This window comes from Variovorax sp. WS11, assembly GCF_010499245.1.
In the GTDB taxonomy this organism is placed as follows: Bacteria; Pseudomonadota; Gammaproteobacteria; order Burkholderiales; family Burkholderiaceae_C; genus Variovorax.
The window spans coordinates 845,839-902,445 of record NZ_JAAGOW010000004.1 but is presented as its reverse complement, the minus strand read 5'-3'; the positions used below and the strand labels follow the sequence as shown (position 1 = coordinate 902,445).

Genomic DNA, 56,607 nt, shown 5'->3' with positions numbered 1-56,607 from the left:
CGATGCTGGCAAATCCTGGCAACCCGCGTTGGACCGCATCGACAACCCCGATCAGCTAAACCTGAATGCAGTGCGCGGCATCCATGGCCAGATCCTGATTGCAGCTGAGCGCGGCAAGGTCTTTCGCTATGAGGCCACCCAGGACCGCTACGTCCCGGTGTCATCCGACTACACGGGCAGCTTCTTCGGCTTCGTGGGCGACCCTCAGGCCGTCCTCGCATTCGGTTTGCGTGGCGTGGTGTACCGCAGCGCGGACCAGGGGCGCTCATGGGCGCGGGTCTCCGTTCCGGGTGGAGCTTCGATCGCTGGAGGCGCCGCTCACGCCGACAACACGGGTCTCGTGCTTGCCAACGCAGCCGGACAGCTGATCGTCTCGAACCCCTCGGGGACCGAGTTCCGACTGGTTCCATCCGCTCAGCCCATGCGTTTCACTGGCATCGCATCGCTGGAGAAGCAAGCCGTTCTGACCACCGGCATGGCCGGCATCAGGATTCAGCGGATGCCTTCGGCGCTGCGCTGACACAACCTCGTACCAGACCATGGCACTCGCCTCTGCTCAGTCCAACACGATGCCCGTCGTGGCACAAAGGTTCGACTTCGACGAGCGTTCGGGCACGTTGCTCGAGCGGCTGATCTTCAACTACCGCGTGATCCTAGTGGCGGCGTGCGCAATCGTCACCTTGCTGCTGGGGCTGTCCGCCACGAAGCTGGAGGTCAATGCCAGCTTCGAGAAGATGATGCCGACCTCGCATCCATTCATCCAAAACTATCGCGCCAATGCGGCCTCGCTGCGGGGGCTCGGCAATTCGGTGCGAATCGTCGTGGAGAACGCGCGGGCTGGCGATAGCGGTGGAATCTATGACCCGGCCTACCTGGCTGTCCTTCGCGAGATCAATGACGCGGTCTTCCTGATCCCGGGCGTCGACCGATCCTTTATGAAGTCACTGTGGATGCCCGTGGTGCGCTGGACCGAGATCACCGAGGAGGGCTACAAGGGTGGCTCGGTGATGCCGGACAACTACGACGGGTCCCCAGCCGCGCTGCAGACACTGCAGCAGAACGTTCAGCGCTCTGGCATTCTGGGTTCGCTGGTGGCGAATGACCAGCGTTCCTCGATGATCTTTCTGCCCTTGCTGGACAATGATTCAGCCACCGGCAAGCCGCTGGACTACAAGGCATTTCGCGACCGCCTGTCCGAGATTCGCGACAAGTACGAGGCGAAGGGCGTGCGCATCCACGTGATCGGCTTTGCCCAACTGGTGGGCGAACTGATCCACGGGTTGATCGAAGTGTTCATGTATTTCTTCATCGCGGCACTGATCGCCACGCTGATCATCTACGTGTACACGCGTTGCGTGCGCAGTACTGCGATCGTGGTGACGTGCTCGGCGGTTGCGGTGCTTTGGCAGCTCGGCGTGATGCGGCTGATGGGCTTCGTGATCGATCCGTACTCGGTGCTCGTGCCATTCCTGATCTTCGCCATCGGCGTCTCGCACGGGGCTCAGAAGATGAACGGCATCATGCAGGACATCGGCCACGGTACACACCGGTACGTGGCCGCGCGCTACACGTTCCGCCGGCTGTTCCTCGCCGGGCTCACCGCGCTACTTGCCGATGCGGTCGGCTTCGCGGTGCTCATGGTCGTCGACATCCCGGTGATCCGCACCCTCGCGCTCGAGGCCAGCATCGGCGTGGCCATCCTGATCTTCACCAACCTGATCCTGCTTCCCGTGCTCCTGTCCTATACCGGGGTAAGCGCCAATGCGGCAGCGAGGGCAACACGCAGCGCGGAAGGCGATCACCCCATCGTGCGTGTGTTCGGCCGCTTCACGGAGCGCAAGCCGGCGATTGTGGTGCTCGTGGTGACGGCGGTGCTGACGGGGTTCGGCCTGGTGATCGCCCAAGGCCTCAAGGTGGGCGACCTGGATCCTGGCGCGCCGGAACTGCGGCCCGAGTCTCGGTATAACCAGGACAACGCCTACATCACCAGCCATTACCAACTGTCCAGCGACCAGTTCGCCGTGGTGGTGACCACCTCTACAAATGGCCTGATCAGCTACCAGACGATGCTGGAGATGGACCGTCTCGAAGAGGAGCTGCGCGATGTGCCGGGTGTGCAGACGACGGTTTCTGTTGCCAGTCTTGCCCGCACCTACACAGCCGCTGGGTTCGAGGGTTCGCCCAAGTGGATCACGATCAACCGCGACCCGTACGTCGTGGGCGATGCCATTGACTACGTCTACGCATCCAACCCGGAAATGATCAATGACGGCAAGAGCGTGGCACCGCTGATCGCCTTCCTGTCCGACCACAAGGCCGAGACCCTGGCGCGCGTGGTTGACAAGGTCCAGGCGTTTGCCGCAATACATGACACAGCGGACCGCAAGTTCCTGCTGGCCGCTGGGAATGCCGGCATCCAGGCGGCCACCAACATCGCAGTGGCGCAAGCCAACCGTACGATGCTGTTGTATGTCTATGCCGCGGTGATCGTGCTGTGCTTCATCACGTTCAGGAGTTGGAGGGCTGTGGTCGTCGCCATAGTTCCTCTTATGGTGACCTCCGTGCTGGCAGAAGCATTGATGGTGATGCTTGGCATTGGCATCAAGGTCGCCACGCTGCCCGTAATCGCCTTGGGCGTGGGCATCGGCGTCGACTATTCACTGTACCTGATGACCGTGTTCCTGGTGGCCCAGCGGCGAGGCGCCGGTGTAGGCGATGCGTACACCAGTGCGCTCGTCTTCACCGGCAAGGTGGTGGCACTGATCGGCGTCACCCTGGCTGCAGCCGTCATCACATGGGCGTGGTCGCCAATCAAGTTCCAGGCGGACATGGGAATCCTCCTCGCATTCATGTTCCTGTGGAACATGCTCGGGGCGCTGGTCATCGTGCCGAGCCTTGCCACCTTCTTGCTGAAGCCGGGCAAGAGAGCGCCGGCAGCCCGCGGTGAAGTCGCGGCGGCTGCCGCGTGAAGGTCCGAACGATTCTGTGCGGGTAGGTCATATGCAACATACAGACATCCTCATCGTCGGTGCCGGACACGCCGGCGCCCAAGCAGCCGCAGCGCTTCGCCAGAACAAGTTCTCCGGCTCTATCGCGATCGTCGGCGAAGAGACCGAGCTTCCGTATGAGCGGCCGCCGTTGTCCAAGGAATACCTCCTGGGACGGAAAACGTTTGACAACATTTTGCTGCGTCCGGCGGGCTTCTGGACAAGCCACGAGATCCAGATGCTGCTGGGCCACCGCGTGGTGGGCGTGGACGCGGCCGAGCATCATGTGACGACGTCAGCCGGGCTGGCCTTGACCTATGGCGTCATGATATGGGCGACCGGCGGCGCGCCGCGTCGACTCCCTTGCGCTGGAGGCGAGCTTTGCGGCGTTCACTCAGTACGCAACCGAATGGACGTGGATCGCATGACTAGCGAGCTGGCAGACACGCGCAACGTCGTGGTGATTGGTGGTGGCTACATCGGCCTGGAGGCCGCAGCGGTGCTGGTCCAGCTCGGCAAGTTGGTCACCATTGTCGAGGTGCAGGACCGCGTCCTTGCCCGTGTCGCCGGGCAGTGCCTCTCCGACTTCTATGCCCGCGAGCATCGATCCCGCGGAGTCGACGTGCGGCTGGGCACTGGGGTAGACCGCCTGGTCGGAAACGGCGCAAGGGTCACCGGTGTCGCCCTGAGTGATGGCACGGTGCTTCCCGCCGAAATGGTCATCGTCGGCATCGGCATTCAACCCGCCGTGGAGCCCCTGCGGGCAGCGGGTCTGCCGGAAACGAATGGCGTCGAGGTCGACGAATTCTGTCGAAGCGTGCTGCCTGACGTGTTCGCTATTGGCGACTGCGCGGCCCACGTGAACAAGTACTCGGCGCAGTCGTTGCCGATCCGGCTCGAGTCGGTTCAGAACGCGAACGATCAGGCGAAGGTGGTGGCGCGGTTCATAGCCGGCGAACGTGCGTCGTACGACGCCGTCCCGTGGTTCTGGTCCGACCAGTACGACCTGAAGCTGCAGACCGTCGGCTTATCCGGCGGTCACGACAGCGTAGTGGTGCGCGGCGACCCGGCGCAGGGCAGCTTTTCGGTGGTGTATCTGAAGCAAGGGCGCGTCCTGGCTCTGGACTGCGTGAACGCCGTGAGGGACTACGTGCAGGGCAAGGCGCTGATCCAGCAGCGCGCAGAACCGGACGTCGCCGCGCTGTCCGACCCCGCCGTCAAACTCAAATCACTGCTTCCGTCTGGCGCCATCGCCCAAGCGAAAGACTGAACAGTCCGAAAAGGAGACAACGTCATGGCAACCTTTGTTCTCGTCCATGGAGGCTTTCACGGTGGATGGGCGTTTCGCCGCGTGGCAAAGCTGCTGCGCGCCTCCGGTCACGAGGTGTACACCCCAACCCTGACCGGTCTGGGGGAGCGCTCTCACCTCGCCTGCATGCCGATCAACCTGGACACGCACATCGCCGACGTCGCTAACACGATCCTCTGGGAGGACCTGTCCGATGTAGTCCTTCTCGGCCATTCCTATGGCGGGATGGTCATCACCGGCGTGGCTGAGCAGCTGCCCGATCGCATCTCAGCATTGGTCTATCTGGACGGGCTTGTGCCGGAGGACGGGAACACGTTGTTCACGCTGAGGCCCGAGTACATGCAGTTCTTCGTCGCAAAGGTGGCCGAGGGCGGCGGCCTGATGGTGGCACCGACGCCTGCGTCCGCATTCGACACGGCTCAGCCCGGAGACTGGGCTTGGATCGATGGCAAAGTAACCGCGCATCCCTTCGCCTGCTTCGTTCAGGCCATCAGCCTGCAGGGTCGAGCCGCGGCCGTCCGCCGGCGCGTGTATGTCTATGCATTGGGCGGCATCTGCGAAGGGATGTACGACCGCTTCCGCAACGACGCAGGCGCCCGCGTCATCTCGGTCGATTCAGGGGGGCATTCGATCATGGTCGAACGACCCGAGCGGGTTGCCGAGATCCTCGTCGAAGCGGCGCTTCCCTAGTGCTGGCACTAAACGTTGGTTGTACTTATGAAGACAGCACACATCAAAGACCCGGAGGGAAGCGATCGCCTTCTCAAACTGGTCGACTTTAAATGGCTGATGGCTGGCATGGGTTGGTGGGTGGATCTGTCGCGCTTGCAACGCGACACGATTTACGCCGACGAGTGCTTGCAATGCGCACTAATGAGTGATTCAGAGCTGCTACGGAAGCGCAGCATCGAAATGCTTGGTTTGCGGCGCGATTCGGATGTGCACTGCGGCGCTGCAATGCAGTCAATTTGTTGAAGGGTCCGATATGAAGACAGGCAAGGCCGCGGTTCTAGTGAAACCGCATCAACTGGAAACCTGGGATGTCCCTGTGCCCGATCCCCAAGACGGCGGCGTGCTGGTGTGTGTCGTTGTGGGCGGCGTGTGCGGAAGTGACGTCCACATCACCAACGGAGACGCCGGGACGATGCCGTTTCCCATCGTCCTCGGACACGAGGGCATCGGTCGGGTGGAGAAGATAGGCAAGGGCCTTGACAAGGACTACTGCGGCACGCCGATCAAGCAGGGTGACCTGATCTATTGGGTTCCATTCAAACTGTGCCATCGCTGCTACTCCTGCACCGTGCTCGAAGCCGTACCCTGTGAGAACAGCGCATTCTTCGAGGACGCCCACAAGCCGAATTGGGGCTCGTATGCCGAGTACGCCTGCCTGCCTCCCGGCATGGCGTTCTACCGGCTGCCGGAAAACGGATCGGTTGATGCAGTCGCCGCCTTGGGTTGCGCGCTGCCCACGGTCATCGGCGGGCTGGACCGTGCTGGGAACATTCGCGCAGGCGAGAGCGTGTTGATCCAGGGGGCAGGCCCGGTTGGCTTGTCTGCGGTCTTGCTGGCCTCATTGACTGGCGCACGCCACATAATCGTGCTGGATGGTTCCGATCTCCGCCTCGACGTGGCGCGCCGCCTCGGAGCGACTGCGACTATTTCTCTTCGCGGAAGCGCCGACGAGCGCCTCCGACAGGTGCAAGACATCGTCGGACTCGCGGGCCCGGACTTAGTCATCGAGGCTGCGGGGGCAACGCAGGCGTTTTCAGAAGGTCTCAGCCTGGTCGGTCACCACGGCCGCTATGTCGTTCTCGGCATCTGGGGGCAGTTGCGTTCCCAGACGATCCAGCCGGCGCTATTCGCGAACAAGAACATCTCCCTCCACGGCTACACCTTCTCCAAGCCCAAGCACTACCACCGCGCGCTGCGTGTCGCCTGTGACAACCAGGAGCGATTCGGCCTGGCGAGCTTGATCACGCACAGGTTCGGCATTCGCGAGGCAACAAGTGCGCTGGAAGCGGTGCAGTCCGGCTCGGCCGTTAAGGCCATTATCGACCCAGCTCTTGCCTGATGCCAGGCTGTCAATGAAACCAATCTGAAGACTCACATGACCAGCACATCAACATCACCTTCGCAGCCGGCCGCCCCGTCCCATGTCCCTAAGGAAAGGGTGTCGAACATAGACATGTATAACCACATCGTAGGCGACGAGGACTACCACGAGTCCTGGGTTCGCATGCGCAATGAGAACAACCATGACCTGGTTTGGACCCCTCACAACGGCGGTCACTGGGTGGCGCTGCGCGGATCGATGATTCGGGAAATCTATGCCGACTATCAACGTTTCACGAGCGAGGTAATGTACCTCCCCAAGGCCGTCGGGGAGAAGTACGACATGATCCCGGTCCGCATGGATCCGCCCGAACACACGCCGTTTCGCGAGATTCTCAACAAAGCGCTGAACCTACGCGAGGTGCGTAAGCTCGAAGAGCCGATTCGGCAACTTGCCGCTTCGATGATCGACGAGATCAAAGGAAAGGGCGAATGCGACATCTGCACAGATTTCGCAAGCAAGTTTCCGATCTATGTCTTCCTGGAAATGGCGGGGTTGCCCAGAGCGGACACCGAGCGCCTTGCCGACCTCGCGACTCGGATGGTGAAGGTCACGGGTGCGACGCCTGACGAAATGGTCGCCGGCTTCGAGGCCGCCCGGAATGATTTTTTTGACTATGTTCGGCCTGCAGTCGAAGCGCGAAGGGGCAAGCCTGGTGACGATCTACTGAGCGACATCGTGAACAGCGAAGTTGATGGTCGCGCGATGACGGAGCGTGAAACACTGAGCCTTGTCTCGCTGGTCTTGCTCGCCGGCCTGGATACGACCGTCAACTTCATCGGCTTCTTGTTCGCCTACTTGGGGAAGCATCCCGATCGGGTCAAGGAACTGACGAGCGATCCATCGCGCATTCCGCGCTGTGTCGAAGAGATGTTCCGTCGGTTTCCATTGGTGGCCGAGGCGCGCATGGTGGCGAACGATCAGATCTATAGCGGGGTGGAGCTAAAAAGGGGCGAGATGATCCTGCTCCCGACGGCCTTGTCCGGTTTGGATGAGCGAGAGAACGAGTGCCCGATGAAGCTGGACTTCCAACGCAAGACGATGAGTCACACAACCTTCGGCGAAGGCGCGCATCGCTGTGCGGGCATGCACCTGGCGAGGTTGGAGATCATCGTGACCCTGCAGGAGTGGCTGGCGCGGATTCCCGAGTTCGAACTAGTACCAAATTCGAAGTCGACCTACCTGCCTGGCATTGTCGTGGGAATCTCTAACGTACCGCTTAGATGGAATGTCGGGCAGAACATTCAGCGGGGAGGCCTCAGTGAGTGATCTTCATCAACGCATCGATCGGCTCGAGTCCCGCGCGTTGATCGCAGAGATCTGCACTGAATACGGCATTGCGTGCGACTTTCGGGATACCGACAAGCTCGCAAGCCTTTTCATCCCCGAGATCGTGATTCGATCGGTCAATGGTTCGATGAATGCGCGGGGGATCGACGCGACGATGGCCATGTTCAACGAGATGTTTAAGATCAGGGGCCCGGCTTATCACTGGACCCACGATCGCATCGTGAAGTTCGACGCTACCGATCCGGATCGCGCCGAGGGCATCGTGCTGTCCCATGCCGAGACGACGCCGAACGGAAAGGCAAGCATTGCGGGGCTCCGGTACCAAGATGTCTACCGCCGTACCGATGGTCAATGGAAGTTTCAGGAGCGCGTGCTGGCCTTTCTGTACTACGTTCCGATGGTCGACTATGTCTCGCGGCTTCGGCAGCCTGAGCGTGTCCTTGCCGGAAATGAATGGCGGGCGGCCGACTATCCGGAATCGGATCCTGCCTGGCAGGCCTGGCACGCAGCACATGGACGGTGACGAGTCTGCTCATCCCATCACCGGCGAGATGCAGACCCATCGACGCCGACTACCTATATGAATTGGAGAGAAAAGTGGTTGCCATCACATTGATATCAAGGAACGGCGCGTCGCAGCAAGTGCATGGCGACGAGGGCGACACCGTCATGCATGTCATCCGGTCTGCAGTCGACGAGGTCGAAGCATTGTGCGGCGGATGTTGCTCGTGTGCCACGTGCCATGTCTACGTCCATCCTGGTTTTGAAGAACAGCTCTCCCCGGTGTCGGCGGGCGAGAACGAGTTGCTCGACTCCTCGGATCATCGACGACTGAATTCGAGGCTTTCATGTCAGCTCGTTCTGCGTGAGAACCTGGATGGCCTGACTGTGTCAGTAGCACCGGCGGATTAATCGATTGAGTTGCGGTGGGCGTCGTCAAAGGAGCAGCGAAGTGATCACAGGAAGACTGGAAGGTAAGGTGGCTGTCGTCACCGGAGCGGGTTGTGGTATCGGCCGTGCGATTGTCGAATGCTTTGTGGCCGAGGGCGCGCGCGTCGTTGCCGCCGACGTGTCCGGAAAGCAGAACGAATTGGCGGAGCTTGGCGCGAACTGCCTGCCGTTCCAAGCCGACGTCTGCGAGTCGACGCAGGTGCAAGCAATGTTGGCCGCAGCGGTGTCGCGGTTCGGAGCGCTGCACGTGCTGTGCAACAACGCCGGAATCGAAGGGCATATGGCCCTCACGGGCGACTACCCTGAGGAGGAGTGGGACTGTGTCCTCTCCGTCAATCTCCGGGCCGTGTTCCTCGGCATGCGCCATGGCATTCCGCTGATTCTCGACAGCGGTGGAGGTTCGATCATCAACATTTCCTCAATGGCTGCAAACGTCGCGTTCCCGAAAATGTCAGCCTACTGTGCCGCCAAAGGAGCCGTCAAGCAGTTGACCAAGACCGCGGCGGTCGAGTACGCGGCCCAAGGCATCCGCGCCAACGCCATTCTGCCCGGAACGGTGCGGACGTCCATGGCTGAATCGCTGCCGCCCGAATACATGAAGGCGATCATCGATGCAAATCCGGTAAAGCGCATCGCAGAACCCTCCGAGATCGCCAGCCTGGCGCTCTTCCTGGCCAGCGATGAGGCGTCATTCATCACGGGCACCGAGGTGACCGTGGACGGCGGCTACACCGCCGTCTGATCGAGCGTTCAGGACCATCGGCTGACACGCAACACCTTTTTAGGAGACAGCATGAATTGCGCAATCAAGACCGCGCGAGTCATCGACGTTCATGCGCACGTCGTTTTGGCCCGCACCATTGGCGCGGCTGGCGTATTCGGGCCATACATCGGAACGAACGAGGACGGATCGCCTTACTTTCAGGTTGGAGAAAGCTACAGGCTCAACGGGGTTCGCTACGTGGGGAGCCCGTTCATGGAAGCGGAGCTGCGACTCGCGCGCATGGCTGAGCGCGGTATCGACTACCAGGTACTGTCTCCCAATCCGCTCACGTACCTGCATTTCATACCTGCGAAGGATGCGGCTCGGTATTGTCAGGTCCACAACGACGCATTGGCCGAGGTCGTCCGGGCGCACCCGGAACGACTTGGCGGGCTGGCGGCCCTCCCGATCCAGTCGCCTGACGCGGCTGCCGAAGAGCTGCAGCGTGCCGTGAAGGAACTTGGTCTCCTGGGAGCCGCGTTCGGGACCGATGCACCGAATCCGCTGGACGCACCGTGCATGGATCGGCTGTACGAGAAGGCATCCGCGCTCGGTGTTCCTCTCTTCATTCACCCCGGCCCGGCCGGCATCGATGGTCCCGCCGGCGATCCCGCCCTGAAGCGGTTCGAGCTGGACATCATTGCGGGTTTCGCTGCCCAGGAGACGCTGGCGATCGCGACCCTCATCTTTGGCGGCGTGCTGGACAGGCATCCGAAGCTCGACATCTGCATCAGTCATGGCGGAGGTGCCACTGCCCTGCTGATCGGGCGAATGGCAAGGGCTGCCCGGTTGCGACACTGGTCACCGGCTGCGCTGCGACCTGACGGCGCATTTGAGGAACGGGCAAGGCGCCTGTGGCTGGACGTGCATGTGGAACATCCCGCCGCCATCGAACTGTTGTCCTCCGTCGTCGGACGCGATCACCTCGTGTACGGCACTAATTTCGCCGGATGGGACGAGCCGACCGCGGGCAAGCCGTCAAACGTCGAAGCGCGCCACGGCAACGTTCCTGACTTCCTTGCGGGCAACGCGCGACAGTTGCTGGCGAGCCGTCACAACCCCATCACGCAGCTCGCAGTATGACCCAGGCACTTCTCCTTGAGAACGGCACGGTGATCGACGGACTGGGCTCCGCGCCGTATCCGGCCAGCGTATTGATCGAAGATGATCTGATCGTGGCGGTCGGCCCCGAAGCAGCCCAACGCACCGCCCACCTGCAGAACGCGAAACGCCTCGACGTCGGGGGAATGACCGTGATGCCGGGCCTCATCGACGCCCACTGCCACTTGTCGTTCGACGACGCTGCATCCAACCCGGAAATCTTCTACCAGCGACGCAATGCGCTATCCGCTTTGGTCGCTGCGCACAACGCGCGCAAGTTGCTGAGGGCAGGAGTGACCGGTGTTCTCGATCCAGACTCGACGTTCGAGAACATGATAGACCTGCGCGATGCGATCGAAGCCAGAGTCACAGAAGGTCCGCGGATGGCGTGCGGCTGCTACGCGCTGATCACCGGCGTCGGAGGAACTGCCGGACGCCTGATCAACGACACTGGCGTCACGGGATACTACAAGGTGGTCGGCGGAAGGGACGAGATCATTGCCGAAGTGCGCCGTCAGGTGAAGTTGGGCGCCGACTGGATCAAGGTTCACGTCTCTGGTGTGGTGCCGCGACAAGCACGGCTCGGTGAGCAGTGCAGCTGGACGCAGGAAGAGCTCGATCTGATCTGCAGTGTGGCCCATGACCTGGGTGTGCCGGTGATGGGCCATTGCCGAGGTGCTGTCTCTACCTATCGCGCCGCAAAGGCCGGCATGGACCTCATCTTCCATGCCACAGGAATGGATGAGCGCGGGCTCGAGCTCGTCATCGAAAGGAAGATTGCCGTATGCCCTGCCTTCACCTTTCAGGCCAACCTCGTGGATTACGGTGATCGACTCGGGACCGACCCGGCGTTGTTAAAGCTGTTCGAGAGGGAAATCGCCGACTCGGTCGAGACGATGCGGCGCCTGCACCAAGCTGGCGTCCCGCTGCTCACGGGCAGCGAAGCGGGCTTCTCCATGGTTCCCTATGGCGAATGGCACTACCGCGAGATGGAGGTGTTCATGCGCTACTACGGCATGACGGCGCTCGAGGCCATCCGCTGTGCGACCAGCGCTGGCGCGCTGGCCCTGAAGATGCAGGGGCAGACAGGCGCGGTCACACCCGGAATGAAAGCTGACCTGATTTGCGTGGATGGCGATCCATCGCGAGACATCGGACTTCTGGGTGAGCCTGGACGGATCAGGCACGTTTTTGTGGATGGCCGAGCCATGGATATCTCGCCGCCGCCGCAGCGCAAGCCGCTGCCCGGCTGGAGATTGCCCTCGATGGGCCGCCAGCTCACGCGCGAGTTCGCACTGACCGGCAGGAGCCCAGCCGCTGTCGAGCAGGAGCAGATTGCTGAACTATGACCGCCGCCTGTGGGTGGCGCCGACGGACGAAAAACGAACGGAGAGATGATGCTAACGACCGACGAATCCATTGACCTGGCGCGAAGGGCGGTCGCCCATTTTTGCGCGCAGACCACAGACCAGGCACCTGACACGATGCGCCTGGCAGCAGAAACCTACACGGATCCGGAGCGATACCGGCGGGAAGTAGATCGGATATTCCGCCAGCTTCCGGTCGCACTCGCCCTTGGCGTTGAATTACCCGCGCCGAAGACCTACAGGGCCATGACCGTCATGAACGTGCCCGTTGTGCTCGTGCGCGCGGAAGATGGTGTAGTCCGGGCCTTCCTGAACGTCTGCCGCCACCGCGGAGCCCAGCTGTGCAAGGCTGGGGAAGGCAAGCTGCAGCGCTTCGTCTGTCCCTACCATGCTTGGCAATACGACCTCAAGGGGACGCTCAAGGGCAGATACGGCGAGGCGACGTTTGGGAAGGTAGGGCCCGACACCCATTCGTTGACCGAACTGCCCTGCGCTGAACGCCACGGTGTGATCTGGGTGTGCTTGACTCCCGGCGAGCCGTTTGACATCGACCGGTGGCTCGGCGACATCGGTCCCAAGCTCGAAGAAATGAAACTGGGCTCGTGGCACTTGCATTCCCAACGGGAACTCGATGGTCCCGGATGGAAGGTCGCTTGGGATGGGTACCTGGAGTCCTATCACCACACCACAGTCCATCCGCTGACCGTCGGTCGCTACACGATCGGCAACCTGACCCTGCACGACACCTTCGGGCCGCATCAACGCATTGTGTTCGCGCGGCGAACTCTAGAGGCGCTCAAGGTTACGCCGGAAGCTGAGTGGGACGCGGAAGCGCATATCCGTCGGATTCACCTCGTGTTTCCCAACCTCGCAATTTCTGGTGTGATTGGTGGTCACTGCTTAGTCAGCCAGATGTTCCCCGGTGCTACGCCGAGCAGTTCCGTGACACGCCAGACCATCCTGTGCGCCCACGCTCCGACCAGCGACGAGGAAAGGAAGCTCACGGAGGAGTTCAGCGAGACCGCCTTGCGCGCGGTTCGAGACGAGGACTATGTCGTTGGCGCGGGCGTGCAGCAGTCGCTCGACTCCGGCATGGTGACCTCGTTCACCATCGGCCGCAACGAACCTGCCATTCAGCACTTCCACGCGACACTGGCGCAATTCAACACCGAGCAGCGATGATTAAGCACATCGTGTTCTGGCACCTCAAGGACCGCGCCCACGGCAACGAAAAGGCGACGAATGTCCGCATCATCAAGGAAAGAGTCGACGCTCGCGTTCGCGGCGCCACAGCGCTGGATACCGGGCCCGACTTCTCCCAAGGTGCCAACAGTAGCGACCTGGTGCTTTACTCCGAATTCGTGGACCGCGCCGCACTTGCCGCGTATCGGGTGCATCCGGATCACCAGGCGCTTGCGGAGTTCGTCCTCGACGCACAGTGCGAGCGGCAAGCGGTGGACTATGAAACCTGAAGCCGCGCGGCGACGGCCAGGAAACCAGGGTTTGCCTGCGGGAATCGAACTGGGATTGAGCGAGCGGGTGGCACTGGTGTGTGGGTCCAGTTCCGGGCTCGGGCGAGCATGTGCCGAGTCCTTGCTGCAGGCCGGCTGCACAGTTTTCCTGAACGGGCGCAACGAAAAGCGTCTTTTGGAGGCGGTCGATCGGGTCGCCTGCGTCACGAAGCGCCAGCCCGGATATGTCATCGCCGACGTGACAACGGAACAAGGGCGGGCGGCCCTGCTGAGTCGCCTCCCGTCGGTGGACATTCTGGTCAACAACTGTGCAGGTCCGCCAACCGGCGACTTCTCGACCTGGGATGAACGTGATTGGCACGCGGCGGTGGCCGCCAACATGGTCGCCCCGATCATGTTGATCAAAGCCTACCTCGGTCCAATGCGCGCGCGGCGGTGGGGGCGCGTCATCAACATCACGTCGTCTGCAGTCAAGGCGCCCCTGCCCCTGTTGGGCCTGTCCAATGGTGCGCGAAGCGGCCTGACCGGCTTCGTGGCAGGCTTGGCGCGCGACGTCGCCGATGAAGGAGTGACGATCAACAATCTGTTGCCCGGCCGCTTCGCAACCGACCGCCTGAATGCCTACATCGCCAAAGTGGCGGCCGGCAAGGGGATTGACATCGAAACCGCTGGCCGGGAGTTCATCGCAGGCAATCCGATGAAACGGTTCGGCAGGCCCGCCGAGTTCGGCACGTTCTGCGCTTTCCTGGCCAGCGAGCAGGCCGCCTACATGACGGGCCAGAACATCCTTCTCGACGGCGGTGAATATCGCGGTCTCTAGCTTGGGCTACCATGATGCAACTTTACCGGCACACCGTCATGAGCCTAGAAATCATTCGGCTTGAGGATCGCTTCTCCTATCTGATACACAGAGCGAGCGCTCGGATTGCTCAGATCGGCAACTTTCATTTTCAGCAGCAAGACCTCAATCACTACTCCGCGCGAATGCTCGTGCTGCTGCTTCAGCATGGCCGACTGCGAACGGGCGAGCTTGTCGACCTCATGGTGTTGCCACAATCCACGATTTCCACCCAATTGGCAGCCCTTCACAAGAGGCGCCTGATCACGCGTCGACGTTCTCGCCAGGACAACCGGGCGGTTATCGTGTCTCTTACGCCAACGGGCGAAGTTGTTGCAAAAGACTGCGACCAATTGAGCCGTATCGTTCAGGAAGAGCTCGCTAAAGAGATGTCCGACGCAGAATACTCGGCGGGCTGTGCCTTTCTAACCAAGGTGGAAGAGCGTCTCAGGAAGATGGAAGGTCGCAAGCTGTACGACTTCCATGCATCATCCGTGCTCGCGAAGTAGGGAGTACAGCTTGCCCCCTTTGAACTTCAACCCAGGCTGTCTGATCTTACTGTGTTAGTAATTGAGCGAGATCAAGTAATGTGCGTACCGCGAAGGACGTAGCCTTTCGAGCAGGCGCCACGCGCCGCGCTCCCAGCGCCTGCAGCCCAGCGGCCAAGCGGCCAAGCGGCCAAGCGGCCGATGCGAAGGGCCAGGACGGAATAGTCCATCCGCACGGTTTCGCCGTAGACGATCTCCCGGGACGGGCTGCGCGCCGGGCCCGCCGCCAGAAGATGCTGGATCGACAGCACGTCCGCGCCATACGCACCCGACACGGCATCGGTGTTTGAGGGGGAAGGAAGTAGGGTCATGTTTCGCACCTACGCTTTCACAGGTCCCCAGGGAGGGGAGCCAGCCGGTGCTACGTTGATCAGCTTCTGGTTGACGAATTCACCGAAGCCGAGCATGGACAGTTCGCGGCCGAAGCCAGAGTTCTTAACGCCGCCGAAAGGCAGTTCGGGCGCAGTCCAGGCAGGCTGGTTGATGAAGACCATGCCGCTTTCGATGACCGCCGCCACCTTGCGGCCCCGCGCCAAGTCGGCCGTGAACACCGATGCGCCAAGCCCAAAGGGCGTCGCGTTCGCCAGCTGCACGGCCTGCGCTTCGTCGTCCACCACGTAGAACGAGGCCACCGGGCCGAACAACTCCTCCGTGTAGATTGGGTTGTCCGGCGTGATGTTGCTCAGGATCGTGGGCTCCAGGTAGAAGCCGGGGCGGTCGACCCGCTTGCCACCCGCGACCAGCTCCGCACCCGCCTTGCGCGCACGCTGGATCTGGTCCAGCAGAAGGCTCAAGGCCCTTTCGGAGGAGACTGGGCCGAGCGTGGTCTGGGCGTCCAGCGGATCACCCACCTGCAGCGTCTTCACGCGCTGCACGAAGCCCTGCAGGAACTGGCCCGCACGCGCCTTGCCGACGACGATCAGCCGCTTGCTGGCCACGCAGGTCTGCCCCGCATTGAACATCCGGCCGAACAGGGCCGCATCGAGCGCGGACTCCAGCGGCGCGTCTTCCAGCACGATCATCGGGTCGCTGCCACCGAGCTCCATCACCGCCTTCTTCAGGCTGTGCCCCGCCTTCTCGGCCACGGAAGCGCCCGCGCGCTCGCTGCCGGTCACGGTGACGCCGCGCACGCGTGCATCCCCGATGACCCGGCCGATCTGTTCCACGCTGGCGAAGAGGTTGGTGTACACGCCCGCCGGTGCGCCGGCCTCCTCGAACAGCCGCGCGAACGCCAGCGCGGACCGCGGCACGTTCTCGGCATGCTTGAGCAAGAGGGTGTTGCCGACCATCAACTGCGGCCCCGCGACGCGCGCGATCTGGTAGTACGGAAAGTTCCAAGGCACGATGCCCACCAGTACCCCAACGGGCTCGATGTGCAGCTCGGCGCCTGGCGACTCGGGAAGCGGCTTGGCGGCCAGATAGGTCTCGGCATTCCTGGCGTAGTAGTCGAGGATGTCCGCGGAGAGCCCGACCTCGGCGCGAGCTTCACCGATGAGCTTTCCGACTTCCAGCGTCAGGTATTGGGCGTATTCCTCGGCCTTCTCACGCAGGAGGGCCGCGGCCCTGGAAACGACCGCGGCGCGCTCGCCCACAGGGCGCTGGCGCCACAGCGCGAACGCTGCATGGGCCTGTCCGATGGCCGCGTCGAGCGCGCGATCCGAGACGTACGGATGGGTCTCAACACTCAGGCCGGTGGCTGGGTTGACGGTTTGATAGGGCATTCATGGCTCCAAGGGGTCAAGGATGAAAAAGAAGGCCGAAGCAGATTCGGCGCGCGGCGTCGCTGTGTCAGGTTTCAGGGTGCAAGCGGGGGCCGGCCCGAACGCGCATGCTTCGTTCGAAGGGGCTGCGCCTAGTCGACGCTCAGGCCCTGGTGGTCGTCACGCTCGCGCCAGTCCTGCAGCAATTGGGCGAACTCCAGGGTGCCGCCGCCGTAGTTGTTGGCGATCCAGCTCTTGTTCAGATCGCCCCCCTCGTCGTTGAAGTAGCTGGGGGTGCAACTGGTCAGGTAGGCGCGGGCCATCTGCGACTTGTCGACCAGCGTCTGCAACCAGGCCGCCTCAGCGCTGGCCTCGGCTTCGATGCGCGTGCCGCCCGAACGGCGCGTGGTGGCGATCAGATCGACCAGGTGCTCGACCTGCTCGGTCAGCATGTCGGTGAAGTTGGGCTTGACGCCGTTCTGCCCAACCCCGAGGAAAAACAGATTGGGAAAGCCGTGCGCGTAGAAACCGTGCAAGGTCCGCATGCCGTTTTCGAAGTGCTGCGCCAGCGTCTTTTCGCCCACCCCCCGAACCGTGAAGCCCGCGCGCCGGCTGTAGTCCGTGCCGACCTCGAAGCCGGTCGCGAACACGATGCAATTCACAGGGTAGTGCGTGCCTGCATGCGTGAAGCCATACTCACCGATTTCATCGAGGCCCGAGCCCTGGGTATCGATCAGCGAGACGTTGTCACGGTTGAAGGCCGGCAGGTAGTTGTCGTTGAAGGCCGGCCGCTTGCACAGCGCGCCGTACCAGGCCATCAGCCCTTCCGCCACGTCAGCTCGCTGCACGGTTTGCGCGACGCGCTCACGCCACTGCGAGCCGATGCGGAAGTCTGCCTGCTCCGCCAGGGGCATGGCGATCTCGGGCGTCAACGGGCTGCCATCCGTCGGGATCCAACCCGCACGCACGCCGTAGAAGAGCTGCGTCCAACCGTCGTTCACCAGGTCACTGTCGGACTTGACGCCTTCGATCCAGCCATTGAAATTGCGCATGCGCTCGCGCTGCCACCCCGCTTGCAGCGACTGCGCCCACGCGGGATCGGTGGGGGCATTGCCGCGCTCGCCCACGTTCGCCGGTGTGCGCTGGATCACGTAGAGATACTTGGCATGCTGCGCGAGGTAGGGCACGCACTGTACGGCCGTGGCGCCGGTGCCGATCACCGCGACCCGTTTGTCGGCCAGGCCCGTCATGCCGCCGCTGGCGTTGCCACCGGTGTAGGCATAGTCCCAGCGGCTGGTGTGGAAAAGGGCGCCCTTGAAGCGGTCGATGCCCGCAATGCCCGGCAGCTTCGGGCGATTGAGCGGCCCGCTGGCGGTGAACACGTACCGCGCCCGCAGCACGTCGCCGCGGTCGGTCGACACGATCCAGCGGCGCGCTTGTTCATCCCAAGTCATCTCTAAGACCTGGGTCTGCAGCAGCGATTTCTCATACAGCCCGAAGTGCCTGGCGATGCGTTGCGCGTGCGCGAAGATCTCAGGGGCGTGGGCGTACTTCTCCGTCGGCACATAGCCGGTTTCCTCGAGCAGCGGCATGTAGATGTACGACTCGATGTCGCACTGCGCGCCGGGGTAGCGGTTCCAGTACCAGGTGCCGCCGAAGTCCCCGGCCTTGTCCAGGATCCGGAAGTCGCCGATGCCGGCCTTCGTCAGGTTCGCGGCACAGACCAGGCCGCCGAATCCCCCGCCCACCACAAGCACCTCGATCGTTTCGTCCACGGCATCGCGCACGATGGGTTGGTCGATGTACGGGTCGTCCACCAGATTGTCGAAGCCGGCATCGGTGCCGATGTACTGCTCGTTGCGCGTGGGCTTCAGGCGTACCTCGCGCTCCTGCGCGTACTTCTGCCTCAATGCGGCTGCGTCCAGGGCCAAAGGTTGCGGGGTCGTTGCGTCTGCGTGTGTTGCTTGGTTCATGACATGTCTCCACCGTGGGCCGCCGTGGACCCCGGCATGTGTTGTGAAATGGCTCGGTGGGCGAGGCGGCGCTCGTCGCCCCCACCGCGATCTCAGGGCACGATGATGATCTTGGTGTCTTGCTCGGGCGAGCCCAGGCGATCGAAGGCACCCTGCACACCGTCGATGCCGACGTGGCCCGTGATCAGCGCACCCAGGTGGATGCGCCCGGTGGCCAGCAGCGAGAAAGCCTCGGCGTATTCCTGCGGCGTGAATGCGATGCAGAAGGCCAGGTCGATCTCTTTCATGATCGCGAACGTGGGCTTGAAGCTGTCCGCCTCCATGCACAGGCCCGCGACGACCACTTTGGAGCACGGCGCCGAGCCGGCCAGGATCTGCTGGATGACGCCGGGACTGCCCACGCATTCGAACACCACCGAAGGCCGAAACGGGTAGCCCGCGAACATCGCGGTCTGCCGCCCGAGGTCGGAAGGCGCGGCGGCGGCCGCCATGGCTTTCCACGAGTCGAAGGGGGAAGTCTCGCGCGGGTCGACGACGACGTCGGCGCCCAAGGCCTTGGCCATGGCGCGGCGCGTGGGCGAGAAGTCCGCGGCAATGATGGGGCCGATGCCACGCATCCGGAGCACCGCGATCACCGCCAGGCCGATGGGGCCGCAGCCGATGACGATGGGGACATCCTGGGTGCCCAGGGCTCCACGGTTGACGGCGTGCAGCGCGACGGCGAGCGGCTCGGTCAAGGTCGCGACGTCGCTGGGGACGCTGTCCGGCACGGGAATCAACAGGTCTTCCGTCAGCACCATGTACTCCGCGTAGCCGCCCGGCGTATCGATGCCGCCGAAGCCCAGCGTGATGGGCTGCTGGCGCAGCAGGAAGGGCGCGCAGACGACGCGCGAGCCAGTGGCAAGCGTGCGGTGACAATCGGCGCCATGCTCCAAGACCTCGGCGCAGATTTCGTGTCCCAGCACGACGGGCTGGTGGTAGTCGAACAGTTCCACGCCCGTGACGTCGCGCGCTGCCGCCAGCAAATGCGGGCCGTGCTTGACGCAATGCAGATCACTGCCACAGATGCCGCAAGCGAGCGTTTTGACCAGAACCTCCTTCGGCCCTGGTTGAGGAATCGGCACGTGGCCCACTGAGAGCTGGCCCTCTTGCATCACGACGGCGCGCATCGTCATACACGCCTCCGAATCGGTGAAGCGCAGCGGTGGCTGAGCGATGCTCTGTGCTGCCCGAGGCGGCATGTTGCGTGACCGCGCGGGATGGCGTGGCCAGTCCCGCCGATCGCTTTGATCGATGTCATGTGTTGTGTCTCCTGATCCAGTTTCGAGTCCAGGCTTCTTGAGCGCTGGACGGACTCATTCTGGTCAGGCGAGCTGCGGCCGTCTTGTCATTTGGCGATCCATGTTTAGCATTTCGCGACATGGCGCGCGAGGCACGGCACGGGAGCGCAGAGCCAGGGCACGACCTTGGGCGGACTCGCGTGCGCCTGCGCGTTTGCGCCGCGTCCTGGCCCGGCGCGGCTTGGCTCCACAGAGCGGTGGCACGGACTTTCAGTGGCCGCGGCTGCGCCGCGCGATCAGTTGCCGGGGTGACTCTCCGTACCAGCGGCGGCAGGCGCGGGCGTAGCTGCTCTGCTCGGTGTAGCCGAGCATGGTGGCGATCTGCCCGGCTTGCAGGCCGCGCTCCGACAAGTACCAGGCCTTGTCACGGCGAACCTGGTCAAGAATGTCCTCGAAGGAGGAGCCCAACTCGGCCAATCTGCGCTGCAGGAATCGGGGGTGAATGAGCAGCGCGTGCGCGACCGAAGCCAGGTTCGCCTGGTTGACCGGCAGCATGCGTAGGATCAACTGCTGCACACGGCCGGCCAGTGGCAGCGCGGGGTCGATCTGGCCCAGATAGTCCCTCGCCAGGGCCAGCACGGCGGGGTCCCTGCCTTCGATTTCGTGGCGCAACTGTGCGTTGGGCAGATGGATGGAATTGAGTTCGCTGCCGAACTCGACGCGGCTGCCTAAGTACCGCCTGTAGGTGTCGGGCGACGAGATCGGGTTGTGCTGCATCGTGACCCGCAAAGGCACGAAGTCCGCACCCAGAAGGAGCCGCAGCGCTTCCATCGCCACCACCAGGCCCTTCTCCACCGTCTGGTCGCGATGGGCCAATTGCCAGGGCGCGATCTCCAGCGAGAACATGGCCGAATGCCTGCCCCGCCGCAGGTCCGCGGCGTCCGGCGGCGCACAGTGGTAGAGGTAGCGCGAGACGCCTTCCAGCGCATCTTCGAGCGTCTCGGCGTGCCGCATGAGCAGCGCCACCGGCCCCAGGATCTGAATGCCCTGCCGTTGGCCCAGGCGCATGCCGAAGTCCGGGCACTTCAGCTGCACTGCGGCGCTGCCGATGACCGCGGTGACCGCGGAATAGTTCAGCAGCCCGTCCGGGCAGCCCGCGGCGCTCGGGTCCACGCCATGGGCCCGCATGATGGCCTGCGGGTCGCCGCCCAGGCTCGACACTAGATCGGAAAAATGCAACAGCGCCGAGGCTGCGATCAGGCCTGTCATTCCCGTTTCACCTTTCATGGCCAGCGGGCCAAGGCGTCCGGCGCACGGCTGCGTCGGCTCGATCCAAGCCGCAGGCGCAGCTTGGCCGCAAACGTCGCGGCCCGAGTACAGGTAAATCCCTAGTGCGCGGGCCGCCCGACCGCCCGCCCGGGCGATCGCGACCCCTTGCGCGGCTGCGGGTGAGCGCGGCGCAATGAAGATCGAGGACGCGTCAGAACGCCACGGACGCAGCCCCCTTCAGCGCGAGGATCTCGCGGGCCTCTGCCGGCGTCGCGATGCCCAGCGACAGGCTGCTCAGAATGCCCTTGATCTTCAGCACCTGCTGCGCATTGCTCTGCGCCAGTTCGCCGCGGCTGATGAAGAGGCTGTCTTCCAGGCCGACCCGCACGTTGCCGCCCAGCATGGCGCCCTGCGCGATCAGGGGCATCTGGTGGCGGCCTGCCGCAAGAACAGACCAGACGTAGTCCTGGCCGAACAATTTGTCCGCGGTGCGGCGCATGAACAGCACGTTGTCGGCGTCGGCGCCAATGCCGCCCAGGATGCCGAACACGGTCTGGATGAAGAACGGCGGCTTGATCAGTCCGCGATCCACGAAGTGCGCCAGGTTGTACAGGTGGCCCACGTCGTAGCACTCGTGCTCGTAGCGTGTGCCATGGTCCTGCATTAGCTCGTACACCTTGGCGACGTCGCGGAAGGTGTTGCGAAAGATGAAGGCCTCGCTTTCGCGCAGATAGCGCTGCTCCCACGGGTACTTCCAAGTCTTGATCTTGTCGGCGATCGGATGCATCGAGAAGTTCATCGAGCCCATGTTCAACGAACACATCTCGGGTTTGAAGCGCAGGGCGGCAGCCAGGCGTTCTTCGACCGTCATCTCGGGGCTGCCCCCGGTCGTGAGGTTGATCACCGCGTCGGTGCGCTCCTTGATGGCTGGCAGGAACTGCGCGAACACGTCCGGATTCCCGGTGGGCGATCCGTCTTCGGGATTGCGTGCATGCAAATGCAGGATGGCCGCACCCGCTTGCGCCGCGGCCACGGCCTGGGCCGCGATGTCTTCGGGCGTGATCGGCAGCGCCGCGGACATGCTGGGCGTATGGATGGCACCCGTCACGGCGCAGGTGATGATGACTTTGTTGCTTGGATTTTTCATAGCATTCTTCGATGAGAGTCGATGCCCGAGGGCGAGAGTTCGGGTCACCAGAAGGCCCGAAGGAGCGCAGCCACCAGCGCCAGCAGCAGCGCGGCAAGACCGACGCACGCGGAGCCTCTGTAGTAATCCTTGAGTTCCTCCCGCGGGATCGTGGTGAGGCCGTGGCAGCCGCCGACGAGCACCGCTTCCAGGTTCTGGCCCGGGTCCGCGAGAGCGCCGGTGTCGGCGGGCTGGCGCTGCGCACAGGTCGGCGACACGCCGCGGCCTGGCACTTCGGCATCGGCTGACTGCATGGGCACTGCGGGGGACGCGGTGTTGGGTGTTGTGACGTGAGCGCCTATCGGGGCTCGAGTTTGATCTTGCGGGCGACCTGACGGAACTTCTCGATCTCGGCGAGGTAGAAGGCATCGGCCTCCTGCAGCGTCAGCGCCTTCACGGGCAGCGCCGCGGACTCTCGCAGGAAGTGCTGAAAGTCTTCCGCCGCCACGACTTCGCCCATGCTCTTGTTCAATTGCCTGGCGACCGCCTCGGGCGCGGCCTTGGGAATGAAGACACCCGCCCATGCGCTGTAGACGAAGTTCTTCAGGTACTTGCCTTCATTGAGCGTGGGCACCGTGGGCACGAAGGGGTTGCGGTTGAGGTTGGCCACGCCGATGGCCTTGACCTTTCCGGTCCGGATCAGCTCGATCACGCTGGCGGCCAGTGGCACGAAGGCCATGTCGATTTCCTTGGACAGCAGCGCCTGCACGACCGGTGCGGCACCCTTGTACGGAACGTCGAGGATGGACACGCCGGTGGCCAGCTTGAAGTCGGCGCCCACCAGGTAGGGGGCGGAGCCATAGCCCCAGCTGCCGAACGTGAGTTCCTTGCCCGACGCCTTGGAGCGCTCCACCAGCGCATCCAGGTTTTCGAACGAATGGTCGGCGTTGGTGACCAGCGTGAAGTCGGTCGGAAACACCGTTGCGAGGAGCCGATAGCTCTCGGGCTTGTACTTGACCTGCGACATCGCCAGCGGCGCCAGGATCAGATCGTTGCCCGTCACCGCCAGCAGCGTGGCGCCGTCCGCGGGGGCATTCAGCACGTTGTTGGCGCCGATCGAGCCGCCCGCGCCGGGCACGTTCTCGATGATGACGGTCTGCCCGGTCACGCCGCCGAGCCGCGACTGGAGCTTTCGGGTCGCGACGTCGGCGGGCCCGCCCGCGGGATACGCGACGCGGATGGTCGTGACCTTTCCCGCGGGCTGCGCATGCAGTGTCCCGGCCTGCAATCCCATCGCGGCCAGCGCCAGGAAGGAAATCAGATGCTTGGCTGTGGTTGTCAGTTTCATGACTATCTCCTTTGCTTTTCAATCAGGATCGGGCTAGCGCCTGGGGCGCGCTGGCGGCGACAGCGGGGCTCAGTCGAACGAACCCGCGACCGTGCGGCGGCTGCGCAGCACGCCGCTTTGCTGCATGGCCTGGATCTGAGCCGTCGGGATGCCCAGTTCTTCCAGGACTTCGGTGTTGGATTCGCCCTGGAAGTAAGGCGCGCCCGGCACCGGCAGCTCGCTGCGGCTGAAGCGCCAGGGAGGGCCGGGCATGCGCATCGAGCCGCCGTTGCGATCGTCGACGTGCACGATGGCACCCCAATCCCGCGCCCATTCGGATCTGGACAGTTCGTCGGTGCTGCGCACGACGCCGATGGCCAGGCCCGCTTCGCTCACCTGCGCCTGCAGTTGATCCAGGTCGGTGAAAGTCATGACCCACGCTTTCACCTCGGCCAGCAGATCAACCAGGTTGGCCTTGCGCAAGGTGGCCGTCGCATAGCGCGGATCCTTGAGCAGATCGGCGCGGCGCATCATGGAGCAGTAGCGCACGAACATCGGTGAGAACACCGGGCTGGTGGCGATCGTCAGAAGGCGCCCATCCGGTAGCTCGAAGATCGGCGACTCGTTGGCGCTCAGGGCGACGGGTTCGTCCTGCACGTCCAGGCCCGTCAGCTGTGCGCCCGCGCGCTCGTTCACGGACAGCATGGTCGCCGCCATCGACACGTCCACGTGCTGACCCTCCCCGGTCTGCGAGCGATGGTGCAGCGCCGCCAGCACCGCCAGCGCGCCATGCAGGCCGGTGTAGACGTCCGCGTGACTGCACGCGTCATTGACGGCTTGGCTCATCACACCGTCGTAGTGCTGGCGCAGGATGTCGGTGAGTCCGGTCTCGGCGTGCACGGTCGGCGCAAAGGCCGGGCGATTGCGCCAGGGTCCCGTCTGTCCATATCCGCTGATCGACACATAGACGATGTCGCTGTTGAACTTCACGACGTCGTCGTAGCTCATGCCGAAGCGGGCGAGCGTGCCGGGGCGGAAGTTCTCGACGATCACGTCGGCCTCTTCGCCCAGCTTTCTGACAACCTCGCGTGCCTGCGGCCAGTTGAGGTCGAGGCTGATGTTGCGCTTGCCGGCGTTCTGCTGGGCGTAGTACGTGGACATCGAGCCCAGGTGCGGAACGCCGGCGCGCGCCACATCGCCGGCGGGCGGTTCGATCTTGGTGATCTCGGCGCCCAGGTCCCTGAGCATCTTCGTGCAATGCGGCCCGGACAGCACGCGCGTGAAGTCCAGCACCCGGACGCCGTGGAGGGGGGAGGAAGACACGATCAGTTCCCCTCGAAGACGGCGGAGCTGGGGCCGGTCGTCACGAAGGCCTTCAGGCCGCGTGCCTGATCCTGGCTACCCCACATGGCTGCGTTGGCAGTCTCTTGGCCGGCGTCCGCCGCGGCGATGCCCTGGCGCGCGGCCTGTTTGGCCAGCGTCTTGATAGCGCGCAGCGCCACGGTCGGGCCCTCCGCGAGTTGGCGCGCCCATGACAGCGAGACCGCCGGGAGTTCATTTTCCGGGCAAACCAGGTTGATGGCGCCCCAGCGCTCGAGGGCCCGCGGGTCCTGACGACGGCCGAACATGGCGAGTTCCTTGGCGCGTGCAACACCGACGCGCTCGACGACGCGCTGCACGCCACCCAGCAGGGGAATGAGTCCCAGCGACGCTTCGGCCATGCCGAACGAGGCCGTATCGGCAGCAATGATCATGTCGCACATCAGTGCCAGCTCAAAGCCGCCGCCAAGCGCGGCGCCATGGACTGCGGCGACTACCGGCACAGGAACGTCTTCGAACGACTGCCAGAGCTTGGCCAAGTCGTCCTGCGTCCAGCGCTCGGACGCAATACTTTCGAGGTCGGCGCCGGCACAGAAATGCCGCATGGCGCTTCGCAGAAGGATCGCGCGGCACCCGTCTTTCACGGCCTCGGCGTAAGTGGCCGACAGGCTGGACAACAAGGCGTTGTCCAGCAGGTTGTGAGGCGGCTTGGCCAACGTCACGACGGCGACCGCGCCGTCCTTTTCGTACTCGATAGAACCCATTGCATATCTCCTTGGACACGCAACGAAACGTCACGACAACACGAAGATAACAGCGTTAACAAATTATGTTATCAGTGTTAACCCGATGAGCTGTAGTGGCTCTCCGACAGCGACAATGGGATGCTCAGGAACAGACTTCGGCTACGGCCGAGGCGATCCTGGATGGATGCCCGAACCCGGCGCACCAGCGGCCCAGGGGTCGCATGCCCACCCGGCACAAGTGAGCGATACCCACTTTTTCGTTGCAAGGATGTACAGCCAGCGATGACCAGCAAGAGCTCGAGGACCCCGCACAGCGCCATCACGGCGAGCAGGCAGCTACGGGCTTTGCCCACGCAACTCAAGGAGCCGGCTTACGAGAAAGGCGGCCTGCGCAACGCACTGGTGGAGGAAGGACGCCGCATCTTCGAAGAGAACGGCGCGACGGAACTGAGCCTTCGCGCGCTGGCCCGCAGGCTGGGCGTGTCCGAGGCGGCTCCGTCACGGCATTTCAAGGGCAAGGAGGAATTGCTCGCCGCCATCGCAGTCAGCGGCTTCCTGGAACTTGCGGAAAAGCGCAGAAAGATCGCGGCCATGGACATGCCGGCCTTGCTTAAGGCGCGGGAGATGCTGTTGAGCTATGTGCAGTACGCCCAGTGTCACGCGGGTCTGTTCGACCTGATGACCGGTCCGCGTCTGCTGCGCGAGTTCGTTCGAGGCGACATCGAGGCATCGAGCAACGTCTCTTACTCGTACTTCGCCAACTCCATCTTCGAGCTCGCGAAAGAAAGCGGCTGGCAGGACAGCGATCTGCACTACCTCTCGCATGCCGCGTGGTCCATGGAGCACGGAATCGCCGCTCTGCTGCTGGCAGACCGCATTCCGAGGACCGACAGCCATCTGCAAACCCAGCAGATGGTCGAGTTTTCGATCAACCTCTTCCTATCGGGCATCGTGAGCGGCCCGGACCGATTCCACGCTACCTGGGCACTGGGCACGCGAGCCTCGCGCTGACGCTGAGCGCAGACCCCGGCCGCGCGCGTAACGGGGCGCTAGCCCTCAAGCCGCCGCCGGCCGCACGCTGCGTGCCAGCGGCGCCTCCCGGATCGGCAGATGGATCAGCGCTGCGGCGGCCGCCAGTGCTAGGTCCATGTACCACACCCAGTCATACCCACCGGTCAGCGCGAACACTTGCCCGCCCAGGAAAGCGCCCAGGAAGCCACCGAGCTGGTGCCCCAGCATCAGCACGCCGTAGAGCATGGCCATGTTGGCAGGGCCGAACATCTTGGCCACCAATCCCACGGTCGGCGGTACCGTGGACAGGAAGGTCAGGCCCATCAAGGCAGCAAAGATCAGCATGACCGCGGGCGTCTTGGGGGCGAGCACGAACACCAACACCCCCAGGCCCCGCACCGTGTAGAGCAGCGACAGCAGCGACTTCATGCGCCAACGTCCCACGGCCCAGCCCATGGCGAGGCTGCCGAACATGTTGAACAGCCCCACCAGCGCGAGCGCCCAACCGGCGATGGTAGGAGACATGCCGCATGCCTCCACCACACCCGGCAAGTGTGTCGCGAGGAAGGCCACATGGAAACCGCAAACAAGGAAGCCGACGGCCAGCAACAGATAGCTGGGCGTTTTCAAGGCAAGGGCCAGCACCTCACGCGTACTGAGCACGCGGGTGCCCGCCGCGGTTGCAGCAGCAGAGGCCATCGCGTTGGCATTGCCCCTGAGTAGCCACGCCGCAGGCAGCGCGAGAAGCACGAGAAGGCCCATCCATTGCATGGAGCTGGCCCAACCGATGCTAGCCGTCAACGCGATCGAGACAGGCGCGATGGCGAACTGCCCGAACGACCCGCCGGCATTGACGATGCCGATGGAAATGCCTCGCTTGCTCGCGGGCATCAGGCGCGTGCTGGCCGCCATCAGCACCGAGGGGCCGGCCATGCCGGCGCCTCCGGCGCCGAGGACACCGATGGAGAAGATCAAGCCCAGCGTGGTGGTCATGTAGGGAGTGATCACGGTGCCTATGGCAATGAGGATCAAGCCGGTGACGATCACGCGCCCTGCACCGATGCGGTCGGCCACGGCGCCCGCGAAGGGCTGCGTCAGACCCCACCATAGCTGGCCGAAGGCGAAAGCCAGACTGATGCTCGCTACCCCGAGCCCCGTGGCGGTGTTGAGCGACGACAGGTACAGGCCCATTGTGTTGCGCACCCCCAGAGAAAGTGCAAATGCACCGCCTGCCGCGAGCAGCACCATCCACATCACGTAGGGGTGCAACGGCTTTGGAGACTTGGAGATTGCAAATGGACCATTGCTCATAGGATTCTTTCAAGGAATGATGCGGCGGCCGCGGCGCGACGGTCGCCCGGGGCATTGCCTCGGGGGCGGCTCGACCCTCCGCGCCCGTCGCATCGCGTCTTCGCCGATCAGGCAACGACCCGATAGGATTCGCCGGCCCAAGGAATCGCCATCCTTGCCGGCGCCGCGAGCTTGCTCGCATCGTCGAGGCGGGCGATCTGCTCGACCGACAACTCGACCGCCAGGGCACCCAGGTTGTCGAGGAGCTGGGCCAGCGTGCGCGGGCCGATGATGGGGATGGACCCATGCGTGCCGGCCCAAGCCAGGGCCACCTGGCCAGCCGTCACGCCCAACTCGCCGGCGATGGCCAGCACGGCGTCCAACACTTGCGTGCGCTGGGGCGAGTTCTCGGCCTGGAACACCTTGCCGCCGAAGCCTTCGGCACGGCCCTTCTCGCCATTGCGGTACTTGCCGGTGAGCATGCCACCGCCCAGGGGCGACCAGGTCAGCACACCGAGGCCGAGCGCCTGCGTGGCCGGGAACAGATCGGCTTCCGGCTCGCGGTGAACCAGGCTGTGCTCGAACTGAGCGGCAGCGATGGGGACCGCATGCGTCAGCTCGGCCAGCGTGACCGCGCGGGCCAGGCGCCAAGCGGCGAAGTTGGAAAGGCCGGCGTACAAGATCTTCCCGGACCGGGCCAGATCTTCGAAGCCGCGAACAATCTCCTCGATCGGCGTGACGTGATCGGGCCAATGCGCCCAGTAGATGTCGATGCGGTCGGTGCCCAAGCGCTTGAGGCTGGCCTCAACCGAGGCCACCATCGCCTTGCGGCTGTTGCCCAGCACGAGGCGATTAGCCTGAGGCGAGGCGCCGTTGGTGAACTTGGTGGCCAGCACGAAGTCCTCGCGCCGGCCCTGCAGCAGCTTGCCCAGCAGCGTCTCGGACTGGCCGAACTGGTAGGCGTCCGCCGAGTCGAGCAGGTTGCCGCCTGCCTCGGCGTAGGCGTTGAACACGGCCTCGGCGACGTCGGAGTCGGCCCCGTATCCCCAGCCCGTGCCAAAGTTGCCGGTGCCCAGTGCCACCTGCGAGACACGCAAACCCGTCTTGCCCAATACCGTGTACTTCATGTTTTCACCGTGATAGAAATCGTGTGGATTCAAAGCATCTCGAGCGCGAGCGCGATGCCCTGGCCGCCGCCGATGCACAGCGTGACCACGCCGCGCTTCAGGCCGTCGCGCCGCATCGAATGCAAAAGCCGCGTGGTTAGCACCGCGCCCGTGGCTCCGATGGCGTGACCATGGGCGATGGAGCCGCCTTCGACATTGACGATGTCTTCCGCCAGCCCCATCTCGCGCAGGCAGGCGAGCGTGATGGCGGCGAAAGCTTCGTTGATCTCGATGCGTTCGATGTCGCCATGCTTCCAGCCCGCACGCTCCAGCGCCAGCTTGACCGCCGGCACGGGACCGATGCCGAACATACCGGGCTCGACCGCGGCGACGCCCTGCGCGACCAGCCGCGCCCAGGGCTTCAGGCCCAGCTTCTCGGCGAAGCCGCGTTCCGCGACGATCAGCGCCGCGGCTCCACTGTTGAGTCCGGGCGCATTGCCGGCGGTGATGGTGCCGTCCTTGCGGAAGGCGGGCTTGAGCTTGGCCAGCGTTTCAACGGTGGTGTCGGGCCGGTTTGCCTCGTCGCGCTCGAAGCGCACCGACCCCTTGCGGCCGGCCAGTTCGATCGCGACTATTTCCTCGTCGAACTTGCCTGCCGCCTGCGCTTCGCTGAAGCGCTGCTGCGAACGCGCTGCCCAGCGGTCCTGATCTTCGCGGGCGATCCCGTATTGGCTGACCAGATCTTCGGTATGCCAACCCGAGTGCTGCCCGCTGAAGGCATCGTTGAGACCATCGCGCAGCAGGCTGTCGAGCATGGCCGCATCGCCCATGCGATTGCCCCAGCGCCCACCGGGCACAAGATACGGAGCCTGGTCCATGCTCTCCATGCCGCCAGCGATCGCCGCCTTGGCGTACCCGGCAGCCACCTCCAGCGCAGCGCTGGCGATGGCCTGCGCTCCCGAGCCGCAGACCCGATTGACGGTCACCGCGGGCACCTGTACCGGGAGGCCGCCGCCAATCGCTGCTTGACGCGCAGGATTCATCTTCGCCCCCGCCTGGATCACCTGCCCCAGCACCACGGTATCGACAGCCTCGGGAGGCAGACCGGCACGCCGGAGGGTTTCGCGTACCACAGCCGCGCCCAACGCGGTTGCAGGGGTGTCCTTCAGCGCACCGCCAAAGGCGCCGATCGGCGTACGCACTGGCGCACAAAGGACGATTTCAGGCTTGTTCATGGGAACTCCTTGTCGTGAGAGCTGGTTGGTCGAAAATCAGGCAGGTCGTAGTCGCATGCGCGTAGATCTTTCCGTCGGGGCCGACGATCTGGCCTTCGGCCACAGCAACCTGGCGTCCAGCGTGGATCAACTTGCCTTCTGCACGCACCAGCCGCACCTGCTCAGTGAGGGCGCGCAGCATGTTCACCTTGAGTTCTAGGGTGGTGAAGCCTTTGCCGGCAGGTAGCGTCGAGTGCACTGCGCAGCCCACGGCGGAGTCGAGCAGCGTGGCGAACCACCCGCCATGCACGATGCCAAGCGGGTTGTAGAGGCGCCTTTGCGGTCGTCCTTGGAAGACCGCGAATCCAGGCTCGATGCGGATGGCCAGGATGTTGACCGTTTCATTGATCGGTGGAGGAGGCAGCTCGCCCGCAAAGATCGCCTCGAACATCTCCATGCCCGAGCGGCCGAAGACCTTCCCCCTGGGCTCTGCACCCGGGGCGCTCTGGCGTGCGCGCACGCGCGCTTCGTCCGCTTCCCAGCGGGCGATTACCTCATCAACTTCCATCGGTCGCTCCTGTTGAATAATCATTGCATCTGCAATTATTGCAGGTACAATGTACCACATGAAGAACGTCACCAAGCCACAAGGTTGCACGAACTTGAAGTTGCGCCAACTCAATCGCATGGTGACGCGGCACTACGACCACCATGTCGCCGAGACGGGGCTCAAGAACACGCAATACGCCTTGCTCTCGCACGTCGTCCGACTCGGCCCCATCCGCCCGGGCGATCTCGCAAGGCACATGCACATGGATGCCTCCACCTTGACGCGCAACCTACAACCGCTGGCCGCTCAGGGACTGCTGACCGTTGGCGCGGGATCCGATGCGCGCAGCCGCCTGGTTGAAGCGACCGCGGCAGGCATCGCCAAGCGGACTGAAGGGCAGCGCGCCTGGAAGGTGGCGCAGACGGCTCTCAATGAGCGCCTCGGCACGGATCGCGTCTGTGCGCTGCATGCCTTGCTCGACGCTTGTATTGCGTGCATGGATGAAGATGCCAATGACGAGGAGCCGCCTTGAAAGAACCGACTGCGAGTCGCTCGCCCCCCCTCGCTCCAGGATGTGTCGACGGCCGGGCACCACTGAAGGGAAGGCTCAGGGAGTCGGGGACCCGTTTGGCTTCATCAAGCTCATCGCCAGTACGAACGACGGCAAGCTGCTGGGCGGCCATCTGGTGGGCCACGACGTCGCCGAATTGCTGCCCGAACTCACGTTGGCCCAGAAATTGGGGACTGACCGCCGCACAACTGGCGCGCGATATCCACGTCCACCCACCCTGGGCAAAGCTCTGCAGTACGGATTCCACGGCCTTGCGGGACACATGATCAACCTTAGACCCAGCGTTTTCGCAGGAGGATTCACCGGATGACCCAAGCACTGTTCTCGCCTTTGAAGCTCGGCGCATTGAAGCTCGCCCACCGCGTGGTGATGGCACCGCTCACCCGGATGCGTGCGGCCAGGCCTGGCAACGTCCCGCATGCGCTCAACGTGGAGTACTACCGCCAGCGTGCATCGCAGGGCGGGCTGATCATCACCGAGGGAGCGCAGATATCCCCGTCCGGCCAGGGCATGCCCGCCACGCCGGGGATCCACAGCGAAGAGCAGATTGCGGGCTGGAAAGACATCACCAGGGCGATCCACGCCAAAGGCGGCTTGGCATTCCTGCAACTTTGGCACGTTGGCCGCATCTCGCATTCTTCGCTCCTGGATGGTCGACTGCCGGTCGCACCGTCGGCCATCGCCGCCCCTGGCAATGCGTTCACTGCCACCTTCGAACGCACGCCCTTCGAGACACCACGGGCGCTGGAGACAGAGGAAATCGCCGCGGTGATCGAGGAATACGCTCGCGCGGCGCTGAGCGCGCAGCGCGCCGGTTTCGATGGCGTGGAAATCCACGCGGCCAATGGATATCTGCTGGAGCAATTCCTGCAGAGCCGTAGCAACCAGCGCTCGGACGAGTATGGCGGGTCGATCGAAAATCGCTGCCGGCTTGTCCTGGAGGTGGCCCGCGCCGTATCGGTTGTGTACGGCGCAAATCGGGTTGGGATCCGCCTGTCCCCCTTCGGTGTTGCCAATGGCAGCGGAGAAGACGAGCCACTGCCCCTCTACACCCATCTGATCAAACGTCTCGCTCACCTGAACTTGGCTTATCTGCACCTGATCGAGCCACGGGCCAGTGGCGCGGGCCAAGCCGAAGTGGATCACCCAAACGTGCCCTTTGCCTCCAAGTTGTTCCGGCCGCATTGGCCGAACGTGCTGATTGTGGCCGGAAACTACAGGCCCTACACCGCTGCAGCCGCCATCGCAGCGGGAAGGGCTGACGCCGTCGCGTTCGGACGCCTGTTCATCTCCAACCCGGATCTGCCCGAGCGCGCACGTCGGGGGGCCGACCTCAACACCTACAACCGTGCCACCTTCTACGGCGGAGGAGCCGAGGGCTATCTCGACTATCCGGCACTCGAAGTGTCGATCCAATAAGCGAGACACAGGTGACACGCGCATCATTGTCGGCACGCCCACTGCCTACCGAGTCGAAAGTCCCACGAACTCTCACGGGAGGCGTGCTGTTCCTGCTGGCGGCGCTGGCAGCGCTGGGCGCGCTGGCCACCAACATCATCCTGCCCGCGTTTCCTGCCATGAGCGCGGACCTTGGGGCTTCAGTGCGCGACCTGGGCGCGACGCTCAGCAGTTTCTTCCTGACCTTCGCGCTGGGCCAGTTGTTCGTCGGCCCGCTGTCCGACCGCTTCGGGCGCCAGCGGCTGGTGCTGATTGGCTTGGCTGTCTTCATCATCGGCAGCTTGGTCTGCGCGGCTGCCAGCACACTGCCGCAGCTCATCGGCGGCCGCGTCGTGCAGGCATTGGGTGTGTGCGCCACGTCGGTACTATCGCGCGCCATCGCACGCGACCTGTTCGAGGGCCAGGAACTGGCGCGTGCACTTTCCCTGACCATGGTGGCCATGGCGGCGGCACCGGGCTTCTCCCCGCTGCTGGGCAGCACCCTGGAGAGCCTGTTCGGCTGGCGGTCCTCCTTCTTCGTAATTTCAGCGCTGGCGTTCGCCCTGGCCGGCGCCTACTTCACCAAGCTGGGCGAGACGCACGCTCCGGGCCAGCGATCCGCACTCTCCCTTGTCGAGGTCGCGGCAGGCTACAAACAGTTGGCCTTCGATCGTCGCCTCACGGCGCCCGCCCTGGCCGTCAGTCTGGTCATCGGGGCACTCTATGCCTTCTTCTCCATGGCTCCTGCCATTCTGATCACAGGCTTCAGACTCTCGCCGCTGACGTTTGGTTTGTTCTTTGCATCGACAACCTTCGTCGTATTCGGCTCAGGCGTCCTAGCGCCACGTCTGGCCAGAATGTGGGGACCCGTAGTGGCGGCTCGTGCTGGTGTTGCCGTTGCGCTTGTTGGAAGCGCGGCGATGCTTTTCGGCAGAGCAGACTTCGCCTCCTTCAGCGTGTCTCTGACCATATTCCTTTTCGGGATGGGCATCTTCAATCCACTCGGGACCGCCATCGCGCTGCAACCCTTTGCACAACAAGCGGGTGCCGCTTCGGCACTACTGGGATTCCTTCAAATGGGATGCGCCGCACTGGCCATTACCTTCGGAGGGATGCTGGCGCTCCCGATGTACACCGCCCTGGGAGTCGTCCTGTTTACGTCGCTTCTGGCCGCATTTCTATGCTTCTGGTCCATAAGAGTCGCCACGGGAACCTGACGTGCGTCCGCGGGCAGCCACCAGCGAAGCGCCCAAGTCGGGGTAATCGTATTTTTTCGACAAATTGACACGGTCGTAGTTGTCGCGACGCCCGCACGCATTCGACGGGGTGACCGGAGCCCGCAGCCACAACGCGCACCGAAGGAGTAGATTGGCGGGCCCCATCCCTGTGGAGGATCCTGCCGTGACGTTCGCCCAGCGCTTCATTGGCGCGGAGACCCTTCCCTCCAGGATGTCCGAGCTCGATGTCCAACAGTTCTTCAGCCTGAGCAAGGACGACATCTGCGCGCTCTGCGAACGGTTCCGCGACGACCGCCGCGTCGCTGCAGCCATCCAGTTGCTCTTTCTGCGGGCGAGCGGCCGCCCGATGGACCGATTCGCCACGGTCCCGAAGGTCCTGCTGCGTTCAGTGTGCGAAGCGTTGGGGTCGCCCAGCGTAAGCATCGCCAGCCTGCGATCACTCTATGAACGTCGCCAGACGTTGTACGAGCACCAGGCCTGGGCCCGCATGTATCTTGGCCTGGGCGACTTGGATGAGGTCCAGCTGCAGAAGCTCGAACAGGTTCTCGCGGTCGCTGCCCTCGAGGCCGCTCACCCCGACGACCTGGTGCGAACCGCACGCATCTGGCTGTACGGCAGGCGAATCATCATTCCGGGCTCACGCCGAATTGCCGAGTGGGCCCGCAAGGCATTCGACGCCACGGAGGCGGCCATGGCCGCAACGATCGAGGCGGCGATTGGGAAGGCGGCGCTGCGCCAAGCCATCGACTGGGCCTATGCACCCTCCCCCGCGACCTCGGGCAGCCATCTGGAGTGGCTCAAGACGCCACCCCAGCGCAACGCCCCGAGCACGACCGTGGAGACCCTGGAGAAGATCCGCGGTCTCAAGACCTTGGGGGTGCACAACTGGGCATTGGATTCCATCGCCCTGAGCAAGCAGCAGGCTTATGCCGCGCACGTCCTGATGCGCCGGCCATCGATGACCGCGCGCATCGAACAGCGACGCCAGACCGTTGAGGTTGTTTGCTTTCTGCACGGATGAAGCTTCAGGCGATCGGGGGCCGGGAGATTCCGCTGGACTTCAAGCTTCCATCGGTAGGGCTCGCCTGGAGCGCGATCGTCACCGACCTGGATCCTCGATCCCGCTATCGTGCGTTCGAGGCCAGCACGATGATGGCCCTGCGCAAGAGCTTAGGGTCTCCATGACGAGCGCTGCGGCACGCCGCTGTCTGTGATCTGCATCTGTCCTGGCGGCACCGAAACCGCGTTCCACGCTGCGTCCGGCGGGGGACGTCGAACTCGTGGATCGCGAACGCATCGATGAAAAGTGTGGTGTTTTGTGGCGCACGCGATGGTCGCCTCCACGATGGTTGCCGCGCGTATCAAAAGTCTTTGCTCGGCGTGATGGCATTGTTCTCCAAGAATAGCGCCTTGGTGAGGTTGTTGTCCTGCAGCAGTCGCCTGAACTTCAGCAGCGTGGTAGCGTCGGGCATCAATTCGCGCGACAGGTCGATGCCCCAAACGTCGCGCAGCGCCCTCCAGCGCCTCGTCGGCCAAGCCGTACCACTGTTGAAGGCAATACATGCGCAGCATCCTGGGAACGCCGATCGGCTGTCGGCCGACGCGCCCGCTCGCTAGGTAGAGCCGCTCGAGCACGGTAATCAGTCGCGCCTACGACACGACGCGTTCCATGTCGGCAAGAAACTTCTCGCGTCGCGTGCGCTTCTTCTTCATGGCGTACTTGGCACCGGCAAAGCTGCCTTGGTTCATCTCGGTCGCGCTGTGACTTTCGGTGCCTTCACGCATGCACAGGCGGTGCCCGCCACGACGTTTTGATCAGCATTTCCCTAGATCGGCCCGAACAACGATCCCGGTTTCGCCACCAGCTCAGCGATCGTCCACTGAAGATCCTCGATAAAGGCCTTCGTCATCAACGACACCCGCCGACTCTCGGAGAAGACGACAGTCGGTATCAGCTGGAGAGATGGCAGGAACGGGCGGACTGTCAACTGGGGAAATGCGGAGTTCTGGATCAGAGGGTAGGGATCCAAAAGACCCAAGCCGTTTCCTGCCACGTCACGCCGTCCACCCCGGGTGCGGCACGGCGCTTGAGCGCCAGGTACGCGTCCCGCAGCAGTTCGACCGTCACGTGATGCAGCAGCGCAGTGAACTTCTCGGCGCGCCCAGTCTTCATCGGCAAGCCCGGCTGCGTGCGGTTGAGCGCCTGGATCTGGCTCTTCTCGTCGCAGCTGAGCACCAGCGCGTGATCGGGCGGGTTCAGATAAAGCCCCACCACGTCCAGCAATTTGTCCTCGAATCGAGGATCGCGCGAGAGCTTGAAGGTGCGCGTCAGATGCGGCTTGATGCCGTTGCGCTGCCAGACGCGGCGGATGGTCGTGGCGCTGAAGCCCGTGTGCTCGGCGAGTGTGCGAGTGCTCCAGTGCGTAGCCGCTGCGGGCTTGGTGTGCAGCGTCACCTGCAGGATTTTCGACTCCACTTCGCCAGTGACGGTGGGTGTGCGACCCGAGCGCGGCGCGTCCTGTCGCAGCGCGTCGATGCCACCCTGCTGGAACCGATGACGCCACAGCGCCACTTGGCGTCGATCCAGCGCAACCTCGACGGCGATGTCCTTGTTCTGCCAGCCCTCGGCTGCCAGCAGGATCACACGTGCTCGCTGCTGAAGCCTGGCCTCGATACGCCGCTGCTTGGACAGGCTTCGCAGCTCGCGCTCGGTCGCGCTATCCAGTTCGATCGTCTCGGCAACTCGCATCGCTTCAGCCTCCTGGGCCGTTGGAGTATGCCGAATCAATTAAGTTCTATAACTTCAGGCTCACTGCACTAGGTTGAGACGCGCCTTCAGCAACAGACTTCGGCAACGTTGCAAGAATCTGAATGCCGCAGACGTCCAGGATTTCATCCGCCAGGGAGGATCCATCCGGGCAGGCCCTCGATAGCACCACGGCGCCGAGGGAATGAGCGAGTATGTTGATTGCCTTGGCACGCACCGCGCCCGGTTTTCCATCCTCCGTCTTGCCGCATGCGTCCGCCAGAGCAGTGAGAAGGCCTTCGATACCGGCCTCAAACGAGGCCTTGACGTCATCCGACTGCCGCGCTGCATCGCCGCAGAGGGCCGCCGCCGTACATCCGGAGCCACGGGCATCACGGTGCTCCTTCGAAACGTAACGGCTCACGAACTCAACAAGGTCGATCTCCCCTGCCCCCACGGCAATCCGCGAGAACCCGAGCGCTGCCGATTGAGTCATCAGATCGGCCTTGGATCTGAAGTGGTTGTAGAAACCGCCATGGGTGAAGCCGGCGGTTGACATCAACTCAGCCAAGCCCACGCCGTCGTAGCCGCGCTCACGAAAAAGCGTGGAGGCCGTTTCGACGATGCGCGTACGGTTTTTCTGCGCCTGTGCCTTGGTGACCTTCATTCTGCGTGTGCTCCTTCAGGGCTACGCCAAACCGAAGAATATACATTACATTGATGTCGACCATCATCAAAACGCTTGACATCTATGATGATGATCATAATCATAGATGCAGCCTCCAGTTAGAACAAGTTCCTGATCGAAACCCGCCCGATCGCGACCATCCGAGTTACGACGCGCATCCCAACTTGGGCCTCGCCCTAAAAAGAGAGCTATACATGACCACTCGACCCAGGGTTCTCATCACCGGCGCCTCCTCCGGCATCGGCGCCACCTACGCCGAGCGCTTCGCACGGCGCGGCCATGATCTTGTACTGGTTGCCCGCGACAATGCGCGACTGGAAGCGCTGGCAGCGCGCCTGCGCCAGGAACATCGCGTCGCAGTCGACGTCGTCCAGGCCGATCTGACTCAGTCCAGCGACTTGGCCGCTGTCGAGAACCGCCTTCGCGAGGACATCCGCATCGGCGTCCTCGTCAACAACGCCGGCGCCAGCAAGGCCGGCAGCTTCATCGACCAAGCGACCGACGATGTCGAGCAGATCGTCGCGCTCAACACGACCGCGCTCTTGCGGCTTGCCAGCGCGGTCGCCCCGCGGCTTGCGCAAGCGGGCGAAGGCGCAATCATCAATATCGGGTCAGTGGTCGGACTGGCGCCGGAGTTTGGCATGTCGGTCTACGGCGCGACCAAGGCTTTCGTGCTGTTCCTCTCCCAAGGGCTGAGCCTGGAGCTCGCGCCCAAGGGCGTCTATGTCCAGGCGGTGCTCCCTGCGGCAACGCGTACGGAGATCTGGGAGCGCGCAGGTGCCGACATCAACGCACTACCCGAGATGATGGAAGTGGGCGAGCTGGTGGATGCAGCGTTAGTGGGCTTCGACCGACGCGAAGTCGTCACGATCCCGCCATTGCACGACGCCGCACGTTGGGATGCCCTTGAAACCGCGCGACAGATCCTGCTTTCGGACATCAGGCAGGCTCATGCTGCGGAGCGCTACCAGCAGGCCGTCGCCTGAAGCGCTGGCAGAGCTCCTTCTTCAACTCAAACGAGGCTGAGTCAATGACGTTCAAAGCACTTCTGGCGACCAGAACAGGCGAGAGGATCTCGACGGATCTTGTCGAGCTCGAAGAACGCGATCTCATGCCGGGGGACGTCACGATCGCCGTCGACTATTCGACCGTGAACTACAAGGACGGATTGGCCATCACCGGTCGCGCACCAATCATCCAGCAGTTTCCGCTGATACCCGGAGCCGATCTTGCCGGCACAGTTGAGACCTCGTCCTACCCCGGTATCGAAGTCGGCGACCGCGTCGTTGCCAACTGCTGGGGATTGGGTCAAACGCATCACGGCGGATTCACCCAAAGAGCGCGGCTGAGCGGTGACTGGCTGGTCAAGATTCCACCGCCCTTTTCGACGAAGGACGCCATGGCCATTGGCACGGCGGGCTACACAGCAATGCTGAGTGTCCTGGCCCTAGAACACGGCGGCATCACGCCCGACAGTGGCGATATCCTGGTGACTGGCGCCAATGGCGGCGCCGGCTCGATCGCCATCTCGATCCTGTCCGGCCTGGGCTACCGCGTTGTCGCCTCGACCGGACGTGTCGAAGAGGCCGACTACCTGCGCGAGCTCGGCGCGACAGAAATCCTCGATCGCCGCACACTTTCCGACGCGGGCGCGCCGATCGCCAAGGAACGATGGGCTGGCGCCATCGACTCCGTCGGCAGTCACACGCTGGCCAATGTGCTGGCGCAGACCAGGTATCGCGGTGTGGTCGCGGCCTTCGGCCTCGCCCAGGGCATGGATCTTCCCGGATCGGTACTGCCCTTCATTCTGCGCAACGTGACCCTCGCGGGGATCGATGCAGTCAATGCGCCGCAGACAGTTCGCATCGAAGCCTGGGTGCGTCTGGCCCGGGATCTCGACCTCAAGAAGCTTGCCCGAACAGTGCAAGTGATCGGGTTGGCGGATGTTCCGAACGTCGCAATCCGCATCCTTGAGGGGAAAGTCCAGGGCCGGACCGTGGTCGACGTCAACGCGTGAGCGACGGCTTGCGCGTCAATCCCGGCATCGGGAACAACCGAACATGCGCTGAATCCATGAGTGGAGAAGATCATGTCTGAGCAATACGGATGAGAGAGCCACCGGAGCATCACGTGAACTTGAAAACCATCACTCTCGCGCCGACGCCTCCTGCATCGGCCAAGATCCGAGTCAAAAAAAGGGCCTCTATGCGAAGCCCCTTGATGTCGGAAGAAAACTGATCCGACTTCCCTGACCGACTGGCCCAGAAGCTACTTCGCCTGAGCGCGTGGGTCCGCAGGGTGAGACATTGTCGAGATGATCTTGCTATTGACGCGCGAACCCGAGGCGACGTTCTGATCGGGAGCAGAAGCAGTACGAATTGCTTCGGCTTCAACGATGGCTCGATCCTTCGATACGGCGACCGTTTCCGGACCGCGAGAACCACGGGCAACGTTCTGATTCGGGGCCGACGCCGTCCGCACGGCTTCAGCGTTGACTTCTTCGCGCACCTTAGCGGAGACAGCAGAGTTGACGCCGTCGTACGGTTCGGCTCTGACGCCAGTTGCAGCCAGGAGGGTCAATGCAGCAACGGAGAGAATGTTCACGGTCTTCATGGCGGTTTCCAGTGTTGGTAATGAGGTACTTAACAGGGATCTTCCCGATCCATCTGCAAGGTCATCTTCGCAGTTGAACTAACAACGAGATCACTCCACAAAGACACACCATGTTTCCAATACTGAAACAATCTTGTTCGGTGCTGCAATGCGAGTCGCATTCTTACGTTAACTCAATCCACCTCAGATGACACCAGAGGCTGATTGATTGTCCCCATCGGCGCCATGAACGACTTCTCAGGGTGACGGTTCCAAGAACTCCCTTTGTCGTTCTAAGTTGTGCGCCGCTGCTCGTGGCGAGGTATCGATGGAAGAGTACTTCAGCATCCCATGACGTTAAGGAGTCAACATCTTCAAGCACTGGCACACCCTCGCGTCCCAGGGGTGGCAGATCCAAGCAATCTGCATTCTTAGCCCGAAGTTCCTCGGTCACCCTGCGGCCTTTTGGCCGGTAACCCCTTTGAAATCAACGAGTTGAGCGGCCTCATGTGTTCCAAAATGTAGGCATGTTATTTACTTGATATTAGCTTGTATTTGACCTATTAATGTAGGCATGCACATCCATGTCGTGCCGAATCGTGGCTCACCGCCCACCGTGCTGCTGCGCGAGTCCTACCGCGAGGGCTCCAAGGTCGGCAAGCGCACGCTGGCCAATCTGTCGAGCCTGTCGGCCGCGCAGATCGAAGCCATTCGAGCAGCCCTGCGCGGCGAGGCCTTGCAGCCGCTCACGCAGTGCTTGGAGATCACCGCGTCGCGTTCGCATGGCCATATGCAAGCCGTTGGCGAGGCTATGCAGCGGCTGGGCTTCGCCTCGGTGCTTGCCTCCAAGCCCTGCCGCGAGCGCGACCTGGTACTGGCCATGGTGGCCTCGCGCATCGCAGCGCCGCATACCAAGTTGGCCACCACGCGCTGGTGGCACACCACGACGCTGGCCGAGGACTTCGGTGTCGCCGACGCCGACGAGGACGACCTGTACGCGGCGATGGACTGGCTGCTCGCGCGCCAGGCCACGATCCAGAAGAAGCTCACCGCGCGTCACTTGAGGGCCGGCGCCCTGGTGCTGTACGACCTATCGTCGAGCTACTTCGAGGGCAGCAGTTGCCCTCTGGCCAGGCTCGGCTATAGCCGCGACGGCAAGAAGGGCCTGCTGCAGGTCAACTACGGCCTGCTCACCGATGCGCGGGGCTGCCCGCTGGCCGTGTCGGTGTACGAGGGCAATGTGGCCGACAGCCTGACCTTGCTGCCCGAGGTCAAGCGGCTGCGCGAGGAGTTCGGCGTCGAGCAACTGGTGATGGTGGGTGACCGCGGCATGATCTCCAACAAGGCGATCCAGGAGATGCGCGAGTCCGAGGGCGTGGGCTGGATCAGTGCGCTGAAGAGCGTCTCGATTCGCGCGCTGGTCGAGCAGGGCCACCTGCAGCTTGGTTTGTTCGACGAGCGCAACCTGCTTGAACTGAGCTCGCCGGACTACCCGGGCGAGCGCCTGGTGGCGTGCCGCAATCCGGAACTCGCCAAGCTGCGCACGCACAAGCGCGAGGACCTGCTCGCCGCCACCGAGGCCAATCTGCAGAAGATCAAGGCCCGGGTGGATGCACTCAAGCTGGCTGGGCGCGACGAGATCGGCTTGCGCGTGGGCAAGGTCGTCAACCAGTACAAGGTCGCCAAGCACTTCGAGCTGGTGATTGGCGACAACGCCTTCACCTTCGCACGCAAGACAGACGCCATCGCTGCCGAGGCGGCACTGGACGGCATTTACATCATCCGCACCTCGGTGCCAACGACGCAGATGGACGCGTCCCAGTGCGTGCGCAACTACAAGGCGCTCGCCAACGTCGAGCGCGCGTTCCGCTCGCTCAAGACGATCGATCTGAAGGTGCGCCCGATCCACCACCGCACCGCTGATCGGGTGCGCGCGCACATCTTCCTGTGCATGCTGGCCTACTACGTCGAGTGGCACATGCGCGAGGCTTGGGCGCCGCTGATGTTCGCCGACACGGATCAACAGGCCAAGGCCGCGCGTGACCCGGTGGCGCCGGCTACGCGATCCAAGGCGGCGCTGGCCAAGGTGGCCCGCCACATGCTGGATGACGGCACGCCGGTGCATAGCTTCTCGACCCTCATGGCCGAACTCGCCACCATCGTGCGCAACACCTGTCGCACGCCCAACGCCGGGGCCGACGCGCCGACCTTCGAGGTGCTCACTACACCCAACGTGCAGCAGCAGCGAGCGCTCAACCTCATCCAGCAGATCCGGTTGTAGACAGAAGCCGGACTCCCGAACTCACGCCAAGTGCTTGTCGTGCAAAGGCAAACTCGCTCGACGGCTTCAGGAACTTCGGCTTAGCTACACAGTGAGGTGCCTTGCTCTGCCGACCGGATCAAGAATGGCAGAATGGCGAGCAACAAGGCCATTCAACGCGGAATGCCTGGCGATAGCAGATGAGTATCTGCGACCCGGCGGAGGCAATCGGCTTCTATGAGGACTGGGATGTCAAGCTCTCTCAGGGAGGCCGTTCACTGAGAAACATGATCGGTGGCTGGGAACCGTAAGAAGTCCGATTTCATACTCGGACCAACTTCTATCCGTGTGGGCGCTCGGGCCCAACACCTCATGCTGCATACGCGCCAGTAGCGCTGGCAGATTCCCTCTTCGCAACGCGCCCCATTTACAGTAAAGCATCGGTCACGACGCAATACTGTTCGCTTAATTAGAAAAGCTGCCTGAAGGGTTGGGTGGCGACCATGGCCGCACGCCGGAGCGCCGGACAATTTGTATTGGGGCACCTGGTGGCCCTGAGAACAAGCAGGGCGCGAAGTCCACGAGTACGCGAGTCGGAGCGGCGCGGTCGTGACCCGCGTACGGTGAGGTGCGTCGTTTGACCATCCGCGGAGAACGCCGATTGAGAGTCCTCGATGCGCGAATGCTGCCGCTGGCCTGGAGCAGTTCACGGAACCAGCGTCGTCGCTTTTTGGGCCTCGCTGGGGGGAAAGGCCCCGGAGTGGGGCTGCGTACGTCGGAGGAGTTCTACGTGTCCTTTGAAGGACAGCTCGGCGTGAGGTATTCGGTGGTTGGAGGCCCCTTGATGCAGCAGCCATCTCACCGCGTAGTGCGCCAGCACCCAGCCGTAGAACTCTTGACGCACCAGCTCGGGTGTCTTGCTTCGGAGCACCCGCCGGTTCTGCCGCAAATGCGTCTTGAGTTCATCGAACACGGACTCGATCTCCCAGCGCTGGTGATACAGCGCTGCCAGCTCCATGGCGGGTGCGCGCTGCGGGTCCAACAACGTCGTCAGGAGTCGGTAGCGCGGCTGCGCGTCATCCAAGCCCGGCAACTCATAGTCGATCACGCGCACCGTCATGGCTTGCTGCTCGGCCTCAGCTCGGGGAACATTGCTGGGGCGGATGACACTGAGGAACGACCCATCATCGAGCACGCGTTGGACCGGCATCTTCCACGTGCTCCCGCATCGCCATAGCAACTGCGCTCCCGTGGCTGTGGCCTGACGCCAATGTTCGAAGGAGTTGAAGCCCCGGTCGGCCATGCAAAGCATGCCTGACTCGAGACGCGGCAGCAACGCGGCCGCGAGCCCTCGCTCGCCATCGCTAAAGGCCCCAATCTTGGCACCGAGAATGGCGTGTGTCGCGCACTCGATCAATACGGCGCAGCGAGCCTGCGGATAGCCGGCATGGCCAGCGGTGATCGCACTGCTGCTCGGGTAACCGAAATCCCGCGCGTTATCAGCCTCGTCAGGTAGCTCGAACGTGCTGCCGTCAAACGCTACAAGCCGCAAGCCGGCAAAGAACGCTTGCGGATGATCCTGGGGATTGGCCAAAGGCACACAGCAGCGCTTGATCAAGTCGCTCAAGGGTGCCGAGCCGATGCGGCTGCGCAAAGCGCTAATGGAAGACTTGGCCACAAGTGCCGGCTGCGCGGCCCCATTGGCCCAGGCCAGACCCTGAGAGACGACGGCGAAGACCTCTTCGTAGGCTGCTTCGGGATACAGGCTCAAGGCCATGCAGTAGTAGACCCCAGCCACCGCAGGGAAGCTGCGAATGCGTTGGCTGTTGCAGCCGTGCTCGTCCAGCACAGCGTGCACGACATCGGCTGGTACCACCCGGGCCAGCAAACTGGCCGCCAAGAAGTCGCTAAGCCTGGCTCCCTCGCCCAACACTGCCTTCGTCCGTGCCATATCCCGTCCGCCATCGAGTTGCCACGGAAGCAATTGTAGGCGACATTGCTCTAATCGAACAGTATTGCGTCATGCTCTCGCCGCGGTTGCTGGAGACGCTACGCGAATACTGGAAGGTCGTGCGCCCCAAGGCCTGGCTGTTTCCGGGCGACATCCCCGGCCAGCCAATCACGCGCTTTGCCGTAGAGCGGGCCTGTCAGAAGGCACATCGCGCCGCCGGAATACCCAAGCCGATCACCCCGCACTCGCTGAGACATGCGTTTGCGACGCACCTGCTGGAATCCGGCACCGATGTGCGCCGCATCCAGCTACTGCTCGGTCATCGTAGCTTGGCCACCACCTCGCGCTACCTGAAGATCGCGACCTCCACGGTGTGCGCGACGACCAGCCCGCTGGATCTGTTGCCCGAGGCCCCGCCGCTGCCGTCCGAGCCGATGCCGCCTCCGGTGTTCTGAGCCGGCAGCGATGCGAGCCACCGGGCTCGAAGTGGCGGACATCTTCCGCCAGGTCGGGCCTGCCTACCGTCAGGATCACGCTGACGCGATCAGCGGTGGGCAGCGCCGTGTCATGCGCGACATCGAGCGCTGCCGCACGGCCGCGCTCGGCGGCCATGTTGAGCAGTGCGACGCCTGCGGTCACCAGCGCATCTCGTTCAACAGTTGCCGATCGAGGCACTGCCCAAAGTGCCAGTCGCTGGTTCGCGCGCAGTGGCTCGAAGACCGGCAGTCCGAGCTGCTGCCGGTCGAGTACTTCCACGTCGTCTTCACGGTGCCGCAGGAGATCGCGGCGATCGCTTACCAGAACAAGGCCTTGGTCTACGACATCCTGTTCCACGTCACCGCCGAGACCTTGCGCACCATCGCCGCCGATCCCCGGCACCTGGGCGCCGAGATCGGCTTCATCTCGATCCTGCACACCTGGGGCCAGAACCTGCTGCATCACCCGCACCTGCACTGCGTCGTGCCCGGTGGCGGGGTGGCCCCGGATGGCCAGCGCTGGATCGCCTGCCGCCCGGGCTTCTTCCTGCCGGTGCGGGTGCTGTCGCGGCTATTCCGGCGTCTGTTCCTGACGCAGTTGCGGCAGGCCTTCGACGAGGGAGAACTGCGCTTCTTCAACAACCTGGCGGCGCTACAAGACCCCGATGCCTTCGCCCGCTACTTGGCCCCCGTCGCCCATGCCGAGTGGATCGTCTATGCCAAGGCGCCCTTTGGTGGCCCCCAACAGGTGCTTCACTACCTCGGGCGCTACACCCATCGGGTGGCGATCTCGAACAATCGCCTGATCGACTTCGCCGACGGCCGGGTCGCCTTCGCGTGGAAGGATTACCGCCACGAATCGCGCCGCAAGGTCATGTGCTTGGACGCGCAGGAGTTCGTTCGCCGCTTCCTGCTGCATGTGCTGCCCACGGGCTTCCAGCGCATTCGCCACTATGGCCTGCTGGCCAACCGCTATCGCCAGATCAAGCTCGTTCACTGTCGCCAGTTGCTGGCAGCGCCCGCGCCGGTCGTCGAGTTGCCCGATGCGGCGCCGGACTATCGCGACCGCTACCAGCGCCTCACGGGCGTGTCGCTGCGCGACTGCCCGCTTTGCGGGCGTGGCCAGATGGTTCGCATCGAATCCTTCCTGCCGGGAACCTTGCCGCGGGGTCCACCGAGCACGCCGCCATGAACGCGATCCCAACCGTCAGTCCCAGCACTTCTCGCTGCGTCACGCCAGGCGCCGGGTGTCCCTTAGCATGCCCGCGCCCACCGACGCTGTGCAACCCTCGCCGCGTATACATGGCATCGCCATTGCACACGCCCGGCCAACTCGAAGCTCATTCCAGCATCGGCCGAGCACGCCTCGCGTCGCAAAACTCTCGGGCCTCGACAAGCTCCGATTGATTCAATTCCCATAGCACCACCGCCGTGCGGGCGGTTCAGCCCAACGGGATCTTTAGCCAACCGGCCGCGGACACGAGCTGCGCCATGAATCATCGCCGGCGCGCCGCGACCGATCGGCTAAAGACTCTCTCCATTTTGTTCCCGGGAACAAAATGCAGCACCAGCAAAGAACCAATGCGACTGAGGTGCGCAGTACGTTCATGAGTGAGCCGCTCGAATTCACGATGCTCGCGTCGCTCGTCTTCCTGGTCCCTAGTGGGCTCGCGCAACACCGACCACACGTGCTCGCCGCGGTGGTGCCGAATCAGCATCGTCAGCAACTTATCTCCATCAAGGCGATCGGTCTTGGCGCGCCGCGCCCGGCGATTGACTTCGATGCTAGCGGCATCGACAACGATGCTGTCCACGCCCAACTCGATGAGCCAACGATGCAGCCACCAGCCATCTCGACCTGCTTCGTAGCAGCTGTGCACTTGCGCACGCGCTGGTGTCTTGAACCGCTTGCCAGCACGAATGATGCAATCCGCCAAACGGGCCTGACCGCCAGCGGCCACTGTGTGACGACTTACTACACCACCGCCGTCGCCAAACGTGAGCTTCCAGTTCTTGTCACTGAGCTCAAGGCTCAAATAGAGATCGCCCGGCGTAGGCGTTTCCTTCCGATCCAGCGCGGCCTGTATCGTAGACATTTCCAAGCTCCTTTCGACAAACGGGGCTTCCCGTTTTACGCCCCCATCCCTACATAGCATCTACGGCCGCTACGGCCGGGACACAGCAGCCAAGTGCAATCCCGACACTCTTTGGTCCAGAACCTCCGCACGCCTCTTGGTCAACGGAGATCGTCATTGAGAACGAACTCGTCGCTGCGCCATGTTCGTTCGAACCCTTCATCCTAGGTCGTCAGGCGCACGAAGCCGCAAGGCGGGCGCCTACAAGAAAGACGCCGCATCACCTCAGCATGGTTCAGCCGAGGTGAGTAACGGTGGATCTTCTCCGTAGTGCCCTGCAAGGAGTCGGAGTGATGATCCCAGAAACCCCTTGATCCCGCTCTAACACTTCAGCAGATCAGCAAGCTCAATCAGATCTCTGGCGTGAAGCGTGTTGTCCGCGTTCGGCGAAACATCCTTCTCCTGGAGAGGACCGTGTTCCAGTGGCCGCTCGACATAGGCGGTCTTCAATCCACATGCGCGTGCATGGGCCAAGTCGTCCTGATGGGCTGCAACCATCATGACTTCGCTCGGATCGATGTCGAATATCCGCGCAACTCCCAGATAGGTTGCTGGATCAGGTTTGTACTTATGGAAAATTTCCGCCGACAGGATGCAGTCCCAAGGCAGAGCTGCACGCTTCGCCATGTTGGAAAGCAATCCGATATTGCCGTTCGACAAGGTACAGATCGTATAGCGCGACTTCAATCGAGTGAGTCCTGCCACGCTATCGGGCCATGGGTCTAGTCTGTGCCAGACTCTGTTCAGGTTCAGCCTTTCGTCCTCCGACAGGTGCGTCAGCCGGAACGTCTCCAAAAGCTCGTCCAGAATCATTCGGTGAAGGTCGTCGATCGAGGTCCAGCCAAGTTCACCGGCCATGACTTTCCGGATCGCAGGCATGTAGCCGGCTCTCCAGGCAAGCGCGAACTTGTTGCCGTCAACGTCGAGATTCATCGACCGAACCTCTTGCGCGACGCTCTTGTGCCAATCGACGACCGTTCCGAAGACATCGAAGGCCAGGACCTTAGTCGTCCCAGCGACTCCGTGTGAGTTCATGCGCTTCATCAGACGTCGTAGCCGGGATTGGTGCGCTCCAACTTGCGCAGCAGCGCAGGCCATACGAAGCGGCCACCGATGCCGCCGGTCTGCGCGCGTGCATCGGCCTCCGCGGTCGCCTGGATGGATTCGTCGACCATGGTCAGCGGACCGCCCGCCTGCGCCGCAATCTGAATCTGGCAAGCGCTTTCGAAGATGTACATGGCCAGGAAGGCGTCGGCGATCGAAGCACCCACCGTGAGAAGGCCATGGTTGCGCAGCATCAGATAGTTCGCCTTACCTAGGTCCGCCTGCAATCGCGGCTTCTCTTCGTCACGCAGTGCGATGCCTTCGTAGTCGTGATACGCCAGTGAGTTCTGAACCACCATCGACTGTTGCGATACAGGAAGCAATCCTCCCTGCTGTGCACTGACGCCGACGCCGGCCCGGGTGTGCGTGTGCAGCACGCACTGAACCTCCGGCCGAGCGGCATGAATCGCGCTATGAATGACGAAGCCGGCGCGGTTCACAGTAAATGGTGATCCGGTGAGCTGGTTGCCCTCCGCATCGACGCGAAGGAGCGAAGAGGCCGTGATCTCGTCGAACAGCAAGCCGTACGGGTTTATCAGAAAGTCATGGGCGTCGCCCGGCAAGCGCGCACTGATGTGCGTGAATACAAGATCGGTCCAGCCATGCAGCGCCACGAGGCGGTAGCAAACGGCCAAGTCGCAACGCAGTTGCCATTCTTCGGCGCTGACTACTTCTTTGAGGGATGGGATATGCACGATGAACTCCTTTGGACGGGGAATGGATGACTGCGGCGGAACGCTGCAAGCTATGCGACGCCCACGGTCTGCGCCTGCTGCGCCCGAATCAGTTTCTTGTCCAGCTTGCCCACGCTGGTCTTGGGTAGACTACCCGCGAACATCACTTCCTGCGGGATGGCGAACTTCGAGATGACACCCGCATCCGCGAACCTCTTGACGTGGGCGCGGATGGTTTCGGCATCGAGAATGGCACCCGCCTTGAGCACCACGATGGCGGCAGGACGCTCGCTCCAGCGCGAATCGGGAACTCCGATGACTGCGGTCTCCTGGATTCCGGGGTGCTTCAACAGAATGTCCTCCAGTTGCAACGAGGAGACCCATTCACCACCGGTCTTGATCACGTCTTTCAGGCGGTCGACGATCCGGACGCATCCATCCGGATCCATCACCGCGATGTCGCCCGTATGCAGCCAGCCGCCACGCCAAAGCGCCTGGCTGGCCTGCGCGTCGCCGAGGTAGGACTGTGTGAGCCAGGGCGAGCGGGCCACGAGCTCGCCGGGCGAGTTTCCGTCGCGCGGCTGGTCTTTCATCGCGTCGTCGACCACGCGCAACTGGACGAACGGAACTGCCCAGCCCGCATGACAGCGCGCCGCGACTTCCCCGTCGCTGGGCGTTTCGGAGTGTGCAGACCGGGGTTGTGCCAGGGTAAGGATTGGGCCGCTTTCCGACATACCATAGCCGGCGAACACGTCGATCCCGCGGCCCATGGCGGCCTTGGCCAGCGATTGCGGGAGCGCTGCTCCGCCTATCACCACTGTCCAGCCGTCCAGGTGCTGGTCCTTCTCCGCCGCCGAGTTAAGAATCATCTGCAGAATAGTCGGCACGCAGTGAGAGAAAGTGACCTTCTCCCGCTCGATCAGGGTCAGAAGGCGGTCGGGGATGTAGCGCCCCGGGTAGACCTGCTTGACACCCATCATCGTGGCCACATACGGCAAGCCCCACGCATGCACGTGAAACATGGGCGTGACCGGCATGTAGACGTCGTCGTGGTTGAAGCGGCCCGCACCCGGCCCTGACAGGGCGGCTCGGCTGGCCAGGGTGTGCAACACGAGCTGCCGGTGGCTGAAATGCACGGCCTTGGGCAGGCCGGTGGTACCGGTCGTGTAGAAGGTGGTTGCGCGCGTCGACTCTTCCATGTCGGGCCATGCGTTCACCGGACGCGAGCCCGCGAGCATGGCCTCGTACTCGGCGGCGATGGGAAGACGCGTCTCGCGCGGGCTCGCCGCGTCCGACAGAAGCACCAACTGCTTGCCCGGATCCACTCGGTCCCAGATTGCCTCTAGCATCGGTAGGAACTCAGTATTGACGAGAATGAAGTCGTCCCTGGCGTGGTTGATGGTGTAGAGCAGTTGCTCGACCGAGAGTCGCACGTTGACCGTGTGCAGCACCATGCCTGCCATTGGCACCGCGAAGAAGCACTCGAGATAGCGATTTGTGTCCCAGTCCATCACGGCGATGGTGTCGCCCGGACGCGCGCCTAGTTCCGCAAGCCCGGCTGCCAGACGGCCGATGCGCTGGCTCAGTTCGGCATAGTCAAAGCGCACGGCCTCGCCGCACACAATCTCTTGTGAAGGACTGCGTGCCAGACCAGCCTCCAGCAGTTGCTTGATCAGCAGCGCGTTTGCACCGAATGCTTCGGGCGGATCGTTCGATTTCATGGTATAGACATCCTTTCAACGGTTTGTCGTAAAAAAGTCGACGAGCGCAGCATTGACCGCCTCCGGTCGTTCTTGTTGCACCCAATGCCCTGCGTCGGCGATGAAGCGGGTCGAGATCCAGCGAGTGCATGCATCGCGCTCCATGGCATCGAGCGCCCCCGGTAGCATGTGCACGCCCCAGTCCAACTCCCCGGCGATGAAGCAGCTTGGTACGTCGATAGTCAATCCGGCGTAGACCTGCAGCCCCTGCTGCATCGCGAAGCTGGTGGCCGCTCGGTACCACAGCAGCCCTCCCTGGAACCCGGTGCGGCCGAACTCCTCGCTGTACACGCCCAGCGATTCTTCGGACAGCCATCGGCTGGATCCGACCTCGCGCTGTGCGATACCTTGCGCCACGGTTTCAGCCATGCCCAGGCCCGCGTCCATCACGTAGTAGCTTGGAAGCCGGGCCAGCGATGACGCGCTCAGGTCGGGCAAAGGCGCGGGCCGCTCTTCAGTCCCCTCCGCGCTCTTGAGGTGGTAGTACCCGCGCAAGAACTCGCGCAGGCCTTGGCGTGCGTCGTGCATTTCGACGTTGGCATCAGGACCAGAGTAGTACAGCTGGTAGTGCTTGCGCGGGCGTTCCAGCGTCGACAGACCGGCAAGCGCTTCTGAGAGTTGCCGGGCGCGCGGGTCCGGCTTAGCAGCGTCACCCGGCGATCCGGCGAAAGGTGTGGCCAGCATGGCCAGCGAACGAAAGACGTCGGGGCGGATCAGCGCGCACCAAGCCGCGACGTACGAGCCGAAGTCGTGGCCGACCACGGCATGCACCGATGTCTTTCCAAGCACATGGACCAGGCCCAAGATGTCGAGCACAAGATTGTCCACGCGAAAGCCTCGCAGATCGCTGCCCGGATCGGCGGACCAGCCCGTGGTTCGGCCATAGCCGCGCTGGTCAGGCGCTACCACATGGAAGCCGGCTTGCGCCAGCGCCAGCAACTGATGTCGCCAGCTAAAAGCCAGTTCAGGGAAGCCGTGCAAGAGTATGACCAGCGGCGTCTCGTGATTTGCATCGCCCGCCTCCAGCCAATGCATGCAAAGGCCGTTGCCATTGTCGGCATGGCGTACGCGCACACGGGAGTCCAGCGGCAAAGGAATCAAGGCGGGTTGCTCGGCCATGGATCAGCGCGCATAGACGTCCGCCATTTTTTCGCCCGGTGCAGACCGGAGCGCCGCAGCACCGCGCCGGATCGAGCCGCTACCGACCATCACCATAGCGCCCGCCAACATGATGCCGGCGATGAACAGCAGGCCGCCCGTCATGCTGCCGGTGGTCTGCTTGATCACGCCCAAGATGTAGGGGCACGCCAATCCTGCTAAGTTGCCCAAGCTTGTGATGATCGCAATGCCTGCGGCGGTCGATTGCCGCGATAGCTCTGTCGTCGCTACTGCCCAGAACACCGGCAATGCCGAGACGGATCCAGCAACTGCAATCGAGATCAGTGCTACTGACACCCACATATCGGTAGTGGTCCAGCTCGTAAGCGCCAGCCCCACTCCACCGACGGCCACCGCAACGGCATAGTGCCATCGACGCTCGCCACGTTTGTCCGAGCTGCGGCCGTACAGAATCATCGCGAGCGCCGCGAACGCGTAGGGCACGGCGGAGATCAGCCCGATCGTCTGCATGCTCTTGACGCCCAGGCTCTGGATCATCGTCGGCATCCAGAAACTCAGGGTCGTTCCGCCGCAAACGGCCGCGAAGTACAGGAACGACAGAAGGTAGACTTTGGAGTCACGCAGTGCGGCAAGAGCGGCCTCCACGGGCGGCGTGGAACCATGCGGCGCCGCGTCCTTTGGCATGTCGATACGAATCAGCCGCTTCTCGTCCTCGGACAGCCACTTGGCCTCTTCAGGCGAGTTGGACAGACATGCGTAGACCACGAAACCCAGCGCTGCAGCCGGCAGGCCTTCGAGCAGGAACATCCACTGCCAGCCTCGCAGGCCATACCAACCATCGAGGTTCTGCAGAATCCAGCCGGACATCGGACCTGCGATGAGCCCGCCTATAACCGTTGCGCTCATGAACAAGGCGATGATGCGTGCCCGACGCGCCGCCGGGAACCAGAACGTCAGATACAGCACGATTCCCGGAAAGAATCCAGCCTCGAAGGCGCCCAGCAGGAAACGGGCTATGTAGAACTGCGTTGGCGTGGTGACGAACATCGTCGCCGCCGAGATCAGGCCCCAGCACACCATGATGCGCATGATGGTCAGGCGCGCACCGATGCGCATCAGGAGCACGTTGCTGGGCACCTCGAAGAGCGCATACCCGACGAAGAAGATACCCGCGCCGAGACCGTAGATGGCATCGGTCAGATGCAGATCCGAGCTCATCTGCAGCTTGGCATAGCCGACGTTGATGCGGTCGATGTACGAGACGACGTAGGCCAGGAAGAGCAACGGTATCAGTCGCCATGTGATCTTCCGGTACATCGCCTTCCTGCGAAGCTCATGGGCGTCATTCATAAGGGCAGGGTTCGCTGTTCGGTTCATCGAAGGTCTCCAACGTTTTCTTGCGGTTTCACCATGCCTCAGGTGCGCCGAGTCCGAGCAGCAGTGCGCTGGAGACGCCAGTTGCCGGGGGATGGCGCGGCGGCCTATGTACCTTGTCAGGCTTAGGCCATTGCGGCCGACTTCTTGTAGATGCTGTTGACGGGACTCAGGAACAGCCGGCGCACCATTGGCTCGAACTCCGACAGCGGCAGCGTCTCGGCCTTCGGGTCGAAGGCCGGGCTGTCGTACAGCTCGCAGAACTCCGCCGTCCGGTCGTAGTGCGGATGTCCGCTGAACTGCGCGCGCATGTCGCGGTCCATGCCCAGGTGATGGAAGAAGTAGTAGCCCTGGAAGATTCCGTGGTTCTGGACCATCCAGTGATCAGCTTCGCTCACGAATGGCTTCAGCACCGCCGCTGCGATGTCGGGATGATTGAACGTTCCCAGGGTGTCACCGATGTCGTGCAGCAAGGCACAGCACACATAGGCCTCATCGCGACCGTCGCGCAAGGCCCGAGTGGCTGTTTGCAAGGAGTGGTCGAGCCGGTCGATGGGAAAGCCCCCAAAGTCGCCCCGAAGCAGACTCAGGTGATGAAGGACACGGCCGGCCAGCCCCTTGGAGAAAGACTGGAACTCGCCTGCGATTACTTTCCAATCCTGGGCCGTGCTCTCCTGAAAGCTCCGAAAGGTTGCGCGCTCCACCATGGAAATACACCCGTCTAGTAATGAATGGCTGCGCATCTTAGGAACCTTAGGCCTTCTTTGATTGCAAGCCGTCTGACAATCCGCGGGTAAGTCCTAGCGCTTGCGCGCACCGCTCGCAAGCAGCCGCGGGGGGCATCGACGGACAAGCTCGCCTATGGCTCGCTGAGGACCTTCAACGTCTCTATCGACTCGATGACGATCCGCCCGTACGAAAGCGATAGCGCGCCAGTCGCCGCCATGGCCTTGAGCTCCAAAGATAGAGTTTGGCGGGTCAAGCCAAGCATCAGTGCAAAGGTCTCGTGAGTGATGGGAATCACACGCCTTGTGCGCGGCAGCGCGGTTGCGTCGCCGCGGGCCAGTTGGAGGAGCCGCCTCGCGATGCGGGCACGCGTCGTGCGCAGCGCCGCATCCTCGAAGAAGCTGAACATGGTGCGCGTGCGCCCAGTCTGCAGTACCGCAATAGACCGAGCAAAGCCGGCGTCCTTCATCAGGTCTTCGAATACGGGCGGCGCGATGTGCAGCAGTTCGGAGTTGCGCAATGCCTGAATGTCGTGCGTACGCGGAAGCCCATCGAGCGACGATGCTTCGCCAAACCAGTCGCCCGGCTCAAGCAGGCCGAAGATCATCTCTCGACCATCTTCGAGCACAGACGACGCAGCGAGAACGCCGCTCACTACGCCGTAGAAGCCGTTCGCGGGATCGCCTTTGCGCACGGCGAACTCTCGGCCACGAACACGAAGCGGCCGTCCTCGAGTCAACAGTGTCTCCTGCGTGGCCGCCGCAAGTGACTTGAACCAGTTATCGCTGGTGAGACTAAGCAGTTCGTCGCGTGCCATCAAGGTTCTTCCCGCCGCGATCAAAGGCCCACGAACTCACTCCCACACCCGATGCACCAGGGCGATCGACGCAACGGCCGAGCATTTCACAGACATCTTCTTCCGTGACACCGTCATCTTGCCTCTTTCGCAGTGGGAAGGCCCTATATTCATTATGGTCATCATCAAAAGCCGGTTCCGTCTTCATATGATGCGCATCATATTATGAACCTTCGCAACCCAAGGAGCTATTGATGAATGAAAACCACCTGAACACGCCGACACGGTTCATCGAGGTGGACGGCGACCGTTTCGCCTACCGCCGATGGGGAAAGAGGTCCGGCGTCCCGCTGTTCTTTGTCCAGCATTTCCGGGGCGGCATGGATCATTGGGACCCTATCATCACGGACGGCCTAGCTGCAGGGCGAGAAGTCATCCTTTTCAACGGCCGCGGTATCGCCTCGTCGTCGGGCACGCCACGCAACAACATGGAGGAGATGGCCGATGACATTGCCGCGGTCATCAGGGCCCTCGGTCTGTCCAAGGTAGATCTGATCGGCTTTTCGATCGGGGGATTCCAAGTCCAGGAAGTGACATTGCGCCATCCTGAATTGGTCCGCAAGCTCATGCTCGTCGGCACGGGCCTGCGGGGCGGAAACCCAACGATGGATCCCAAGGTGCTCGAAGTGGCCCCGCATCCGGTCCCAACCGCAGAGGACTTTCTTTTTCTTTTCTTCGGCCGATCCGAAGAAGCCAAGAAGGCAGGTTTGGCGTTCTGGGAGCGCCGCCACCTTCGCGCAGACCAGGATCCACCCAGTTCGCCGGCAGTTGCGAAGGCGCAGTCCGAGGCCCACTATGCGTACCTGACTCCGATGCCGGGTGACACGCCCTACGCGTATCTGAGCAAGATCACGCAGCCTACGTTGGTGGTGAACGGCATCAACGACGTGATGATCGCGACGATCAACTCCTTCTACCTTGCGCAGAATATTCCCAACGCCGAACTGATCATCTATCCGGACGCAGGACACGGTGCGCAGTTTCAGTACCCTCATCGGTTCCTCAAGCACGCGATCCAGTTCCTGGACGACTAGTTGGTGCAAGGTCTCACGGCTCGAGGGCTGGACGAATGCATCCGCCCTCGGACCGGCTGGCGCCCTCTTCGCTCCTCAACCGCTCGCGCTCCCATCCAACGCCGTTGCTCGCCCTCCGCTCGCCTCGCTCTGGAGGCCGAGGAGCAGCAGGCACGCGGTCCCGCAGCCCAGTCAACTTAAAGGTTAGAAAATGAAAGCCGTTCGGTTCCACAAGACAGGAGGGCCTGAAGTCCTCGTCTATGAAGATGTTCCTGACCCAACACCAAAGGAAGGCGAAGTCCTTGTCCGGATCGAAGCCGTTGGGATGAATTTCGCTGACGTCATGCGCCGACGCGGTGACGACTATCCGGACCCGTCGCCTGTCCCATTCATTCTTGGCGCGGAGGTCGCTGGCACGATCGCCGCCTTGGGCAACGGAGTAACTTCAATGGAGGTCGGAACACATGTCCTCGCGACTCCGGGCGCGGGCGGCTATGCGCAATACATCTGCGTGCCCGCGGCGACGGTGGTACCACTGCCACCTGGCGTGAGCGCTGTCCAGGCGGCAGCTTTGGTGGGGCACGGATTGACAGCGGCTCTCACGCTTCGCAACGCTGCACGGCTGGCGCCAGGTGAAAGCGTGCTGGTCGAAGCCGCCGCCGGCGGCTTGGGTTCCTTTGCCGTCCAGTTGGCCAAGTTGTATGGCGCGGGCAAAGTCATCGCCGCCGCCAGCACACCGGAAAAGCGCGCCATCGCGGAGCGCCTCGGCGCGGATGCATCGGTCGACTACACGGCGCCCGGGTGGGCGGAGAAGGTTCGGGAGTTAACGGACGGCCGCGGCGTGGACGTGGTGCTCGAGACCGCCGGAGGTGAAAGCGTCGGTCAGGCGCTCAGTGCGATGGCCCCGTTTGGAAGAATGATCTTCATCGGCCAGTCCAGCGGGAAAACGGCACTGATCGATCCATGGCAGCTCACGGTTCCGAATCACACGATAACGAGCTTCTATATTGGCGCGTACCTCGCATTTCCGGAAATGATCATGTCCACGTTGACCGAGATCATCGGCTACATCATGGCCGGAAAGCTCTCACTTCAAGTGGGCACGGTTCTGCCGCTCTCTCAGGCCGCCGAAGCGCATAGCCTTTTGGAAGGTCGCAAGACAACGGGCAAGGTTGTACTACAGCCCTGGGCAACGTCCTAGACCTCGAGTCGCTTAACGGCTGGCGTCATCGATCG

The 56,607-nt window shown here is 63.0% G+C and carries 53 protein-coding genes and 3 pseudogenes (1 of these 56 only partly in view); 29 read left to right on the top strand and 27 right to left on the bottom strand.

Translation table 11 applies throughout. From position 1 onward, the window contains the following. The 16 genes from GXN78_RS33810 to GXN78_RS33735 form a co-directional block, all read left to right on the top strand. Positions 1–520 carry the end of a YCF48-related protein gene (locus GXN78_RS33810; protein WP_106559996.1) on the top strand. Its footprint begins 605 nt before the window's first position, so 520 of the gene's 1,125 nt are visible here — the last part of the coding sequence; its start codon lies beyond the left edge, outside the window; the stop codon is at positions 518–520. A 19-nt stretch (positions 521–539) separates the two neighbouring features. Beyond that, positions 540–2,969, top strand: coding sequence for an MMPL family transporter (locus GXN78_RS33805; protein ID WP_106559997.1), 2,430 nt, complete (start codon positions 540–542; stop codon positions 2,967–2,969). A 31-nt stretch (positions 2,970–3,000) separates the two neighbouring features. Continuing rightward, on the top strand, positions 3,001–4,257 hold the full coding sequence (locus GXN78_RS33800; protein ID WP_106559998.1) for an FAD-dependent oxidoreductase: 1,257 nt from the start codon (positions 3,001–3,003) through the stop codon (positions 4,255–4,257). Between the two features lie 24 nt (positions 4,258–4,281). Then, on the top strand, positions 4,282–4,986 hold the full coding sequence (locus tag GXN78_RS33795; protein WP_106559999.1) for an alpha/beta fold hydrolase: 705 nt from the start codon (positions 4,282–4,284) through the stop codon (positions 4,984–4,986). 27 nt (positions 4,987–5,013) lie between these two features. Next, positions 5,014–5,271 (top strand): hypothetical protein, encoded by a 258-nt coding sequence (locus tag GXN78_RS33790; protein ID WP_106560000.1) that lies wholly within the window; start codon positions 5,014–5,016, stop codon positions 5,269–5,271. Between the two features lie 10 nt (positions 5,272–5,281). After that, entirely contained in the window at positions 5,282–6,367 is a 1,086-nt protein-coding gene (locus GXN78_RS33785; protein ID WP_106560001.1) for a zinc-binding dehydrogenase, read from the top strand. A 36-nt stretch (positions 6,368–6,403) separates the two neighbouring features. Continuing rightward, positions 6,404–7,678, top strand: a complete 1,275-nt coding sequence (locus tag GXN78_RS33780; protein ID WP_106560002.1) for a cytochrome P450 — start codon at positions 6,404–6,406, stop codon at positions 7,676–7,678. Beyond that, a complete protein-coding gene (locus GXN78_RS33775; RefSeq protein ID WP_164256116.1) occupies positions 7,671–8,222 on the top strand; it encodes a nuclear transport factor 2 family protein in 552 nt (183 codons plus the stop codon). Before GXN78_RS33780 ends, GXN78_RS33775 begins: the two co-directional genes overlap by 8 nt. A gap of 74 nt (positions 8,223–8,296) precedes the next feature. After that, on the top strand, positions 8,297–8,611 hold the full coding sequence (locus GXN78_RS33770; RefSeq protein WP_164256113.1) for a 2Fe-2S iron-sulfur cluster-binding protein: 315 nt from the start codon (positions 8,297–8,299) through the stop codon (positions 8,609–8,611). A gap of 40 nt (positions 8,612–8,651) precedes the next feature. Next, complete coding sequence (locus GXN78_RS33765) at positions 8,652–9,392, top strand: SDR family NAD(P)-dependent oxidoreductase (protein ID WP_219910113.1); 741 nt, start codon at positions 8,652–8,654, stop codon at positions 9,390–9,392. Positions 9,393–9,443: 51 nt separating this feature from the next. Beyond that, complete coding sequence (locus GXN78_RS33760) at positions 9,444–10,496, top strand: amidohydrolase family protein (protein WP_106560005.1); 1,053 nt, start codon at positions 9,444–9,446, stop codon at positions 10,494–10,496. Next, positions 10,493–11,863, top strand: coding sequence for an amidohydrolase family protein (locus GXN78_RS33755; protein ID WP_106560006.1), 1,371 nt, complete (start codon positions 10,493–10,495; stop codon positions 11,861–11,863). The genes GXN78_RS33760 and GXN78_RS33755 overlap by 4 nt, the downstream gene beginning before the upstream one ends. A 45-nt stretch (positions 11,864–11,908) precedes the next feature. After that, positions 11,909–13,063, top strand: coding sequence for an aromatic ring-hydroxylating dioxygenase subunit alpha (locus tag GXN78_RS33750; RefSeq protein ID WP_106560007.1), 1,155 nt, complete (start codon positions 11,909–11,911; stop codon positions 13,061–13,063). After that, complete coding sequence (locus GXN78_RS33745; RefSeq protein ID WP_106560008.1) at positions 13,060–13,353, top strand: Dabb family protein; 294 nt, start codon at positions 13,060–13,062, stop codon at positions 13,351–13,353. The genes GXN78_RS33750 and GXN78_RS33745 overlap by 4 nt, the downstream gene beginning before the upstream one ends. A gap of 43 nt (positions 13,354–13,396) precedes the next feature. Further along, positions 13,397–14,173, top strand: coding sequence for an SDR family oxidoreductase (locus tag GXN78_RS33740; protein WP_106560032.1), 777 nt, complete (start codon positions 13,397–13,399; stop codon positions 14,171–14,173). Positions 14,174–14,184: 11 nt separating this feature from the next. Continuing rightward, positions 14,185–14,700 carry a MarR family transcriptional regulator gene (locus GXN78_RS33735; protein WP_106560009.1) on the top strand — a complete coding sequence of 172 codons (516 nt, stop codon included), beginning with the start codon at positions 14,185–14,187 and terminating at the stop codon, positions 14,698–14,700. 71 nt (positions 14,701–14,771) lie between these two features. Here the strand turns inward: GXN78_RS33735 and GXN78_RS33730 are convergent, their stop codons facing one another. The 10 genes from GXN78_RS33730 to GXN78_RS33685 form a co-directional block, all read right to left on the bottom strand. Beyond that, a complete protein-coding gene (locus GXN78_RS33730) occupies positions 14,772–15,050 on the bottom strand; it encodes a hypothetical protein (protein WP_146163160.1) in 279 nt (92 codons plus the stop codon). Between the two features lie 9 nt (positions 15,051–15,059). Beyond that, entirely contained in the window at positions 15,060–16,460 is a 1,401-nt protein-coding gene (locus GXN78_RS33725) for an NAD-dependent succinate-semialdehyde dehydrogenase (RefSeq protein WP_106560010.1), read from the bottom strand. Between the two features lie 131 nt (positions 16,461–16,591). Continuing rightward, positions 16,592–18,412: an NAD(P)/FAD-dependent oxidoreductase gene (locus GXN78_RS33720; RefSeq protein WP_106560011.1), complete on the bottom strand. Its 1,821-nt coding sequence runs from the start codon at positions 18,410–18,412 to the stop codon at positions 16,592–16,594. A gap of 92 nt (positions 18,413–18,504) precedes the next feature. Continuing rightward, the gene (locus GXN78_RS33715; RefSeq protein ID WP_219910114.1) at positions 18,505–19,587 is read right to left on the bottom strand and encodes a zinc-binding dehydrogenase; all 1,083 of its coding nucleotides are present in this window, start codon (positions 19,585–19,587) and stop codon (positions 18,505–18,507) included. Between the two features lie 375 nt (positions 19,588–19,962). After that, positions 19,963–20,961: an AraC family transcriptional regulator gene (locus tag GXN78_RS33710; protein ID WP_164256110.1), complete on the bottom strand. Its 999-nt coding sequence runs from the start codon at positions 20,959–20,961 to the stop codon at positions 19,963–19,965. A 211-nt stretch (positions 20,962–21,172) separates the two neighbouring features. Then, positions 21,173–22,108 carry a 3-keto-5-aminohexanoate cleavage protein gene (locus GXN78_RS33705; protein WP_106560013.1) on the bottom strand — a complete coding sequence of 312 codons (936 nt, stop codon included), beginning with the start codon at positions 22,106–22,108 and terminating at the stop codon, positions 21,173–21,175. 44 nt (positions 22,109–22,152) lie between these two features. Next, a complete protein-coding gene (locus tag GXN78_RS33700) occupies positions 22,153–22,401 on the bottom strand; it encodes a hypothetical protein (RefSeq protein WP_106560014.1) in 249 nt (82 codons plus the stop codon). 44 nt (positions 22,402–22,445) lie between these two features. Next, positions 22,446–23,435, bottom strand: a complete 990-nt coding sequence (locus GXN78_RS33695; protein ID WP_106560015.1) for a tripartite tricarboxylate transporter substrate binding protein — start codon at positions 23,433–23,435, stop codon at positions 22,446–22,448. Between the two features lie 69 nt (positions 23,436–23,504). Beyond that, on the bottom strand, positions 23,505–24,737 hold the full coding sequence (locus GXN78_RS33690; protein WP_106560016.1) for a CaiB/BaiF CoA-transferase family protein: 1,233 nt from the start codon (positions 24,735–24,737) through the stop codon (positions 23,505–23,507). Positions 24,738–24,739: 2 nt separating this feature from the next. After that, entirely contained in the window at positions 24,740–25,498 is a 759-nt protein-coding gene (locus GXN78_RS33685) for an enoyl-CoA hydratase/isomerase family protein (protein ID WP_106560017.1), read from the bottom strand. Positions 25,499–25,762: 264 nt separating this feature from the next. On the opposite strand from GXN78_RS33685, the gene GXN78_RS33680 reads away from it, so the two are divergent. Then, a complete protein-coding gene (locus GXN78_RS33680) occupies positions 25,763–26,491 on the top strand; it encodes a TetR/AcrR family transcriptional regulator (protein ID WP_164256107.1) in 729 nt (242 codons plus the stop codon). 45 nt (positions 26,492–26,536) lie between these two features. Here GXN78_RS33680 and GXN78_RS33675 read toward each other — a convergent pair whose 3' ends face one another. The 4 genes from GXN78_RS33675 to GXN78_RS33660 form a co-directional block, all read right to left on the bottom strand. Beyond that, positions 26,537–27,802: an MFS transporter gene (locus GXN78_RS33675; protein WP_106560019.1), complete on the bottom strand. Its 1,266-nt coding sequence runs from the start codon at positions 27,800–27,802 to the stop codon at positions 26,537–26,539. A 107-nt stretch (positions 27,803–27,909) separates the two neighbouring features. Further along, complete coding sequence (locus GXN78_RS33670; RefSeq protein WP_106560020.1) at positions 27,910–28,908, bottom strand: aldo/keto reductase; 999 nt, start codon at positions 28,906–28,908, stop codon at positions 27,910–27,912. 29 nt (positions 28,909–28,937) lie between these two features. After that, the gene (locus GXN78_RS33665) at positions 28,938–30,122 is read right to left on the bottom strand and encodes an acetyl-CoA C-acyltransferase (protein ID WP_106560021.1); all 1,185 of its coding nucleotides are present in this window, start codon (positions 30,120–30,122) and stop codon (positions 28,938–28,940) included. Continuing rightward, positions 30,109–30,669, bottom strand: coding sequence for a PaaI family thioesterase (locus tag GXN78_RS33660; RefSeq protein WP_106560022.1), 561 nt, complete (start codon positions 30,667–30,669; stop codon positions 30,109–30,111). The genes GXN78_RS33665 and GXN78_RS33660 overlap by 14 nt, the downstream gene beginning before the upstream one ends. A gap of 58 nt (positions 30,670–30,727) precedes the next feature. Between GXN78_RS33660 and GXN78_RS33655 the strand changes: the two genes are divergently transcribed. The 5 genes and pseudogenes from GXN78_RS33655 to GXN78_RS33635 all read left to right on the top strand — a co-directional run bounded on the left by GXN78_RS33655 (position 30,728) and on the right by GXN78_RS33635 (position 34,918). Next, positions 30,728–31,183, top strand: coding sequence for a MarR family winged helix-turn-helix transcriptional regulator (locus tag GXN78_RS33655; protein ID WP_106560034.1), 456 nt, complete (start codon positions 30,728–30,730; stop codon positions 31,181–31,183). Between the two features lie 70 nt (positions 31,184–31,253). Further along, a pseudogene (locus GXN78_RS41650) lies at positions 31,254–31,532 on the top strand (hypothetical protein); the annotation flags it as partial. Further along, complete coding sequence (locus GXN78_RS33645) at positions 31,529–32,641, top strand: alkene reductase (RefSeq protein WP_106560023.1); 1,113 nt, start codon at positions 31,529–31,531, stop codon at positions 32,639–32,641. The pseudogene GXN78_RS41650 and the gene GXN78_RS33645, both read left to right, overlap by 4 nt. A gap of 83 nt (positions 32,642–32,724) precedes the next feature. Beyond that, the gene (locus tag GXN78_RS33640; protein ID WP_258187252.1) at positions 32,725–33,876 is read left to right on the top strand and encodes a multidrug effflux MFS transporter; all 1,152 of its coding nucleotides are present in this window, start codon (positions 32,725–32,727) and stop codon (positions 33,874–33,876) included. Between the two features lie 184 nt (positions 33,877–34,060). Next, positions 34,061–34,918 (top strand): DUF4158 domain-containing protein, encoded by an 858-nt coding sequence (locus tag GXN78_RS33635; protein WP_106560024.1) that lies wholly within the window; start codon positions 34,061–34,063, stop codon positions 34,916–34,918. Between the two features lie 308 nt (positions 34,919–35,226). Here the strand turns inward: GXN78_RS33635 and GXN78_RS40970 are convergent. From GXN78_RS40970 to GXN78_RS33615, 3 genes and pseudogenes are all read right to left on the bottom strand, one after another. Next, positions 35,227–35,646: pseudogene (locus tag GXN78_RS40970) on the bottom strand (transposase); the annotation flags it as partial. 262 nt (positions 35,647–35,908) lie between these two features. Then, on the bottom strand, positions 35,909–36,646 hold the full coding sequence (locus tag GXN78_RS33620) for an IS630 family transposase (protein ID WP_106560026.1): 738 nt from the start codon (positions 36,644–36,646) through the stop codon (positions 35,909–35,911). Positions 36,647–36,692: 46 nt separating this feature from the next. Then, entirely contained in the window at positions 36,693–37,310 is a 618-nt protein-coding gene (locus GXN78_RS33615; RefSeq protein WP_106560027.1) for a TetR family transcriptional regulator, read from the bottom strand. Between the two features lie 215 nt (positions 37,311–37,525). On the opposite strand from GXN78_RS33615, the gene GXN78_RS33610 reads away from it, so the two are divergent. Both GXN78_RS33610 and GXN78_RS33605 read left to right on the top strand, forming a co-directional pair. Further along, on the top strand, positions 37,526–38,317 hold the full coding sequence (locus GXN78_RS33610; RefSeq protein WP_106560028.1) for an SDR family oxidoreductase: 792 nt from the start codon (positions 37,526–37,528) through the stop codon (positions 38,315–38,317). Positions 38,318–38,361: 44 nt separating this feature from the next. Then, positions 38,362–39,348 carry an MDR family oxidoreductase gene (locus GXN78_RS33605; RefSeq protein ID WP_106560029.1) on the top strand — a complete coding sequence of 329 codons (987 nt, stop codon included), beginning with the start codon at positions 38,362–38,364 and terminating at the stop codon, positions 39,346–39,348. A 251-nt stretch (positions 39,349–39,599) separates the two neighbouring features. Here the strand turns inward: GXN78_RS33605 and GXN78_RS33600 are convergent, their stop codons facing one another. Beyond that, entirely contained in the window at positions 39,600–39,944 is a 345-nt protein-coding gene (locus tag GXN78_RS33600) for a DUF4148 domain-containing protein (protein ID WP_106560030.1), read from the bottom strand. 553 nt (positions 39,945–40,497) lie between these two features. Between GXN78_RS33600 and GXN78_RS33595 the strand changes: the two genes are divergently transcribed. Beyond that, positions 40,498–42,204 carry an IS1634 family transposase gene (locus GXN78_RS33595; protein ID WP_106561501.1) on the top strand — a complete coding sequence of 569 codons (1,707 nt, stop codon included), beginning with the start codon at positions 40,498–40,500 and terminating at the stop codon, positions 42,202–42,204. A gap of 685 nt (positions 42,205–42,889) precedes the next feature. On the opposite strand, the gene GXN78_RS33590 is transcribed toward GXN78_RS33595, so the two are convergent. After that, positions 42,890–44,134: an IS4 family transposase gene (locus GXN78_RS33590; protein WP_164256104.1), complete on the bottom strand. Its 1,245-nt coding sequence runs from the start codon at positions 44,132–44,134 to the stop codon at positions 42,890–42,892. Positions 44,135–44,202: 68 nt separating this feature from the next. Here GXN78_RS33590 and GXN78_RS33585 point away from each other — a divergent pair. Next, positions 44,203–44,589, top strand: a pseudogene (locus GXN78_RS33585) (tyrosine-type recombinase/integrase); the annotation flags it as partial. Positions 44,590–44,599: 10 nt separating this feature from the next. Further along, the gene (locus GXN78_RS33580) at positions 44,600–45,802 is read left to right on the top strand and encodes an IS91 family transposase (protein ID WP_106560910.1); all 1,203 of its coding nucleotides are present in this window, start codon (positions 44,600–44,602) and stop codon (positions 45,800–45,802) included. A 304-nt stretch (positions 45,803–46,106) separates the two neighbouring features. Here the strand turns inward: GXN78_RS33580 and GXN78_RS33575 are convergent, their stop codons facing one another. The 8 genes from GXN78_RS33575 to GXN78_RS33540 all read right to left on the bottom strand — a co-directional run bounded on the left by GXN78_RS33575 (position 46,107) and on the right by GXN78_RS33540 (position 54,319). Next, positions 46,107–46,706 (bottom strand): transposase, encoded by a 600-nt coding sequence (locus tag GXN78_RS33575; protein WP_146163203.1) that lies wholly within the window; start codon positions 46,704–46,706, stop codon positions 46,107–46,109. A 360-nt stretch (positions 46,707–47,066) separates the two neighbouring features. Beyond that, positions 47,067–47,789 (bottom strand): haloacid dehalogenase type II, encoded by a 723-nt coding sequence (locus tag GXN78_RS33570; protein WP_106560912.1) that lies wholly within the window; start codon positions 47,787–47,789, stop codon positions 47,067–47,069. Beyond that, a complete protein-coding gene (locus tag GXN78_RS33565) occupies positions 47,789–48,544 on the bottom strand; it encodes a class II aldolase/adducin family protein (RefSeq protein ID WP_106560913.1) in 756 nt (251 codons plus the stop codon). Before GXN78_RS33565 ends, GXN78_RS33570 begins: the two co-directional genes overlap by 1 nt. Before the next feature lie 50 nt (positions 48,545–48,594). Continuing rightward, the gene (locus GXN78_RS33560; RefSeq protein ID WP_106560914.1) at positions 48,595–50,244 is read right to left on the bottom strand and encodes a fatty acid--CoA ligase; all 1,650 of its coding nucleotides are present in this window, start codon (positions 50,242–50,244) and stop codon (positions 48,595–48,597) included. 15 nt (positions 50,245–50,259) lie between these two features. Next, positions 50,260–51,402, bottom strand: a complete 1,143-nt coding sequence (locus GXN78_RS33555) for an alpha/beta hydrolase (protein ID WP_181360696.1) — start codon at positions 51,400–51,402, stop codon at positions 50,260–50,262. A gap of 3 nt (positions 51,403–51,405) precedes the next feature. After that, complete coding sequence (locus tag GXN78_RS33550; protein WP_258187286.1) at positions 51,406–52,752, bottom strand: MFS transporter; 1,347 nt, start codon at positions 52,750–52,752, stop codon at positions 51,406–51,408. A 149-nt stretch (positions 52,753–52,901) separates the two neighbouring features. Next, positions 52,902–53,483 carry a phosphohydrolase gene (locus GXN78_RS33545; RefSeq protein ID WP_106560915.1) on the bottom strand — a complete coding sequence of 194 codons (582 nt, stop codon included), beginning with the start codon at positions 53,481–53,483 and terminating at the stop codon, positions 52,902–52,904. Between the two features lie 152 nt (positions 53,484–53,635). Further along, on the bottom strand, positions 53,636–54,319 hold the full coding sequence (locus tag GXN78_RS33540) for a Crp/Fnr family transcriptional regulator (RefSeq protein WP_239143000.1): 684 nt from the start codon (positions 54,317–54,319) through the stop codon (positions 53,636–53,638). Between the two features lie 233 nt (positions 54,320–54,552). Between GXN78_RS33540 and GXN78_RS33535 the strand changes: the two genes are divergently transcribed. After that, the gene (locus GXN78_RS33535; RefSeq protein WP_106560916.1) at positions 54,553–55,392 is read left to right on the top strand and encodes an alpha/beta hydrolase; all 840 of its coding nucleotides are present in this window, start codon (positions 54,553–54,555) and stop codon (positions 55,390–55,392) included. Positions 55,393–55,582: 190 nt separating this feature from the next. Continuing rightward, positions 55,583–56,572 (top strand): NADPH:quinone oxidoreductase family protein, encoded by a 990-nt coding sequence (locus GXN78_RS33530; RefSeq protein WP_106560917.1) that lies wholly within the window; start codon positions 55,583–55,585, stop codon positions 56,570–56,572. Positions 56,573–56,607: the final 35 nt, after the last annotated feature.

Excerpts from the sequence above, each read along its gene's own strand:
- GXN78_RS33805 (WP_106559997.1), top strand. The coding sequence starts at position 540 with ATGGCACTCGCCTCTGCTCAGTCCAACACGATGCCCGTCGTGGCACAA.
- GXN78_RS33800 (WP_106559998.1), top strand. The coding sequence starts at position 3,001 with ATGCAACATACAGACATCCTCATCGTCGGTGCCGGACACGCCGGCGCC.
- GXN78_RS33795 (WP_106559999.1), top strand. The coding sequence starts at position 4,282 with ATGGCAACCTTTGTTCTCGTCCATGGAGGCTTTCACGGTGGATGGGCG.
- GXN78_RS33790 (WP_106560000.1), top strand. The coding sequence starts at position 5,014 with ATGAAGACAGCACACATCAAAGACCCGGAGGGAAGCGATCGCCTTCTC.
- GXN78_RS33785 (WP_106560001.1), top strand. The coding sequence starts at position 5,282 with ATGAAGACAGGCAAGGCCGCGGTTCTAGTGAAACCGCATCAACTGGAA.
- GXN78_RS33780 (WP_106560002.1), top strand. The coding sequence starts at position 6,404 with ATGACCAGCACATCAACATCACCTTCGCAGCCGGCCGCCCCGTCCCAT.
- GXN78_RS33760 (WP_106560005.1), top strand. The coding sequence starts at position 9,444 with ATGAATTGCGCAATCAAGACCGCGCGAGTCATCGACGTTCATGCGCAC.
- GXN78_RS33755 (WP_106560006.1), top strand. The coding sequence starts at position 10,493 with ATGACCCAGGCACTTCTCCTTGAGAACGGCACGGTGATCGACGGACTG.
- GXN78_RS33750 (WP_106560007.1), top strand. The coding sequence starts at position 11,909 with ATGATGCTAACGACCGACGAATCCATTGACCTGGCGCGAAGGGCGGTC.
- GXN78_RS33745 (WP_106560008.1), top strand. The coding sequence starts at position 13,060 with ATGATTAAGCACATCGTGTTCTGGCACCTCAAGGACCGCGCCCACGGC.
- GXN78_RS33735 (WP_106560009.1), top strand. The coding sequence starts at position 14,185 with ATGATGCAACTTTACCGGCACACCGTCATGAGCCTAGAAATCATTCGG.
- GXN78_RS33730 (WP_146163160.1), bottom strand. The coding sequence starts at position 15,050 with ATGACCCTACTTCCTTCCCCCTCAAACACCGATGCCGTGTCGGGTGCG.
- GXN78_RS33725 (WP_106560010.1), bottom strand. The coding sequence starts at position 16,460 with ATGCCCTATCAAACCGTCAACCCAGCCACCGGCCTGAGTGTTGAGACC.
- GXN78_RS33720 (WP_106560011.1), bottom strand. The coding sequence starts at position 18,412 with ATGAACCAAGCAACACACGCAGACGCAACGACCCCGCAACCTTTGGCC.
- GXN78_RS33715 (WP_219910114.1), bottom strand. The coding sequence starts at position 19,587 with ATGACGATGCGCGCCGTCGTGATGCAAGAGGGCCAGCTCTCAGTGGGC.
- GXN78_RS33710 (WP_164256110.1), bottom strand. The coding sequence starts at position 20,961 with ATGACAGGCCTGATCGCAGCCTCGGCGCTGTTGCATTTTTCCGATCTA.
- GXN78_RS33705 (WP_106560013.1), bottom strand. The coding sequence starts at position 22,108 with ATGAAAAATCCAAGCAACAAAGTCATCATCACCTGCGCCGTGACGGGT.
- GXN78_RS33700 (WP_106560014.1), bottom strand. The coding sequence starts at position 22,401 with ATGCAGTCAGCCGATGCCGAAGTGCCAGGCCGCGGCGTGTCGCCGACC.
- GXN78_RS33695 (WP_106560015.1), bottom strand. The coding sequence starts at position 23,435 with ATGAAACTGACAACCACAGCCAAGCATCTGATTTCCTTCCTGGCGCTG.
- GXN78_RS33685 (WP_106560017.1), bottom strand. The coding sequence starts at position 25,498 with ATGGGTTCTATCGAGTACGAAAAGGACGGCGCGGTCGCCGTCGTGACG.
- GXN78_RS33680 (WP_164256107.1), top strand. The coding sequence starts at position 25,763 with ATGACCAGCAAGAGCTCGAGGACCCCGCACAGCGCCATCACGGCGAGC.
- GXN78_RS33675 (WP_106560019.1), bottom strand. The coding sequence starts at position 27,802 with ATGAGCAATGGTCCATTTGCAATCTCCAAGTCTCCAAAGCCGTTGCAC.
- GXN78_RS33670 (WP_106560020.1), bottom strand. The coding sequence starts at position 28,908 with ATGAAGTACACGGTATTGGGCAAGACGGGTTTGCGTGTCTCGCAGGTG.
- GXN78_RS33665 (WP_106560021.1), bottom strand. The coding sequence starts at position 30,122 with ATGAACAAGCCTGAAATCGTCCTTTGTGCGCCAGTGCGTACGCCGATC.
- GXN78_RS33660 (WP_106560022.1), bottom strand. The coding sequence starts at position 30,669 with ATGGAAGTTGATGAGGTAATCGCCCGCTGGGAAGCGGACGAAGCGCGC.
- GXN78_RS33655 (WP_106560034.1), top strand. The coding sequence starts at position 30,728 with ATGAAGAACGTCACCAAGCCACAAGGTTGCACGAACTTGAAGTTGCGC.
- GXN78_RS33645 (WP_106560023.1), top strand. The coding sequence starts at position 31,529 with ATGACCCAAGCACTGTTCTCGCCTTTGAAGCTCGGCGCATTGAAGCTC.
- GXN78_RS33620 (WP_106560026.1), bottom strand. The coding sequence starts at position 36,646 with ATGCGAGTTGCCGAGACGATCGAACTGGATAGCGCGACCGAGCGCGAG.
- GXN78_RS33615 (WP_106560027.1), bottom strand. The coding sequence starts at position 37,310 with ATGAAGGTCACCAAGGCACAGGCGCAGAAAAACCGTACGCGCATCGTC.
- GXN78_RS33610 (WP_106560028.1), top strand. The coding sequence starts at position 37,526 with ATGACCACTCGACCCAGGGTTCTCATCACCGGCGCCTCCTCCGGCATC.
- GXN78_RS33605 (WP_106560029.1), top strand. The coding sequence starts at position 38,362 with ATGACGTTCAAAGCACTTCTGGCGACCAGAACAGGCGAGAGGATCTCG.
- GXN78_RS33600 (WP_106560030.1), bottom strand. The coding sequence starts at position 39,944 with ATGAAGACCGTGAACATTCTCTCCGTTGCTGCATTGACCCTCCTGGCT.
- GXN78_RS33595 (WP_106561501.1), top strand. The coding sequence starts at position 40,498 with ATGCACATCCATGTCGTGCCGAATCGTGGCTCACCGCCCACCGTGCTG.
- GXN78_RS33590 (WP_164256104.1), bottom strand. The coding sequence starts at position 44,134 with ATGGCACGGACGAAGGCAGTGTTGGGCGAGGGAGCCAGGCTTAGCGAC.
- GXN78_RS33580 (WP_106560910.1), top strand. The coding sequence starts at position 44,600 with ATGCGAGCCACCGGGCTCGAAGTGGCGGACATCTTCCGCCAGGTCGGG.
- GXN78_RS33575 (WP_146163203.1), bottom strand. The coding sequence starts at position 46,706 with ATGTCTACGATACAGGCCGCGCTGGATCGGAAGGAAACGCCTACGCCG.
- GXN78_RS33570 (WP_106560912.1), bottom strand. The coding sequence starts at position 47,789 with ATGAAGCGCATGAACTCACACGGAGTCGCTGGGACGACTAAGGTCCTG.
- GXN78_RS33560 (WP_106560914.1), bottom strand. The coding sequence starts at position 50,244 with ATGAAATCGAACGATCCGCCCGAAGCATTCGGTGCAAACGCGCTGCTG.
- GXN78_RS33555 (WP_181360696.1), bottom strand. The coding sequence starts at position 51,402 with ATGGCCGAGCAACCCGCCTTGATTCCTTTGCCGCTGGACTCCCGTGTG.
- GXN78_RS33550 (WP_258187286.1), bottom strand. The coding sequence starts at position 52,752 with ATGAATGACGCCCATGAGCTTCGCAGGAAGGCGATGTACCGGAAGATC.
- GXN78_RS33545 (WP_106560915.1), bottom strand. The coding sequence starts at position 53,483 with ATGGTGGAGCGCGCAACCTTTCGGAGCTTTCAGGAGAGCACGGCCCAG.
- GXN78_RS33540 (WP_239143000.1), bottom strand. The coding sequence starts at position 54,319 with ATGGCACGCGACGAACTGCTTAGTCTCACCAGCGATAACTGGTTCAAG.
- GXN78_RS33535 (WP_106560916.1), top strand. The coding sequence starts at position 54,553 with ATGAATGAAAACCACCTGAACACGCCGACACGGTTCATCGAGGTGGAC.
- GXN78_RS33530 (WP_106560917.1), top strand. The coding sequence starts at position 55,583 with ATGAAAGCCGTTCGGTTCCACAAGACAGGAGGGCCTGAAGTCCTCGTC.